This is a genomic window from Mesorhizobium sp. ESP-6-4 (genome assembly GCF_020164735.1).
In the GTDB taxonomy this organism is placed as follows: domain Bacteria; phylum Pseudomonadota; class Alphaproteobacteria; order Rhizobiales; family Rhizobiaceae; genus Mesorhizobium.
This window is the reverse complement of sequence record NZ_JAIUGS010000012.1, coordinates 1-56,304: the sequence shown is the minus strand read 5'-3', so window position 1 is coordinate 56,304 and position 56,304 is coordinate 1. Positions and strand designations below refer to the sequence as shown.

The following is a 56,304-nucleotide window of genomic DNA, read 5'->3' as shown; positions in this document are numbered from 1 at the left end:
CTTGAAGCCGATCTCGTAGAGCGAGCTATCGAACCAAGCGTCGACGCCGAGCAGCGCCGAAGCGATGCGGCCTCTTCTCCTCTTGCGTGGTTTCGAAGGACTTGCCATTCCGACTTCCGCCCCAACGCCCTTTCGCCCGAAAACAGCATGCGGGCAGTTTCAGGGTGGCACCCTGTCAAACTATTCGACCATTTTATCACCGCTCACAAGGGCAGCGAAGCCACAGCACCAGCTTTGTTGATCGGAGGTGTGCTGGCCGTCAACGGCCGATCGAAATCACCGCGCTGCGATGAATCGCATACGATGCACCGCATCCGCCTCGGTCGGTTCCTGGCCGATGAAGGAGCGCTGATGGGCGGCGAGATGGCTGACGCGCGCCTTGCGGCATCGAGGCGTCTGTCACGCGAGGTTGGCCCATTCTTGCCGCGCGAATTCATAGACTTGCACGATTATGCTCCGGGGTGCTCTCGACCCGTTCATCTGAACGGCCGGCGCCACGGGAGGCAGCTGTGGTGCTTGGAAACCGCACGTCCAGCATATGTTCGACAGCATTCCATCTAGCCTCTTGGTACCGACGAAGGGCGAAGACGCTGACGGCGAATACCAACATGCCAATTCCGGTTGCCGGAACGATACCCAGGACTGCGACGGCTTTCGCCAGCACGCCGGCGAAAGCACCTGCGATGACACTGGCGACGACGCTCACCATCCCCGCTGTGCTCATGAATGACTGCCAGTGCGAGGAGCGAAGGGCTTTGCTGACGAGCAATGCCTCGTCGTCGTCATGACGGGAGTGGATCAAGTATTTCTCCACGCCTGGAGCCGTCTCCACGAAATAGTGCCGGATGCGAGCCATGCCACGTGCGAGGACCATGTCCTCGATTGCGACTTGGACCGCCCGAACGAAGGTGACGATACCGATGAAATACAGGCAGGGAAGCAGGATCAGACTGAAAAAAACGAATGGCTGCCCCATGCGCGTTACTTGAGCGACGAATGCCAGCGCGACGGTCGCGCTGGAAACGGCGGTCAGGAAAAGGTCTGCGCGCGAATTGGCTTCCTGGATGGTGGCCGACCGCGCCGTCTGCAACACGAAATGTTCGGTCGTGAGGCATTGCAGGGTTTGATCGCTGGTTTTGTCCTCGCCCGTCGTCATTGGATGCCGTCAACTCGCTGCCTTGAAATGACGCGGCTTTGTGACGGACCTTGAACTGAAACAATCTTTAATTGTTCCAAAATGCATCCGATTCTTCGGAAGGTCGCGAGACGTGGGTGTCCAACGGTCGTCGGCTTGAACGAACAGATGGGAACCTCCGCGCCGGCAGGGTGCGTTGCTACAGGGTCGCCAAGAGCGTCGCCCTGGCGTTGCTCGATGACGGTTTCGCCGGGGAGGGGACCGAGCTTTCCGTACACATTGTCGGGGTCGAACGGCCGGCGCGCGTCATCGCGGCCTCGCCCTGCGACGCCGAAGCCAAGGCGATGCGGCAATGAGGAGAAACCGCCATGATTGAAGAAGCCGCACGCGATCTCAGGCGCGAGCGCCGCCGGGGACGGACCGGGGAGGCCGGCAGCGAGTCGAGCCGCCATCCGAATTACTGGTCGCTGAAGAATCCGTTCCTGCCACAGCCGATCTTTTCCGACGACCAGGTCGCGGCCATCCACGCTACCGCGCTGCGCGTGCTGGAGGAGCTAGGCATCAAGGTGCTGCTGCCCGAGGCCCGCGCCATCTACGCCAAGGCCGGTGCACTGGTCGACGAAGACAGCCAGATGGTCAGGATCGGCCGCGACCTGGTCGAGGCAGCACTTGCCTCGGCGCCGCGCTCCATTCCGGCTCTTGGCGGCGATCGCGCCCGCGACCTGACGCTCGAGTTCGGCTCGATGGCCTTCCTGGCCGGCTCCGGCGCCCCCAATGTCACCGATCTCCAGCGCGGCCGCCGGCCGGGCACGCTCCAGGCCTTCGAGGAATTCATCAAGCTGATCCAGCATTTCGACGTGCTGCATATGCTCGGGCCTTGCGTCGAGCCGCAGGAACTCGACAACCGCTTCCGCCACTATGCCGTCAACCGGGCGCAGCTGACGCTGTCGGACAAGTTCCCCTTCGTCTTCGCGCGTGGCACGCCGCAGGTCGAGGACGGCTTCGAGATGATCCGCCTAGCGCGCGGCCTCTCACAGGACGAGTTCCGCGCCGGCGCCCATTGCTACACCGTCATCAACACCAACTCGCCGCGCCAGTTGGATATTCCAATGGCGCAAGGCATCATCGACTTCGCCAAGGCCGGTCAGGTCCTGGTCATCACGCCTTTCTGCCTGGCGGGCGCTATGGCGCCGATCACGGTCGCCGGCGCGCTGACCTTGCAGCATGCCGAGGCGCTCGCCGGATTGACGCTGGCCCAGATCGTGCGGCCTGGCGCGCCGGTGGTCTATGGCTCCTTCTCGTCCAATGTCGACATGAAGTCCGGCGCTCCGGCCTTCGGCACGCCGGAGCACGTCAAGGCGACGCTTGGGGCGGGGCAGCTAGCTCGCCACATCGGCCTGCCCTGGCGCTCCGGCGGCGGCAGCGCCGCCAATGTCTCCGACGCGCAGGCCGCGCACGAGACCCAGTTCGCGCTGTGGGGCTCGGTGCTGGCCGGCGCCACCGTCTGCATCCACGCCGCCGGCTGGCTGGAAGGCGGTCTCAGCGTCTCGCTGGAGAAGCTGATCACCGACGTCGAGGCGCTGCAGACGGTCGCCGAGCTTTGCGCCACGACGCCGGGCGACGAGGATGCAATTGGCTTCGAAGCGATTGCCGAAGTGCAGCCCGGAGGTCATTTCTTCTCGGCCACCCACACCATGACGCGCTACCGCAGCGCCTTCTACGAGCCGCTGGTGGCCGACTGGTCGAACTTCGGCAACTGGACGCAGGCTGGCGGCAAGACAGCCACGGAGCGCGCGACCGGCATCTGGAAGCGGATTGTCGCCGACTTCCAGCCGCCGGCCACCGCTGCCGCCGCCGCGGGAGTGCTCGACGAGTTCATTGCCAGGCGCACCGAAGAAGGCGGCGCGGCTCCGGTCTCATGATTTGACGAAAACATAGTAAATTCTAGACCTTCGCCCTTCACGCTATACTCAAATCGATTTGCGATCTGGCATCGGATCGCGAGCGCGGCTACGCTGCCGGAATTGGCTGCGGCACGGAGACATGTGTTGGCGATGGACGGTAGATGACGGCGCCTGGCGATTTGATGCAAGCCTTGTTCCTGAGGCTGAAGACCGATGAGTCGCTGTCGGCGCTGCTCGGTGGCGCGGGCCTGCTCGAGCAGGCGAGCGACAAGGCCGCCTTTCCGCACGTCACATACGGCCGCACCAGCGCCTTCGACCTCGAGACCGGCGTCGACAACGACAATGACCAGCTGGTCACCTTGCACGTCTGGTCGAAAGCCCAGGGCGAGGCCGAGACACGCCTCATCATGGACAGCATCAAGGCGAGCCTCGATGGCGCGGCGCTGTCCATTGGCCCGCGCGGCCAGACGCGCCTGTCCCTGGAATTCGCCGAGGCGCGCTATGACGAGGATCTTGCAGTCTATCATGGATTGCTGCGCTTCCGCGCGCTGACCCAGGAAAGTGCATAGGGTGTGTCGAGATTCAGGTCAGGCCGAGTCGGAGTCGAAGACGGGCGCGAAGCGACCAAACTGGGTGGCTTCCGAGAACCGGCCTACGCCGGCCGTAGCCTTCATAGAGCGCATACACTTATGAGGGCTTCGGCCGGCGAAGGCCGGCGCGGAGCGTACTTAAAGTACGTGAGCACCGGAGCGCAGGAAGCCGGCATTTGCAGGCCAGCCTCACCTGAACATCAACACACCCTAAAGCTGCGCCTGGATCGCGGCCTTGTCGATGACCGACCAGACCTCCCTTATGCGGCTGTCGTGGAATTCGTAGAACACGTTCTCGGCGAATGAAACCCGCCTGCCGTGGACCGGCAGGCCGAACAGCACGCCTTTGGGATGGCAGTCGAAATGCAGGCGCGCCGCCACGCGCGGCGGCTCCGAGATAAGAAGCTCGATGTTGAAACGCAGGTCGGGAATGGCCTCGAAATCGCCTTCCAGCATGCGCCGATACCCCGACAGCCCGATCGTCTCGCCATTATACTGCACCTCCTCGCCGACGAACCGGCCGAGATTGCCCCAGTCCTGCTCGTTAAGGCAGGCGATGTAGCCCCGGTAGAGATGGGCAATATCCTCACGCGTCATCGCATCCTCCCATGGCCGTCCGGCGTTTCTACACTAGGTAGCGCGGGGCACGGAATCGGCAGGCCGAAAAGCGTAGCGGACCGACTTATTTTCCGGCTATGAATTTGCACCCGGGCTTGAGGGAGCGTTGGCGTCCATAGGGGGCATGGCGGGCATGGATTTTCGATCGTTCACCGTTCATTTCACGTTCAGCCCATATGCGTTAGAACCGTGATCATGAAAAAGTTTGGCCCTCATCTCCGCAAAGCAGTGCTGGCGCTTGCCGCAGCCGGCCTCTTTGCGTCGCAGGCGATTGCCCTGCCGGTCACCGAGCCGTCGGTCGATCGGCCGGTGGTGCTCGCCGCCAGCGATTGCTACGCCATCGGCCAGCAGGTCGCCGCGCAGAATGGCGGCACGCTGGCCAAGGCCTCGCAGGCGACGCGGGGCGGCCAGCAGGTCTGCGTGATTGTCGTTCTGGTTCCCGGCAAGGAAGGCCAGCGTCCCCGCCGCTCGGAAATCGTCGTTCCGATGGGCTGACCCTGTCGTTTCCCAGGCTGGCGGAATCGGCCTATAGGTCTACCCAACAACAGGCTTCAACCCCATGCGCGTGCTCGTCGTCGAGGATGACAAGGATCTCAACCGGCAACTGGCCGACGCGCTGGTCGATGCCGGCTATGTGGTCGACCGCGCCTATGACGGCGAGGAGGGGCACTTCCTCGGCGACACCGAGCCTTACGATGCCGTTGTCCTCGATATCGGCCTGCCGCAGATGGACGGCATCAGCGTCGTCGAGCACTGGCGCCGCGGCGGCCGCAAGATGCCGGTGCTGATCCTGACCGCGCGCGACCGCTGGAGCGACAAGGTGGCCGGCATCGACGCCGGCGCCGACGATTATGTGACCAAACCCTTCCACATCGAGGAGGTGCTGGCGCGAGTGCGGGCGCTGATCCGCCGCGCGGCCGGCCATGCCTCGTCGGAACTCACCTGCGGGCCGTTGCGCCTGGACACCAAGGCGTCCAAGGCCGACGTCAATGGCGTGCCGCTCAAGCTCACCTCGCACGAGTTCCGGCTGCTCGCCTATCTGATGCACCATATGGGTGAGGTGGTGTCGCGCACCGAGCTGGTCGAGCATCTCTACGATCAGGATTTCGATCGCGATTCCAACACGATAGAAGTGTTTGTCGGCCGGCTTCGCAAGAAGATGGGCATCGACATGATCGAAACCGTGCGTGGCATGGGCTATCGCATGCGTGAGCCGGAGGCGTGACGCGGAACCGCTGAAGCCAACCATGGAAACGCGGCTTTCGAAGCTGCGGCTCTGGCCGCGCTCGCTGACCTTCCGCGTCATCGCCTTTTCCACCATCTGGGCGATCCTGACTCTGGTCGTCATCTTCACCCTCATCACCACGCTTTACCGCCAGGCCAGCGAGCGCGGCTTCGACAGCCTGCTTTCGGCGCATTTGTTCAACCTGATCGGCTCCGTCGGCATTTCCGACAACGGCGCGCTGACCGGCTCGCCTGACCTCGGCGACCTGCGCTTTTCCGAGCCGAATTCCGGCTGGTACTGGTCGGTGGAGCCTGCCTCCGAAGGCGTGCATGGCGAAATCCATTCCTCCTCGATGACGACCTCGCTCCTGTCGCCGAGCGTCGCGGAGGTCCCGTTCAATGCGAACTTCCAGCGCAGCTACTCGATGGAGGGCATCAAGGGCGAGCGGCTCGAAGTGTTCGAGAGCGAGTTCGTGCTCGACGCCAAGAACCGCGCCGCGCGCTTCCGTGTCATGGGCAACCACAGCGAGCTCGAGCAGGAGATTGCGAGCTTCCAGCGTCGCCTGCTCACCTATCTCTCGCTGTTCGGCGTCGGCATGATCGCCATCAATGCCATCGCCATCCTGCTGGGTCTCCAGCCTTTGCGCCGGGTCCGCAATGCGCTCGCCATGGTGCGCGAGGGCACCGCGCAGCGGCTCGACGGCAGCTTCCCGGCCGAGATCGAGCCGCTGGCCAGCGAGACCAATGCGCTGATCGAGAACAACCGGCGCATCGTCGAGCGCTCGCGCACCCAGGTCGGCAACCTTGCCCATTCGCTGAAGACGCCCTTAGCCGTGCTGATCAATGAGGGCCGCGCGCTCGGCGGCGCCAAGGGCCAGTTGATCGTCGAGCAGGCCACTTCCATGCAGAAACAGGTCGACCACTATCTGCAGCGCGCCCGCGTCGCCGCGCAGCGCGACAGCGTCGTTTTCCGCACGCCGGTTTCGCCGCTGGTCGAGCGCATGGTGCGCGTATTGCGGAAACTCAATCCGCAAACCAGGCTGACGCTGTCGCTGCCGCCGGCGGAGATCGTCTTTGCCGGCGAGCGCGAGGATCTGGAGGAATTGCTCGGCAACCTGCTCGACAATGCGATGAAATGGGCAAAGAGCGCCGTTGCCGTTTCGGTCGCGCTTGCACCGGGAATGAGCAACGTGTTCGAAATCGTTATAGAGGATGATGGCCCGGGCATTCCCGAGGACAGCGCGCGGGAAGTTTTGAAACGTGGCAAGAGACTCGACGAGACGAAGCCGGGAACAGGGCTCGGGCTGGCCATTGTCGCCGACCTCGTCAACGAGTATGGAGGCTCGCTGGCGCTGGAACGGTCCGGCATGGGCGGCTTGAGGGCGGTTGTGGGATTGCGGAGCCTTCAATGATGTTTTTTATCGATTTGCGAGCAGCGGCCGACGGCCAAATTTCCGACAAATATCAACACTATGGCGATGAAAACGTCCTGATGGCGCGCCCCCAGTCCATCCAGTTCCATCCCGCTGAAGAGAACCGGTTGTCGGCATGAAGATTCGCGTCGCGCTCGTTTCCGCCCTGCTCGCCGTTTCCGGCTGCACGACTCTGGGCAAGGGTGGTCCGACCTCTCCCGTCACGCCTGTTTCCACGCCGCCGACCGGCGGCAAGGTGTCGACCGGCATCGTTTCGGCCATGAATGGCGGGCTTATCGGCGGGTCGATCGGTTCGGGCCTCAGCGATGCCGAAAAGCGCAAGGGCCTGGAAGCGGAATACAAGGCGCTGGAATACAACACCAGCGGCCAGAAGGTGACGTGGAAGAGCGACAACTCCTCGCATTATGGCGAGGTCGTCGCCGCCCAGCCTTACAGGGTCGGCTCGCAGGATTGCCGCCAGTACACCCACACCATCTATACGAGCGGCGCGGGTGTCACCGCACGCGGCACCGCCTGCCGCAATGCCGACGGCAGCTGGACGCCGCTGACCTAGAAAGAAACCCGGCCGGACCCGTTATTCGGTCGGATTGACCTCGATCAAGGTCGGACGGCGCGTCTGCCGTCAAAGCGTCGCAGTACGTCCGTGTTGGCAGGGCAGGGCTCTGCCTTTATTGGAAGGACCATGCTGTTCTGGGTCATAGCCGCAATCCTCACGCTGGGCGCCAGCCTGGCCGTGCTGTTGCCGCTTACCGGCGGCATGAAAGTCGCGTCGTCGGCCGGCGATCACGATCTCGAAGTCTATCGCGACCAGCTTTCCGAGCTCGACCGCGACATGGCGCGCGGCCTGATCCAGCCCGGGGAGGCCGACGAGGCGCGTGCCGAGATCGGCCGCCGCATCCTGCGTCTGGGCGCGGCCGTGCAGCCGGACGCGGCAATACTCAAGCCTGCGCGCAGCGCCAAGTGGGTCGCCAGCATAGCCGTGCTTGCGGTTCCCCTGCTGAGCTGGGGGCTCTACGGAATGCTCGGCTCTCCCGATCTGCCTTCGCAGCCGCTGGCCGAACGTCTGGCCAAGAACCCGGCCGATGCCTCGGTCGACGAGCTGGTCGCCCGCGCCGAAGCCCATCTCGCCGCCAATCCGTCGGACGGCAAGGGCTGGGACGTGCTGGCTCCGATCTATCTTCGACTGCAGCGCTTTCCCGACGCCGTGACCGCCTATCGCAACGCCATACGCCTCGACGGCGACAGCGCCGTGCGCCAGTCGGGTCTCGGCGAAGCGATCGCGAGCGCTGCCGGCGGCATTGTTTCGGCAGACGCCCAAAAAGCCTTCGAGGCGGCCCTGAAGCTCGATCCGGCCAACGCCAAGGCGAATTTCTATCTGGCGGTGGGCCTGGCGCAGGAAGGCAAGAAGGCCGATGCCGTTGCCGCCTGGCAAAAGATGCTCGGCCAGCTCGCGCCGGATTCGCCCTGGCGCAGCGCCGTCCGGCAGGCGCTTGCCGAGGCCGGGGAGCCTGCTGTCGCCGATGCCGCATCGGCCAACGGCCCCGACGCGCAACAGGCGGAAGCCGCGCAACAGATGTCGCCGCAGGACCGGCAGGCGATGATCGAGACCATGGTCGCCGGTCTCGACGACAAATTGAAGCAGAATCCCCGCGACGAGGAAGGATGGATACGGCTCATCCGTTCCTATGTCGTACTTGGCAAGGCCGACCAGGCGCGCGACGCGCTCGGCCGCGCTGTCGCCGCCTTTGGTGCCGACAGTGAACAGGCCAAGAAATTCACCGCCTTCGCCGCGTCGCTCGGCGTGACGGCGACGGAGTAAGGCAATGACGCGCAAGCAGAAGCGGATGTCGGTGATCCTGGCGGGGCTGGCCTTCCTCGGCGCCGCCGCCGGCCTCACCTTCTATGCGCTGGGACAGAAGGCCTCCTATTTCTACATGCCGGCCGATCTCGCCACGGCAAGCGTGCCGCCCGGCCAGCGCATCCGGCTCGGCGGTCTCGTCGAGAAGGGCACCATCATGCGCGGGCAGGGCGCCACCGTCGCCTTCTCGGTCACCGACAAGCAGAAATCAGTCAAGGTCACCTATACCGGCATCCTGCCCGATCTGTTCCGTGAGGAGCAGGGCGTCATCACCGAGGGCGCTTTCGGCCCGGACGGCGTCTTCGTCGCCGACAGCGTGCTGGCCAAGCACGACGAGCGCTACATGCCCAAGGAAGTCGCCGACGGCCTGAAGGCCAAGGGTGTTTGGCAGGAAAGCACGAACTGATGAGCTGGTTCCGTAAAAGTGCCATGCGGTTTTGCGATCAGAACCTGCGAGAGAACAGGTAACCAATGGTCGAGACCGGACATTTCGCGCTTGTGCTCGCCTTCGCGCTGTCCCTGGTGCAAATGCTGGTGCCGCTGGTCGGCGCCCGCACCGGCAACCAGCGGCTGATGGCGGTCGGTGGTCCGGTCACGGTCACCGGCTTTGCGTTGACCGCGTTGTCCTTCGCCGCCCTTGCCAGCGCCTATGCCGGCTCGGATTTCTCGGTGGCGAGCGTTTGGGAGAACTCCCATTCGCTGCAGCCGATGATCTACAAGATCACCGGCACCTGGGGGAATCACGAAGGCTCGATGCTGCTTTGGGTGCTGATCTTGACCTTCTTCGGCGCGCTGGTCGCCGTCTTCGGCAACAATCTGCCGGCGACGCTCAAAGCCAATGTGCTGGCCGTGCAAGGCATGATCGGCGCCGCGTTCTTCCTGTTTATCCTGGCGACGTCCAACCCGTTCATCCGCCTCAATCCGGCGCCGATCGAGGGCCGCGACCTCAATCCGATCCTGCAGGACCTCGGCCTCGCCATCCACCCGCCGATGCTTTACCTCGGCTATGTCGGCTTCTCGATCTGCTTCTCTTTCTCGGTCGCGGCGCTGATCGAGGGGCGCATCGACGCCTCCTGGGCACGCTGGGTGCGGCCCTGGACGCTGGTCGCCTGGATGTTTTTGACCGGCGGCATCGCCATGGGTTCCTACTGGGCCTATTACGAGCTCGGCTGGGGCGGCTTCTGGTTCTGGGACCCGGTCGAGAACGCTTCCTTCATGCCCTGGCTCGCCGGCACCGCTCTGCTCCATTCGGCCATCGTCATGGAAAAGCGTTCGGCGCTGAAGATCTGGACACTGCTCTTGGCCATCCTGACCTTCTCGCTGTCGCTGCTCGGCACTTTCCTGGTACGTTCCGGCGTGCTGACCTCCGTGCACGCCTTCGCCACCGATCCGGCGCGCGGCGTCTTCATCCTGTGCATCCTGACCTTGTTCATCGGCGGCTCGCTGGCGCTGTTTGCGCTGCGCGCCTCGCGGCTGACGGCGGGCGGCCTGTTCCATCCGATCTCGCGCGAAGGCGCGCTGGTGCTGAACAATCTCTTTCTCACCACCGCCACGGCAACGGTGCTGGTCGGCACGCTCTACCCGCTGGCGCTGGAGGCGCTGACCGGAGGCAAGATCTCGGTCGGCGCACCGTTCTTCGATCTGACCTTCGGCCCGCTGATGCTGCCGCTATTGGCGATCGTGCCGTTCGGCCCCTTGCTCGCCTGGAAGCGTGGCGACGTCATTGCCGCCTCGCAGCGTCTGATGGCGGCCTTCGCTTTGGCGATCACCGCGATGCTCGTCACCGGCCTGTTCATCGACGGCGCCTCGGTCTTCGCAGCGCTCGGCGTCGGTCTTGCCGTGTGGCTGGTCGTCGGCGCGCTGACCGACCTTGCCGTCAAATCCGGCTTCGGCTCTGTGGCGCCGGCCGTCATGCTTCGCCGCTTCGCCGGCCTGCCGCGCTCCGTCTTCGGCACGGCATTGGCCCATCTCGGCCTCGGGCTGACTTTGCTCGGCATCGTCGGCACGCTCTGCTTCGGCACCGAGAAGATCCTCTCCATGCGCCCTGGCGAAACGGTGGAGCTCTCCGGCCACACGCTGCGCTTCGAAGGGCTCTCCCCGCAGAAAGGCCCGAATTTCACCGAGGATCGCGGCCGCTTCCTGCTGATGGGCGCCGACGGCAACGCCGATGGCGTGATTACCTCCGCAAAACGCTTCTATCCGGTGCGCCAGACGGTGACGACGGAGTCCGGCATCAGGACGCTGGGCTTGAGCCAGCTTTATCTGTCGCTCGGCGACGAGAACAATGACGGCTCCGTCGTCGTGCGCCTCTGGTGGAAGCCGCTGGTGACGCTGATCTGGGGCGGCGGGCTGGTGATGATGGCGGGCGCGGCCATGTCGCTGCTCGACCGCCGCCTGCGCGTCGGCGCGCCGGCAAAGCGGCGCAAGCCTGCGATAGCGGCAGCGGCCTCGCCATGAAGGCAAGATTTTCGCTCGCCTCGCTGGTCCTGCTGCTGGCGCTGTTCTTCGGCGGCGCCGCACAGGCGGTGAAGCCTGACGAGGTGCTGAAAGACCCGGCGCTGGAGGCGAGGGCGCGTGCGCTGTCCGAAGGCCTGCGCTGCATGGTCTGCCAGAACCAGTCGATCGACGAATCCGACGCCGATCTTGCTCGCGACCTGCGCATCCTCGTGCGCCAGCGCCTCGTCGCCGGCGACACCGACCAGCAGGTGATGGACTATATCGTCTCGCGCTATGGCGAGTTCGTGCTCTTGAAGCCGCGCTTCAGCCTGCGCAACGCGCTTTTGTGGGGCACGCCGGTGTTTCTGCTTCTGGCCGGGGGCCTGTTCATCGCGCTCAGCGCCCGCTCGCGCCGAACTGTGCCGGACAGCACCCTGAGCGCCGAGGAACAGGCGGCGCTGGATAAGATGCTAAGCGACTAACATGAATTGCGGACCTCGGAGGTTGGCCGAGACCCCTGTGTCGTCGTCATCCACGGGCGAAGCAAGGAGCGAAGCGACGCGCGCAGACCCGAGGATCCATTCCGTGACTTCGAAGCGTCGCGGCCGTCCAGAATTTCTGCTCTGCTGCAACCCTCGCGCGAGGTAACGGCATGGATTCCAGGATCTCCGCGACGGAGCTTCGCTCCTGCTTCGCCCTGGAATGACGAAGTCTCGGGTGCTTCCGCAAGCCCTCCAAGCGCGGCATGTCATCGTCGCCAATCCTCAACATTACAAAACTTTCATGTACCGGAAATGGCGCCGTAATGTGCGGCTCTCTAATCCTCTTGCCCGAGGATGCTTCGCCTGAGTGCATCCACGTCGATAGAGGATAGGAAACCCCATGAATAATGCCCCCAATTCATTTGCCTCCACCCGAAAGCGCCTGATGGCGGCTGCAGCGTCCCTGGCCGTTATCGGTGCGGTCGGCGCGGGCGCGCTTGCCACCGGCACCGCCCCCGTGCTGGCCGATGCCGTGCGAGTCGAAGCCCCGCAGGTGCCGAGCTTCGCCGATGTCGTTGAGCATGTCTCGCCGGCGGTCGTCAGCGTTAAGGTCAAGGCCAAGATCCAGCCCACGGCCGACGATGGTTCCGACGACCAGGACGGTTTCGACAACCTGCCCGACAATCCGCAGCTGCGCCGCTTCTTCAAGGAATTCCGTGGCTTCGGTGACCAGGGTGGCCAGTTCGGTATGCGCCGCTTCGACCACCGCGACCATGGCAATGGCCAGCCGCGTCCGATCGCTCAGGGCTCGGGCTTCTTCATCTCCGAGGACGGCTATCTCGTCACCAACAACCACGTCGTGTCGGAAGGCTCGGATTTCAGCGTCGTCACCAATGACGGCAAGGAGCTCGACGCCAAGCTGATCGGCACCGATCCGCGCACCGATCTCGCCGTGCTCAAGGTCGATGGCGGCGGCAACAAATTCACCTATGTCGACTTCGCCGACGATTCCAAGGTCCGCATCGGCGACTGGGTGGTCGCCGTCGGCAATCCGTTCGGCCTGGGCGGCACTGTCACCGCGGGCATCGTCTCGGCCCGCGGCCGCGACATCGGCGCCGGCCCTTATGACGACTTCATCCAGATCGACGCTTCGGTCAACCGCGGCAATTCGGGCGGTCCGACCTTCAACCTCAACGGCCAGGTGATCGGCATCAACACCGCCATCTTCTCGCCGTCGGGCGGCAGCGTCGGCATTGCCTTCGATATCCCGGCCTCCACCGCCAAGCAGGTGGTCCAGGACCTGATGAAGAGCGGCTCGGTCCAGCGCGGCTGGCTCGGCGTCGAGATCCAGCCGGTCACCTCCGATATCGCCGAGTCGCTCGGCCTGAAGTCGGACAAGGGCGCGCTGGTCTCGAGCGCCCAGGATGGCGGGCCGGGCAAGAAGGCGGGTATCGTCGCGGGCGACGTGATCACCAAGGTCGACGGCAAGGATGTCGCCTCGCCGAAGGAGCTCGCCCGGATGATCGGTGCATTCGCGCCGGGCAAACCGGTCGATGTCACCGTCTGGCGCAACGGCAAGGACGAGACGGTCAAGGTCGATCTCGGCACGCTGCCGGCAAGCGACAAGCAGGCCTCGAACGACGACAGCAACAAGCAGTCGGCGCCGGCGGCCAAGGCCGACACGCTTGCCGATCTCGGCCTGACCGTCACCAAGGCGGAAAAAGGCAAGGGCCTCGTGGTCACCGACGTCGATCCCGACAGCGACGCGGCCGACCGCGGCATCCAGCCCGGCGACGTCATCACCTCGATCAATTCGAACGACGTGAACACCACCGACGACGTGTCCAAGGCGATGACGGATGCCGCCAAGGCCGGCCGCAAGGCCGTGCTGATGCAGATCACCCGCGACGACTCGAATCGCTTCGTGGCGCTGCCGGTCGGCAAGGGCTGACATCGACTTTCAGCTTCCCCGTGGCGGTATCAACACCCCCGAGCCGCCGTGGGGAAACATGGGGCCGAGCACGTAAGTCAGTCACCGTGTTTCGCTCCTGACGGCAGCGGGTTTCCCATCACCCGCTGCCGTTTTAACTTGAAGGCAAGACGATATGACTGCCCCTCAACCTTCCAATGAAATCGCGTATAACGGCTCCATGAAGATTCTCGTCATGGAAGACGATCGCGAGGCGGCGGACTACTTGCAGAAAGCCTTCGCCGAGGCGGGCCACACCGCCCATGTCGCCGGCGACGGCGAGACCGGCTTCGCGCTCGCCGATGCCGGCGACTATGACGTGATGGTGGTCGACCGCCTGATGCCGCGCCGTGACGGCCTGTCGGTGATCGCCGCGCTTCGCTCGCGCGGCAACACCACGCCGGTGCTGATCCTTTCGGCGCTGGGCGAGGTCGACGACCGGGTCACCGGATTGCGCGCCGGCGGCGACGATTACCTCACCAAGCCCTACGCCTTTTCCGAATTGCTCGCCCGCGTCGAGGTGCTGAACCGCCGCGCCAGCGCGCGCGAGTCCGAGACGGTCTACCGCGTTGGCGACCTCGAGCTCGACCGGCTGTCGCATTCGGTCAAGCGCGCCGGCCGCGAGATCACGCTGCAGCCGCGCGAGTTCCGCCTGCTCGAATATCTGATGCGCCATGCCGGCCAGGTGGTGACGCGCACCATGCTCCTGGAAAATGTCTGGGACTATCATTTCGACCCGCAGACCAACGTCATCGACGTCCACGTCTCGCGCCTACGCGGCAAGATCGAAAAGGGCTTCGACAAGCCGATCCTGCACACGATCCGCGGCGCCGGCTACATGCTGAAGGGCGGCTAGAGCCCATTATGGCGTTATCCCTGCCGGCCATCATGAAGACGACGGCGGCCCGGCTTTCGGCGCTTTATCTTCTGCTTTTCGCGCTCTGCGCGGTGCTGCTCGTCCTCTACATGACGTCGCTGTCGGCGCGCATGCTGACCGCGCAGACGCAGGAGACCATTAACGACGAGGTGCTGGGCCTGGCCCGCGCCTATCAGCGCGGCGGCCTGCCGGTGCTGGTGCGCGTCGTCGAGGCCCGCTCGCGCCAGCCCGGCGCCAATCTCTATCTGATCGCCGACGCCAACGGCCAGATCTTGACCGGCAATGTGCAGAGCCTGGAGCCCGGGGTCATCGAGACCGAGGGCTGGACGACGGACCCGTTTTCCTACCAGCGCTTCGGCGAAGGCGAGCTCGATCGGCTGCGCAGCGGCGGTTCGGACCAGGCCACGCCTCCGGCCAACGAGGGCAACACTCCACAATCGACAGGTGAGAAGGGGCACAACGCCATCGCGCTGGTGCTGAGACTGCCCAACCAGATGATCATGCTGGTCGGCCGCGACCTCGGCGAGCCCGAGCGCTTCCGCGCCGTCATCAGCCGCGCGTTGACCCTGGCGCTTGGCATGATGGGTTTGGGCGGCATCCTGATCTGGTTCTTCGTCGGGCGCGCCGCGCTAAAGCGCATCGACAGCGTCTCGGACGCCAGCCGCCGCATCATGGGCGGCGATTTGTCCGGACGGCTGCCGGTCACCGGCGCCGGCGACGAATTCGACCGCCTGTCCGAAAACCTCAATTCGATGCTGGCCAGGATCGCCATGTTGAACGAGGGGCTGAAGCAGGTCTCCGACAACATCGCCCATGATCTGAAGACGCCGCTGACCAGGCTGCGCAACCGCGCCGAGGCGACGCTCGCCGGCAGGCACAAGACGGAGGAGTACCGCCAGGCGCTTGAAGGCACGATCGCGGAGTCCGACCAGCTCATCAAGACGTTCAACGCCATCCTGATGATCTCGCGCCTGGAGGCCGGCTACTCCTCGGAACAGACCGGTCCCGTCGATCTCGCCGCCACGGTGAGCGATGTCGTCGAGCTTTACGAGCCGGTGGCGGAGGAGGCGGGGGTTGCGCTGGAAACGATCGTGTCCGAGGCCTTCACGATCAACGGCAATCGCGAGCTGATCGGCCAGGCGTTGTCCAACATCGTCGACAACGCCATCAAATACTCGACCGACGCTGCCGAGGCGCCGAAAGTACGGGTGGTCCTGGAGCGCGCTGGCAACGAGATCAAGCTTGCCGTCACCGACAATGGCCACGGCATCCCGGACGACGCCGATCGCGCCCGCGCCACCGAGCGCTTCGTGCGCCTGGAAAAGAGCCGCTCGCAACCGGGCTCGGGCCTCGGCCTCAGCCTCGCCAAGGCAATCATGACTTTCCACAACGGCAGGCTTGATCTTTTGCCCGCCAATCCCGGATTGTCCGTGGTCATGAGTTTCCCGTTGCGGGAGACGCATTGACAGCGCGGACAAATGGCGAAGAAGAAAATCGAATCCGAGTTCCGGCTTAGCCCGACAGTGGCGCTCCGCCCCCTTGATGCGGAGCATGCCCGGTGTGAATTGTCGGAAATCGCCGATGCCGCCGAGGAAGAGGGGCTTTCGCGCCTCGCCGCGTTCCTGGCGGGCGAGGGGCCAGTGCAGGAGCTGCTGGCGGCCGTCTTCGACCTCTCGCCCTTCCTGCGCGATGTGGCGCGCCGCCGGCCATCCGTTCTCGACACGCTGTTCGACCGGACGGTCGAAGCGCGGCTCGGCGCCATCGGCGAAGCAATAGGCGGCGCGGCCAGGGTGGATGACGCCTCGGAGTCGAGCCTGATGATGGCGTTGCGACAATGCAAGACCGAAGCGCATTTCCTGATCGCGCTGGCCGACCTTTCGGGCGAGGCGGAGACCTCGGTGACGGTGCGCCGTCTCAGCGATCTCGCAGATGCCTGCACAAAAGCCGCTGTCGATTTCCTGCTGCTCGACGCGCAACGGCAAGGCAAGCTCAAGCTGCCGGATCGGGCCGAACAGGCGAAGGATTCGGGCTGGATCCTGCTCGGCATGGGCAAGCTCGGCGCGCATGAGCTGAATTTTTCCTCCGACATCGATCTCGTCGTCTTCTTCGATCCGGAGGCGCCGGCCGTCATCGATCCGCTCGACGCCACCGAGCTGTTCTCACGCCTCACCCGCCGGCTCGTGCGCATCCTGCAGGACCGTACCGAGCACGGCTATGTCTTCCGCACCGATCTGAGGCTCCGCCCCGATCCCGGCTCGACACCGCTGGCGATCCCCGTCGAGGCCGCACTTCGCTATTACGAGGCGCGCGGCCAGAACTGGGAGCGGGCGGCCATGATCAAGGCGCGGCCGGTTGCCGGCGACCTTGCCGCGGGCGCGGCCTTCCTCAAGGAATTGCAGCCCTATGTCTGGCGCAAATACATGGACTATGCGGCGATCGCCGACGTCCATTCGATCAAGCGCCAGATTCATGCCCACAAGGGCCATGGCGAGATCGCGGTGAAGGGCCATAACGTCAAGCTCGGCCGCGGCGGCATCCGCGAGATCGAGTTCTTCGTCCAGACCCAGCAGCTCATCGCCGGCGGCCGCTTCCCGGAGCTGCGCGGCCGCGAAACCGTGCCGATGCTCGCAGCGCTCGCCGCGCGCGGCTGGATCACCGCCGACGCGCGCGACGCGCTCACGCGACAATACTGGTTCCTGCGCCGCGTCGAGCATGCCATCCAGATGGTGGCGGACGAGCAGACGCATATCCTGCCGGAAGAAGACGAGGAGCTGAAGCGCATCGCGCTGATGCTGGGTTTTGCCGGCGAGGCGGAATTCACCCAGGCCTTCCGCGCCTCGCTGCAGCAGGTCGAGCGCCATTATGCGGCGTTGTTCGAAACTGCTCCCGAGCTTTCGGCCGGCGTCGGCAATCTGGTCTTCACCGGCGATGTCGACGATCCCGACACGCTGCAGACGCTCGATCGCCTGGGCTTCCAGCGGCCTAGTGACATCTGCCGTGTCATCCGCGGCTGGCATTTCGGCCGCTACCGCGTCACCCAGTCGGCCGAGGCGCGCGAGCGGCTGACCGAATTGACGCCGGCACTGCTCAAAGCCTTCGGCCAGACGCGGCGCGCCGACGAGGCGCTGATGCGCTTCGACGAGTTCCTCGCCGGCCTGCCGGCCGGTATCCAGCTTTTCTCGCTGCTGCAGTCGAACCCGGCGCTGCTCAAGCTGATGGCGACCATCATGGGTGCCGCGCCTCGGCTGGCGGGGATCATCACGCGTCGTCCGCATGTCTTCGACGGCCTGCTCGACCCGGCATTGCTCACCGAACTGCCGGATCGCGCCTATCTTTCGGCCCGGCTTGCCGCCTTTATCGAAGGCGACCGCGCCTATGAGGATGTGCTCGACCGGCTGCGCATCTTCGCTTCCGAGCAGAAATTCCTGATTGGTGTTCGCCTGCTTGCCGGCTCTATCGATCCGGCGCGGGCGGGGCGCGCCTTCTCGGATCTCGCCGATCTCACCATCGAGGCGGCGCTTCAAGCGGTGATCGCCGAATTCGCGCTGCGCCACGGCAGCATCGCAGGCGGCAGGGTGGCGTTGCTCGGCATGGGCAAGCTGGGCAGCCGCGAGCTCACGGCGGGTTCGGATGTCGATCTCATCCTGCTCTATGACCACGACACCGACGCCGAGGACTCCGACGGCGAGAAGCCGCTGGCGCCTTCGCATTACTATACCCGCATGACGCAGCGCCTGATCGCGGCCGTCTCGGCGCCGACGGCCGAAGGTGTGCTCTACGAGCTGGATCTGCGCCTGCGTCCATCAGGCAACAAGGGGCCGGTCGCCACCCATATCGACGCGTTCAAGAAATATCAGCGCCAGGACGCCTGGACCTGGGAACACATGGCGCTGGCACGGGCCCGCGCCGTCGGCGGCGATGCCGAGCTCTGCGCCGAGCTCGATACGGAAGTGGCGGTGGTACTGGCACAGCCGCGCGATGCGGCCAAGGTCAAAGCCGAGGCCTCGGACATGCGTGCGCTGATCGAGAAGGAGAAGGCGCCGCGCGATCTCTGGGACATCAAGCTGATCCCGGGCGGGCTCATCGACCTGGAATTCATCGCCCAGGTCGCGGTCATCATCGGCAAAGTCGAACCTGGCCGCCGGGTCACGGCGACCGCCGACATTCTGGCCCGGCTTTCTCCGGATTTCGCCTCAGCCGATATGCGTGAAGAGCTTGGCGAGGCCTATCGGCTTTATCTGGCGCTGACCCAGATGATCAGGCTTTGCCTCACCGGCGAGTTCCAGCGCGACGATGTCCCGCCGGGGCTTTCGGATCTGCTGCTCGCGGTCACCGACCTGCCGGATTTCGGTGTGCTGGAAGCACATCTCAAGGAGATGTCGCGGAAGGTCAGGAGAGATTTCGACCGTCTGCTTCGTGCGGGAGCGTCGCCATCAACCGCATCGTTGCCATGAGATTCCCCGGGTGGCACATTAGCCACAGTTAATATTAATCGGCGATCCGGTCTTGCGCCATTGGCAGAGGTGTCCCGTAATGGGTCAATAGGTCTGGCACCGCAATTGCAACTATCAGCAATGCCGGGGTCAACCATCACCCCGACGATGGGGGGCCCCGCCGCTTCGCAAATGGAGCGGCGGGTTCTTAACGGCTGATTTGAAAGCCGCCTAAATCGCCATGCTTTGGGGCGCTGGGCAATTATGGATTTTCCGAAATTTTTGGTAGGCATGTTCACGACGTCATTCATCGTGGCGATCTGGGCTTACAACGAAACTGGTTCTGTCTGGGCGGTGCTTGGATGGGCAATCCTGGCCATGATCATTCTGCAGGTCGGATATATCGGTCTGGTCATCAGCTTGATCTATAGACGGGCATCGAAAGGCGCCGATGCAAGTCCCGCATCTACAGCAGCAAATGATTTAAATCTTACCGGTCCAGTTTAGCGACCCGACTGTACGTTGGGTGACTGACTGCCGCCCTGACCGGCCCGGGGCAAGCCGGAAGTGAGATGTTCAGCAGGACGGAGGGGGCGCTGTCCGCCGGAGCTTTTGGAAATTCCGCATTCCGAACTAGAGCAATTCCAGGAAAAGTGTGTGCGGTTTTCCGTTCGGAATTGCGTAAAAACAAAGAGCTAGAGCGGTTCGCCGTTTCCATGAAGCGGTGAAACGCTCTAAGCCGCCGCCTTCACCGCGGACGGCGCCTTCTTCAGCGGAATGCGTACCGACACGATAGTGCCGACACCCTCGGTCGAACGGATCTTCAGCGCGCCACCCTGCAATTCGGCCAGCGAGCGCGAGATGGCGAGCCCGAGGCCTGAGCCGGTGTGGTTCTTGGAAAACTGGTTCTGCACCTGCTCGAACGGCCGGCCGAGCTTGCTCAGCGCCTGCTTGGGAATGCCGCAGCCATTGTCCTCGATGGTGAGCAGCAGGGCGCCCGACGTGTTGCGCGCCCTGACCGTGATCTTGCCGCCCTGTCCGGTGAACTTCACCGCGTTGGAGAGCAGGTTGATGGCGATCTGCTTGATCGCGCGGCGGTCGGCATAGAGCCGCATCGTATCGGCGATGCGCGTCTCGACATTGATCGACTTCTCCGCTGCCTGCAGCGAGATCACCCGCACCGTTTCCTTGATCAGCGGGCAGAGGTCGATCTCCTCGTGGTCGAGCGAGAACTGGCCCGCTTCGATCTTCGACATATCGAGGATGTCGTTGATGACGCCGAGCAGGTATTTGCCGCTGCCGTTGATGTCGGTCGCGTATTCCTCATAGCGCTCCGAGCCGAGCGGTCCGAACAGGCCCTGCTGCATCAATTCGGAGAAGCCGATGATGGCGTTGAGCGGCGTGCGCAATTCATGCGACATGTTGGCGAGGAATTCCGACTTGGCGCGATTGGCCGCCTCGGCGCGCTCGGTTTCCTTCATGTATTTGCGGTTGAGCTCGACCAGTTCGCTGGCGCGTTCCTCCTCGGCGCGCCGCGCGAGGCTGAGATCGTGGATCGTCGCCATCAGCCGGCGCTCGCTGTCGACCAGCTTTTCCTGATGCAGCTTGATCTGGGTGATGTCGGAGCCGACCGAGACGACGCCGCCGTCGCGGGTCCTGAGCTCGTTGACCTGCAGCCAGCGGCCGTCGGCGAGCTGGCGCTCGAGTGTGATGCCGCCATGCGGCCCGTTGGCATTGGCCAACCTGCGCTCCGAGGCGAAGGCCAGCATGCGCTGCTCCAGCATATCGCGCGTCGCGCCCGGCACCACGTCGCGATCCGACAGCCCATTGTCCTTCTGGAACTTCGAATTGCACATGATCAGCCGTTCGGCGGCATCCCACAGAACGAAGGATTCGTTGATGTTCTCGATCGCTGTCCTGAGCCGCATGTCGGCCGCTTCCGAACGCAGCGCCAGATGCCGCTGCTCGGTGACGTCGACGGCGATGCCGATCAGCTGGATCTCCGGCGCCTCCGGGTCGATCACCTGGGCGCGGGCTCGCATCCATACCCATTGTCCGTCGGCGTGGCGCATGCGAAAGACCTGGTCGATATGGTCGATCTCGCGTTCGATGATGCGGTTGGCGAGCTCGAACAGGTCGCCGTCTTCCGGGTGGACGATCTCGTCGACCTCGCCGAAGGAGAGCATCGTGTCGCAGGGCTCATAGCCCAGCATGTCGTACATCGAGCGCGACCAGTACATCTTGCCGCGCACCATGTCCCAGTCCCACAACCCGCAGCGGCCGCGCACCAGCGCCATGTCGATGCGCTGATGCGCTTCGAGATAGATGCGGTCCGCCGCCTGGGCGCGCGCCGCCTGGCCGAAATAGGCGTAGAGGATGACGATCAGCACGCCCGCCGTCAGCACGAACAGCGTGACGTTGAGCGACATAGACTTGCGCCAGCTGTCGAACACTGCTTCCTGCGGCACCAGGACGGCGGCTGCGTGTTTGCGGTCGCCGCTGAGGCTGACGGCGGCAAACCAGTCCTGTCCGCCGGTGCTGACATCCATCACGCCGGCTCGGTCGCCGAACATGAAAAGCGGCTGGCCGCCAAGGACCAAACTGTCGAGCATGCGGCCCTGCCAGCCCGTCGATAGCGGCGAAACGGCGATGACCTTGAAGTTGGCGTCGGTGACGGCGAGCACATGGGCGCGGCTCATGGCGCCCCGGCGGCTGATGTTCTCCAGCAGGCTTGTGGCATTGACGCCGGCCGCGCTGGGGTCCGCGGTGATCGCCTGCGCCATCTGGCCGGCGGCGAGCGCCAGCACTGCCTTGGCGTCGCGCTCGATCTCGTCATGCTCGTTCATCAGCGACAGGAAGCGCAATGCCGCGATGACGATGAGAAAAACGACGATCAGCGCCGGGATCGACCGGCGCAGCAGCGGCTCGGCGGCCAGGAGCCGCTGATAGGTGGGTTCGGCGATCAGGCGCGCATTGCCGGCAAGTCCGTCGCTCCTTGCCTTGCGACGCGCAAAAGCCTTCCCTCCGGGCGCGCCCCACGCGTCCGCCTTGGCCATAAATGGCACTCCCCGATTTGCCGCATACTTGGATGATCCGGCTACGCCGCACGCCCCGAATCGCCATTAAAGAATCAAAGCCGATTCGCCTTGTCCAGAGGCGCGGGCGAAAAAGATTAAAAGTTGATTGAAATTCTTCGCAACTGCTGATCTCCCCCCTCGTGGGGGAGATTGCTAATCACGCCAGCGTTCGCTCGACGATATCGCGCAGATCCGCCGACAGGTTCTCAACCTTCGCCATGTCGAGCAGCGCCTGCCTGGCCTTGGCTTGACGTACAGGCTCCAGCGAGCGCCAGGAGCGTAGCGCCGTGGCCAGCCGCGCCGCCACTTGCGGGTTGCGCTTCTCCACGTCCAGCACCGTCTCGGCGAAGAAACGGTAACCTTCGCCGTCGGGGCGGTGGAAGCCGGTCTGGTTGGCGCTGGAGAAGGTGCCGATCAGAGAACGCACCCGGTTGGGGTTGGCGATCGAGAAAGCCGGATGTCGCATCAGCTCGCGCACCTTCTCGACAGTCTTCGCGCCGGGCACGCCAGCCTGGATCTGGAACCATTTGTCGAGCACCAACGCGTCGCCGCGATAGCGGACCTCGAAAGCGGCCAGCGCTTCTTCGGCCTCGACCGTGCCTGAATGGCGATGCGCCAGCACGGCGAGCGCCGCGGCGCGGTCGGTCATATTGGTGGCGGCGGTGAAGTGTCGCGCGGCGAGGCCCGCGCCGCCCGGCAGCAGCGACAGATAGTCGAGCAGGGTGTTGCGCAGGGCCCGGCGTCCGGCGCTCGCCGCGTCCGGACTGAAAGGCCCGTTGTCGGCAAGCCGGTCATGGAGCGCCGCGAAGGTCTCGCCGTTTGCCTCGGCGATCGCCCGCGCCAGCGCCTCGCGCGCGGCGAAGATGGCGTCTGGATCGATGCCCTTGCCGATGTCGCGGGCGATGTCGGCTTCGCCGGGCAGCGACAGCGCCAGTGCCCGGTAGGCCGGCTCCAGCGCCTCGTCGCCGGCGATCCTGCCGGCAAGCTCGGCTAGCCGTGCCGCGAAGGCCGGCTCCCTGCCGCCGAGGATCTGGCGGAAGGCGACGATCAGCGCGTCGGTCAGCAGCGTGTTGAACGCCTGCCAGCGCGCGAAGGCATCGCTGTCATGCGCCGCAAGGAAGAACTGGTCGTCGGCCTTCTGCTGCACGGAAAGCGTGATCGGCGCCGAGAAGCCGCGGTTGAGCGACACCGAAGGCCGTTGCGAAATACCCGAGAAGCGCACCGTGTGCCGGCGCTTGCGGATATGGATGACACCGTCATCCACCGTTGCGCCCTCGACGGCCGTCCAGGTGACGGGCTTGCCATTGGCGCCGACCAGGCCGAAGGCCAAAGGGATATGCATCAGCCGCTTGCGGCTTTCCGACGGCGTCGGCGGCACCGACTGCTCGATCTCCAGGGTGAACTCCTTCGCCGCCGCATTGTGCGTGGAACTCACCGTCAGGTTCGGGGTGCCGGCCTGGTGGTACCAGAGCGCGAATTGCCCAAGGTCTCTGCCGGAGACGTCCTCGAACACTTTGAGGAAATCCTCGATGGTCGCCGCCTCGCCGTCATGCCGCTCGAAATAGAGGTCCATGCCGGCACGGAAGGTCTCCGCGCCGAGGATGGTGCGGATCATGCGCACCACTTCCGAGCCCTTCTCGTAGACGGTCGCCGTGTAGAAGTTGTTGATCTCGCGGTAGCGGCGCGGCCTGACCGGATGCGCGAGCGGCCCCTGGTCTTCCGGGAACTGGTGCGCGCGCAGCGTGCGCACCTCGGCGATGCGCTTCACCGCCCGCGAGCGCTGGTCGGCGGAGAATTCGTGGTCGCGGTAAACCGTCAGCCCTTCCTTCAGGCAGAGCTGGAACCAGTCGCGGCAAGTGATTCTGTTGCCGGTCCAATTGTGGAAATACTCATGCGCGATGATCGCCTCGATATTGGCGAAGTCGGCATCAGTCGCAGTCTCCTCGTCGGCCAGCACATATTTGTCGTTGAAGACGTTGAGGCCCTTGTTCTCCATGGCGCCCATGTTGAAGTCGGATACGGCGACGATGTTGAAGACGTCGAGGTCGTATTCGCGGCCGAAGGCTTCCTCGTCCCATTTCATCGAGCGTTTCAGCGCGTCCATCGCGTAGCCGGCAAGCCGTTCCTTGCCAGGTTCGACATAGATGCCGAGCTCGACCTCGCGGCCGGACATGGTGGTGAAGCTGCCAGCCACCTTGCCAAGCGCGCCCGCCACCAGTGCAAAAAGGTAGGAGGGTTTGGGGAAGGGGTCGTGCCAGACCGCATAATGGCGTCCGTCGGCGAGCGCGCCGCGTTCGACGGGATTGCCGTTTGAAAGCAAAAGCGGCGCCTCGTTGTGCGGCGCTTCGATGCGCACAGTGTAGACCGACAGGATATCGGGACGGTCGAGAAAATAGGTGATGCGGCGAAAGCCTTCGGCCTCGCATTGCGTGCAATAGACGTTGCTGGAGCGGTACAAGCCCATAAGCGCCTCGTTGCGCGAAGGCGCGATCTCCGTCTCCAGGCGGAGCTCGAAACGCTGAGCCGCCGGCGGCTTCAGAATCGTCAGCCGGTCCGGCGTCGCCTCATAGTCGCCGGCTGCGAGCGCGTGCCCATCGATGGCGACGCCGAGCAGCGTCAGCCCGTCGCCGTCGAGCACCAGCGGCGCCGAGGCGGCGACGCCCTCGCGTCGCTCGATGGTGAGCAGCGCGGTCACATGGGTCGCGTCCGGTGACAGGCGAAAGTCGAGGCTGGTCCTCGGGATGAGATAGTCGCAGGGGCGATAATCTTCGAGCTTGAAGACATGGCCGGTATCTGTGCGCATTCCTTGAGCTTTTCCTGTCGAGGCGGCCAGCCGGCCTGGCTGGTCCAAGAATTTTGAGGGTGCGCGCTCTTTACACGAAACGGCCACTCGACAAAACTGCGGCATAGGTTGTGTTTCGCAATTCCGGACGGAAAACCGTTACACCCTTTTCCTGGAATTGCTCTTGGCCTATTTCGCGGCTTCGTTTCCCGACCATCCTTATGAGGCAAGATGAGCGTCGATCATGCCGTCGGCCACAACACGCTGCGCGGCATTATGCTGAAGATCGTCTCGGTGACGGTCTTCGTTGGCATGCAGACCTGCATCAAGGCGGCCGGCGACGTGCCTGCCGGACAGATCGTCTTCTTCCGCTCCTTCTTCGCCATCTTCCCGATCGTCGCTTTCCTGGCCTTCAAGGGTGAGCTCGCCACCGCGTTCACGACCAGGCGGCCGTTCAACCATATCGCGCGTGGCGTCGTCGGCGTCGGCGCCATGGGGCTCGGCTTCTTCGCGCTGACCAGGCTGCCGCTGCCGGAGGCTATCACGCTAAATTACGCCCAGCCGCTGCTGGTCGTGGTGTTCTCCTCTGTCTTCCTGGGCGAGATGATCCGCGTCTACCGCTGGAGCGCGGTGGCGGTCGGTCTTGCCGGCGTGCTGATCATCTCCTGGCCCGAGCTGACGCTGCTCAATTCCGGTGAAGGCCTCGACGACCAGGAGCTGCTGGGCGTCATGGCCGCGCTGATCGCCGCCGCGATTTCGGCGGTCGCCATGCTTCTGGTGCGCAATCTCGTGCAGACGGAGAAGACGGCGACCATCGTGCTGTGGTTCTCCTCGACGGCTTCGGTGTTGTCGCTCTTCACGCTGCCCTTCGGCTGGCAGGCCCTGACGCCGATGCAGGCCGCGCTGCTCGTCGTCGCGGGCTTCGGCGGCGGGCTCGGCCAGATCCTGATGACGGCGGCCTACCGCCACGCCGAAGCCTCGGTCGTGGCGCCGTTCGAATACACCTCGATGATCCTCGGCGTCGTCGTCGGCTATTTCGCCTTCGGCGACGTCACCTCGCTCAACACGCTGATCGGCGGCGTGATCGTGGTCGCCGCCGGCATCTTCATCATATGGCGCGAGCGGCAGCTCGGCCTGGAGCGCACGCGCACCAGGACGGCCGCGCCGCCGCAGGGGTGAACTGTTTCAAAGAGTAGCTTCAAAGGCCGAGTTCCTTCACACCCCCCTCTGGCCTGCCGGCCATCTCCCCCGCAAGGGGGGAGATTGGCAGTTCCCTCGGCGGCGCACTACCCGCCATGTTGATGATTGGCGAAAGCGGCCGCGACAGCTGATCTCCCCCCTTTCGGGGGAGATGTCCGGCAGGACAGAGGGGGGTGCTGTCCCTCGGCCTTTCTAATTTTGAGCTATTGAGAGCTCCGCTCCTTCGCCAGCCGCACCAGCACCGCCCGGGTCTGCTCATCCGCAGGGAAGAAGGACTCGATCGCCAGCTCCGACAGCGTGACGTCGAGCGGCGTGCCGAAGACGGTGATCGTGCTGATGAAGGACAGCACGGCGTCGCCATGCGCGAGCTTGAGCGGATGGACGATGCCGCTCGGCTCGACGGGTGCGGGCCGGCTGCTTCTCAGGCCCGACGGATAGGCGCGCAACTCTCGCTCCAGCTCAATCAGCACCGGGTCGCCGGTGGCGTCGTTCTGGTGCTTGAGCCGCTCCAGCAGATGCGCGCGCCACTCCGCCAGATTGACGATGCGCGGTGCCACGCCCTCCGGGTGCAGGCTGAGCCTCAGCACGTTGACCGGCGGCGTAAGCAGGGACGGCTCGGAAATATCGGCAAGGAACGGGGCGATCGCGCCATTGGCGGAAATAAGGTTCCAGTGCCGGTCCACCGCCAGTGCCGGAAAGGGCTCGTGGCCCTTGAGCACGGTCTCGACCGCGGCAAGCGCCGGCGCCAGCGTTGCATCGGTCAGCGGCTTTTCGCTGAAGCTCGGCGCGAAGCCGGCGGCAAGCAACAGTTGATTGCGTTGGCGTAGTGGAATCGACAGCTGCTCGGCCAAATGCAGAACCATGTCGCGCGAGGGCTGGGCCCGGCCGCTTTCGACGAAGGAGAGATGCCGCTGCGAGATATCGGCCTCCATGGCGAGGTCGAGTTGGCTCATGCGCCGCCGCGTGCGCCATTCGCGGATCAGGCTGCCGGCGGAAGGTTCGGATGTGGTCATGGGAGAGGAGTAGGGTGGCGAGGGACGCAGTTCAATTACCTTTGAGGTCATAGCTCCGCCTTCTCCCCTTGTGGGAGAAGGTGGATCGGCGCGCAGCGCCGAGACGGATGAGGGGTGTTCCAGCGGACTGAGACGCTGGCATTCCCTGGAGCACCCCTCATCCGCCCTTCGGGCACCTTCTCCCACAAGGGGAGAAGGAAAAAGTGCTCACGCCAACCCCTTCAACTTCGCCTTGACCTCGAGAAAATCCCGCCACGCCAGCTTCTTGTGCGCCGGCGTCCTGAGCAGATAGGCCGGGTGCAGCGTCGGCATCGCCGGGATGGCAACCCCGGAAGCGGTCGTATGCACACGCCAATTGCCGCGCAGGCGCAGGATGCCCTCGGTCGTGTTGAGCAGCGTCTTGGCCGACGGACCGCCAAGATTGATCAGCACCTTGGGATTGACCAACTCGATCTGCCTTTCGATGAAGGGCCGGCAGATTTCGGTCTCGTGCGGCGTCGGCGTGCGGTTGCCCGGCGGCCGCCACGGAATGACGTTGGCGATATAGGCCGAACCGCGGTCGAGGCCGATCGCGGCCAGCATGCGGTCGAGCAGCCGGCCGGAGCGGCCCACGAAAGGCAACCCCTCAAGATCCTCGTCTCTGCCCGGCGCCTCGCCGACCAGCATCAGCTCGGCGTTCGGATTGCCGTCGGCGAAGACCAGGTTCTTGGCCGTGAATTTGAGATTGCAGCCGTCGAAGGCAGCCATGTGCTGGCGCAGTTCCTCGAGCGTCGAGGCGCTTGCGGCCAGTTGCCGGGCAAGCAGCGCCTGCGCCTCGGCGGGGACGGTGGCGGCCGGCATCCGCGCCGGAGCGTCCGGAATATTGCGCGCGTCGAGACCGGATGATGGCGTTGCCGGCACGGGCGCCTGGGGCCGCTCCGGGACCTGCCCGGATGCCGGGCGGCTCTCGGGTCTTGGGTCGCGAGGCGGCGCAGCCGGCGCCCGCTCGGCAGGCCTGCGTTCGGCCGACTTCGCCGCCGCTTCGGCAAATCGGTTGATCGGCGCGTCTTCCAGCGCGTCGTCGACGCCGGCGCTGGCATAGAAGGCGAGCAGTTCGGCGATCTCGGCAGGTGTGCTGGGGGAGGCGGCAGTCATGGTGCCACCATTGTCCGCGCGGCGCCGATTTGCAAGGTTAAGCCACGTTCGCCTGTATTGGAGCATGTCGAGATTCAGGTCAGGCCGAGTCGAAAATGGTGGTTTCCGAGAACCGGAGCGGAGCGTACTTTTCGTACGTGAGCACCGGAAGCGCAGGAAACCGCCATTTGCAGGCCGGCATCACCTGAATATCGATATGCTTTCACCCAGTGGGTATGCGGGGATCCTGCACGATGTAAAACGTCCAGCGCGGCGTATAATCGGTGACCAGGAAATCGAAGGTCGCCGTCTTCAGCGGGTCGATCTTGCCGTTGCGGAACAGCAGCCGGTCATAGGGTTCGAACCGGCGGTCGAAATCGGCGAAATTGCTCGACCAGATGTTGTCGGGCGTCTTGTTGCGCTGGTCGAAGGACAAGCCGTCGCCGAACACGCTCGGCTGGTCGAGGATTTCCTGCAGCTCGAACTGGAACTCCACCCAGGGCAGCGCGCTGTTGTTGAGCACGTCGATGCGCATGTACATCACGCCGTTGGCGACCTGGCCGGCCTTGCCGAAGGGCTCGATCGGCTTGGTCGCACGGATCGTCAGCGTTACCGGCGTCGCCGTGTTCAATTCCTCCCTGATGACCAGCGGGTCTTCCTTGGTGCCGATGCCAGACGCCCCCGTGATGCGGAAGCCACCCAGCTCGTCGGAGAAGGAATAAGCGCCGGTCGCCCAGACCTTCACCGGATCGGCTTCCGCCGGAAGGGTCAAAAAGAGGAGCGGAAGAACCGCGCGCCAGGCCATGCCTGGCGTGAAGAGTAAGCGCTTCGATGAAAAGCCGGCTGGCTCTGGACTGCGCATGACGCGAAGTATCGCCGATAACCAAGCCGTCGAACAATTAAAAACATGCCGTCGCCGCCTGGCCTGTCAACCAAGTGGCGCTGGCCTATGCTTGGCCATGGTCTCCGCTGCTGCCTTTTCGTAAGGAAAACCGCGACTTTTTGTCGAAATCGGCATTGTCACGTCAGCGCCGGTTTCGCGTCGCGAATTGATGCGCTATGCAGCGCACGAGCCAGCACAATGCGAGAACATGGCGAGCCAGTGAGGGGCCGATGAGCGAAATCGAACGCGAGAGCATGGAATTCGACGTGGTGATCGTCGGCGCTGGTCCCGCCGGCCTTGCCGCCGCGATCCGTCTGAAGCAGCTCAACCCGGATCTTTCCGTCGTCGTCCTGGAGAAGGGCGGCGAGGTTGGCGCCCATATCCTCTCCGGCGCCGTCGTCGACCCGATCGGCATCGACCGGCTGCTGCCCGGCTGGCGCGAAGAGGAGGGCCATCCGTTCAAGACACCGGTGACGGACGACCATTTCCTGGTGCTCGGGCCCGCCGGTTCCTTCCGCCTGCCGAACTTCCTGATGCCGCCGCTGATGAACAACCACGGCAATTACATCGTCTCGCTGGGCAATGTCTGCCGCTGGCTCGCGACCAAGGCCGAGGCGCTGGGCGTCGAGATCTATCCGGGTTTTGCCGCGGCAAGCCTCGTCTACAACGAGGCCGGCGCCGTCACCGGCGTCATCACCGGCGACATGGGCGTCGAGAAGGACGGCACGCATGGCCCGGCCTACGCGCCGGGCATGGCGCTGATGGGCAAATATGTGCTGATCGGCGAAGGTGCGCGGGGCTCTTTGGCCAAGCAGCTCATCGCCAAATACAAGCTTTCCGAAGGCCGCGAGCCCGGCAAATATGGCATCGGCCTCAAGGAGCTCTGGCAGGTCAAGCCCGAGAACCACAAGCCGGGCCTCGTGCAGCATTCCTTCGGCTGGCCGCTCGACATGAAGACCGGTGGCGGCTCCTTCCTCTACCATCTCGAGGACAACCAGGTAGCGGTCGGCTTCGTCGTCCACCTGAACTACAAGAACCCCTATCTGTCGCCCTTTGAGGAATTCCAGCGCTTCAAGACCCATCCGGCGATCGCCGGCACCTTCGAGGGCGCTAAGCGCATCGGCTACGGCGCACGCGCCATCACCGAGGGCGGCTGGCAGTCGGTGCCGAAGCTTTCCTTCCCCGGCGGCGTGCTGATGGGTTGCGCGGCAGGCTTCGTCAACGTGCCGCGCATCAAGGGCTCGCACAATGCGGTGCTCTCCGGCATGCTGGCGGCCGAGCATGTGGCCGGGGCGATTGCCGGCGGCCGCGCCAATGACGAGCTCGCTTCCTACGAGGAAGCCTGGCGCGGCACCGACATCGGCAAGGACCTGAAGAAGGTCCGCAACGTCAAGCCGCTGTGGTCGCGCTTCGGCACCATTGTCGGCGTCGGCATCGGCGGTCTCGACATGTGGCTGAACACGCTGTTCGGCTTCTCGCCCTTCGGTACGCTGAAGCACGGCAAGGCCGACTATGCGACGCTCGAGCCGGCGGCGAAGCATCAGAAGATCGCCTATCCGAAGCCGGACGGCGTCTTGACCTTCGACCGGCTCTCCTCGGTGTTCCTGTCGAATACCAACCACGAGGAAAACGAGCCGGTGCACCTGATCGTCGGCGACATGGCGCTGCAGCAGCGTTCCGAGCACGATGTCTTTGCCGGTCCCTCGACCCGCTATTGCCCGGCCGGCGTTTATGAGTGGGTGGACAAGGACGGCAACGCCGCAGCTGACCCGTCGGCCAAGGATGTGCGCTTCGTCATCAACGCGCAGAACTGCGTCCACTGCAAGACCTGCGACATCAAGGATCCGAACCGGAACATCAACTGGGTGCCGCCACAAGGCGGCGAAGGCCCGGTTTACCAAGGCATGTGATCCGCTCCGACCGGGCCGTCTCGACCGCCGCTCCAACAGGCCCGGCGAAGGTCGGGTAGCCGCGCCTTATCGGCAGAGACCGTTGAAGCCGGGCGCCGAGTATGGTCTGCTTGGCCTTCAAACGAGGAGGCGGACATGCGGCGCATCAGCCTGGCGATTTTAGCTGCTGCCGGCATGCTTTCTTGCGCGCCTGCCTCCGCCGGCACCAAGCTGACCGTGCATGTGCGCAGCTATGACGTCACCGGCAGGACCGGGGCTGAACTGATCGAGGCGATGGATGGCCTCGGGCCGAGGCACGGCCATGCCACGCGCGCCATCGCCGAGACCGGCTATACCGTGCATTGGAACCTCGACGTGAAACGGGACAACGGCATCTGCCGGCTGCGTCAGGCCACCGGCACCATCGACCTGACCTACACCTTTCCGCGCCGCACGTCCCCATCCGGTCCGGTCCTGCGCAAGCGCTGGGATCGCTTCATGGCCGGCGTGCGCCAGCACGAGCATACCCACGGCCGCATCGCCAAGCAGATGATGCGGGCGACCGAGACGGCGCTTGCCGGGCTCGAGCGGCAGGACAACTGGTTCTGCACCGGTCTTCGCTGGGACGCCAGACGCCGCATCGCCGCGATCTATGGCGACTACGAGGCCAGGCAGATTGCCTTCGACGCGCGCGAGCACCGCGACGGCGGCCATGTCGAGAAACTGGTCAATGCATTGATGGGGAAGAACTGAAACTCCAGCCCGTTCGCCTACCGAGCGGACGTCAGCTGCGCGGCTTGTCCGGCGCGTCGTTCGCCGCCAGCGCCGATTTGTGCTCGTCCTCGGGCGCGTTGCTGTCGGTCGGCAGCGTGAATTCGACCAGCACCGGCAGATGGTCGGAGCCGGTATCCTCCAGCCGGGCCGATGACAGGATCGTCACCCCGCCCTTGCTGAACACCTGGTCGATCGGCAGGCCCGCATAGCGGCGCAGAACGTCGGGCAGCGTCCGATGGATCCAGGTCGGACCGGCCGACGGCATCAGCGTCATGCCGCTCATTCGCGCCACCCGCCGCACCGCCGCGCTCCACGGCACGGCATTGCAGTCGCCTGCCATGATGGCGGTCTCGCCGAGCGCGGCCAGCGGTTGCGCCAGTTCGCCGATCTGCCAGGATTGCTCCTTCGGCCACGGCCAGCTGAGATGGATCGCGGCGACATTGACCGGAATGCCGCCGAAATCGATCATGGCGGTAGCCATCGCGCCGCGCGGCTCGCAACGCGGCGCGGTGCCGGTGGCGAAGGGACGGCGCGAGAGCAGCGCGACGCCGAAAATGCCGTTGGGGTAGTCGCACAGGATACGATAGGGGTAGGCGCCGGCGATATAGCTGAGCTCCTTCGCCCACATGCCGGACACTTCGTCGAGCGTGATGACGTCCGGGTTGGTCCTGCCGATCAGCGACAGCACCTTCTTCGGCGTCGGGTTGTTGAAGCGCAGGTTCATCTGCAACAGGCTGTAGGTGATGCGGTCGGCCGGCTTTGCGACCGCCTGCTGCGCCGACAATCTGGGCAGTGCGCCCGTCGTCGTAGCGAAGCAGGCGATGGCGAAGACCAGCACGGCGACGGCCTGCAGCCGGTAGGGACCGGCCAGCAGGGCCAGCGCGAGCAAGGCCGTCAGCAGGCTCAGATGCATGCGGAAATGAGAGAAGGAATCGAAGGCCGGATGCAGCGCGCCGAAGAACCCGGCCAAGAGCGCAGCCGAGCATGCCATCATCGCCAAGACTATCAGCTGAGCCATCATGCTCAAGCGCGCACCGCCCGTTGTCATTTTCTCCGAAGCCCCAGTCTTCCGTTCGGACCGGTTATCGGCCAAATTGCGGCCCAAGCAAGACGACCGATTGCCTCGCCGGTCGCTGGCAGGCGTGCGGTTATTGGAATGCCGTTTCGGAAAAACTTCTGAGCTTGCGCGAATGCAGCCGCTCCATCGGCATTTCGGCCAGCTTCTCCATCGCCTTGATGCCGATGGTCAGATGCTGCGCCACCTGCCGCTTGTAGAACTCGGTCGCCATGCCGGGCAGCTTCAGCTCGCCATGCAGCGGCTTGTCGGAAACGCACAGCAGCGTCCCGTAAGGCACCCGGAAGCGGAAGCCGTTGGCGGCGATGGTGGCCGATTCCATGTCGAGCGCGATGGCCCGGGACTGCGACAGGCGCTGCACCGGTCCACGCTGGTCGCGCAGCTCCCAGTTGCGGTTGTCGATGGTGGCGACGGTGCCGGTGCGCATGATGCGCTTGAGGTCGTAGCCCGACAGGCCGGTCACTTCAGCGACCGCCTCCTGCAGCGCCACCTGGATTTCGGCCAGCGGCGGGATCGGCACCCAGACCGGCAGGTCGTCGTCGAGCACATGGTCCTCGCGCACATAGGCATGCGCCAGCACATAGTCGCCCAACGCCTGCGTGTTGCGCAGCCCGGCGCAGTGGCCAAGCATCACCCAGGCATGCGGCCTCAGCACCGCTATGTGGTCGGTGATGGTCTTGGCGTTGGACGGGCCGACGCCGATATTGACCATGCTGATGCCGCCATGGCCCGGCTTCTTCAGGTGGTAGGCCGGCATCTGCGGCAGGCGGTGCGGCGGCGTTCCTTCCGGGACCGTCTCCCCGTTCCTGGTCACGACATTGCCGGGTTCGACGAACTCGACATAGCCGCTGTCGCCATTGGCCATCAACTCGCGGGCGCGCGCCACGAATTCGTCGATGTAGAACTGGTAATTGGTGAACAGCACGAAGTTCTGGAAGTGCTGCGGGCTGGTCGCCGTGTAATGCGTCATGCGGTGCAGCGAATAATCGATGCGCTGCGCGGTGAAAGGCGCCAGCGGCCGCGGCTCGCCGAACGCCACCTCGAAGGTGCCGTTGGCGATCTGGTCGTCGGTGCCGTCGAGATCGGGCACGTCGAACAGGTCGCGGATCGGTCGCTTGATGCGCTCGGCGGCGGCGCCGTCGACATAGGTGCCTTCCAGGAAGGCGAAATGCAGCGGGATGGGTGTCGTCGATTCCGAGACCGTCACCGTCACGCCGTGATTGCGCATGATGAGCCGAAGCTGCTCGATGAGATAGTTCTCGAACAGTTGCGGCTGCGTGATCGTGGTGGCGAAATGGCCGGGCGTCGGCATATGGCCATAGGCCTGGCGCGAGTCGACCTGGCTGAACGAGGTCGTGGTGACGCCGATCTGCGGATAGAAGGCCCGGTAGCGCTTGCTTTCATCTCCGCCCGCGGCAAGGGCCGAGAAAGAATCGCGCAGGAATTTGGTGTTGCGGTCGTACAGCGCCTGCAGCGCCGCGACGGCCTTTCTGGCGTCGTGGAAGTCCTGCTTGCCGAAGGGCTCCGGCATGACGACCGAGTCGATGGCTTGGGGGTAGATTCGCTTTTCCATGGCCCAATATAGAGATTTGGAAGAGCTGTTGGGAGGGGTGAGCGGACAGGAACCGCAACCCAGCTGGAGATTTTTTGTTATCGCTCCGATTCAAGATGTGACGCGATTCAGGTCAGGCCGAGTCGAGAAAGGTGGATTCCGAGAACCGGAGCGGAGCGTACTTGAGCTACGTGAGCACCGGAAGCGCAGGAAGCCGCGTTTCGCAGGCCGGCCTCACCTGAATATCGTCACACCTACCCCCGCTGCAGGCTGATCAGCAACACGAAGCCTACGCTGGTGTTCTTGTGCGGCGGCGCCTCGATCCTATGGCTTGTATCGGCCCGCATCATCGGCACCGCCAGCACCGGGGCTGCCAGCAGCATCAGGATAAGCATCGCCCGCGGCAGCAGCCGGAGGATCTTTGTTGCATTGTCGGCGATGCGATTCATTTTGGTGGTATCCCGGTTTCCAGCTTGGTCGATTTTAAGCTTTGTCGTTTCAGCGCTCGATTTGGTTCACAAGGCCGACAATGCGGGCACCGGCCGTTCCCAAGGGCGTGCCGAATGACCGGCCTCCGCCACCAGGATGGCGAAGAGCATGCCGAACAGGCTCATCAGCAGGCAGACGATGGTGAAGCGACGGGCAAGCATTTCTCTCTCCTTCAATGCGGGAGAAAATGCCTGACGGCCTCTGAACCGGTTCTGAGACCGGTATTCATCTGCGGTTCAAATTGATTGACGAGGGTCTTGCACGGTGCCGGTGCCACAGCGCGGCGGAGCGCTGTCGCTGCAATAGAAAACGGGGCCGCGTAGAGCAATTCCAGGAAAAGTGTGAGCGGTTTTCCGTTCGGATTGCGTCAAACAAAGACGCAATTCCAGGAAAAGTGTGAGCGGTTTTCCGTCCGGGATTGCGTCAGACAAGGAAATAGGGCGTTTCACCGTTCCGCAAAAACGGTGAAACGCCCCTTGGCCGTCTCGTATGGTCTGGAGTTTGGCGCTTAGAGCTTGTGCCAGGTCTGGCTCTTGCAGATCAGGCCGCCGAGCACGCAGCCGCTCATCTTGAGCGCGGTGCCCGAGAGCGTCGCCTTGCCGGAATAGGTCTTGTCGTTTGCCGGGTCGGTGATGCTGCCGGCATATTTGTTGTCGCCGGCCGCCTTCAGCGAGCCGATCGTCTTGCCGGCGTATTTGCCGGTCTTGAGCGTGATCGAGAAAGAACCGCTCCCGCCGATCGCCGCGGTGTCGCCGGCCTGCGTCTTCCAGTTGCCTTCGATCGGGTCGGCGCATGCGGCGCCCGCCATGATCAAGGTGGCCGCCAGGGCCACAGTCAGCTTTCGAAACATCGTGTCCACCTCCCTATAGGGTTGCGGCGGGCTCCAGTCCGCCTACCTGCCCCTTACGCAAAGGTAAAGCTAATCCAGCCGCCGCCAAAACGAAAGCGGTGCCGCGACGGAAGGTTGCAAGGATTTTCGCCGCGCGGCCGACTGAAAATAAACGCGATCGAAAAACGCTTCGGTTTCCGTGGTTAGCGAAGTCTTGATTCCGCCGCCGGCAATTTTCATCGAATTTGACGCAAAATGGCTGAAACGCTGGATTCCCATGCTTAACGGTTTTCCGCGTTTACCTCTTGTTTTAGCTTTGTTTTCCTCAAATTAAGCAAGCCATTTAACGACGGATTCAAGGCCAGCCGTCATCCTCGAAAGCATCGAAAGAGCGGCTCGCCCCGAGGGATACCAAGGGAAAAGGAGGCAGCTCTCGGGAGCCAGACAGGGGATTGAAATGGCACGCTTTGAAATGCTTGAGGACGGCTTCGGCGCCATGGGGGCAACTGCCCAGGCCGACATTCTTTTCGAACTGGGCATGATGTATGCGACGGGCCGCGATTGCGAGACCGATGTCGTTGCCGCCCACAAATGGTTCAACATCGCCGCGATCAAGGGCTCGGCCCGCGCCGCCGAGCTGCGCTCGGAACTGTCGGCCACTATGTCGAAAGTCGAGATCGCCACGGCGCTGCGCGAAGCCCGCGAATGGATGACGATGCACTGATCCTCAGCGCGCAGCGCTCAGAGCTCATCGGGACAAGGCCGCGAAAAGACGGCCGGCCAAGAAGAACGAGAACGTGGCGGGTTGAGACAACCGAAGCCACGCAAAAACAGGGAAGCGAGCGGGTTTCAGGCGCGGGGGCGTCTGGGGAGCTCGACTGCAAAAGCCGTGACCGACCGAAACAAGGTCGGCGCGGCTTTTTGCATTACGCCTGGCAATCAGGCGCGTGGCCCAAGAAATCCTCGTCGGAATGAACCAAAGCCGGCCTCACTGTCCTCTCGACAGTTTCGGCGAAGGGTGAAATTGTCCCGGCTCTGTGGAAGAAGCGCGGCCGGATCGGCACGCGCAAGTGGAGGAGTTCTTATAGTCATGAAAAAATTGGGTATTTTGAGCGCGGCCGCTTTTGGCCTGATGATGAGCGCCCCGGTTGCCTTCGCCGACGACATCACCATTTCGGTGGTCGGCCCCATGACCGGCCAGCTCGCCACCATCGGTGACCAGTTCAAGCAGGGCGCGCAGGCCGCCGCCGACGCGATCAATGCGGCTGGCGGCGTCAACGGCTCCCAGATCAAGCTCGACATCGAAGACGACCAGTGCGATCCGAAGCAGGCGGTCTCGGTCGCCAACCGCATCGTCGCCAACGGCGTCAAATTCGTCGACGGCCATGCCTGCTCGGGCTCCAGCATTCCGGCCTCGGCCGTCTATGCCGAAGCCGGCACGCTGATGATGAGCCCCGCCTCGTCCAACCCGGTGCTGACCGACGCCGCCGCCAAGGCCGGCTGGCCGACCATCATGCGCCTCTACACGCGTGACGACGCGCAGGGCGCCTTCATCGGCCCCTGGATCGCCAAGAAATACGCCGGCAAGAACGTTGTCGTCCTGCACGACAAGAGCGCCTACGGCCAGGGCGTTGCCGACGCCGTGAAGGCGACGATGAATGCCGGCGGTCTCAAGGAAGTCGATTACGAGGGCATCAATGCCGGTGAGAAGGACTATTCGGCCCTCGTCACCAAGCTGAAGGAACTGAAGGCCGACGTCGTCTATTTCGGCGGCTATCACCCCGAGGCGGGTCTGATCCTGCGTCAGGCGGCCGAGCAGAACGTCAAGTTCCAGCTGATCATGCCGGACTCGATCGCTTCGCCGGAATTCTGGCAGGTTGCCGGCCCGGCCGGTGAAGGCACCATGTTCGTCTTCCCGTCGGACCCGCAGGCCAAGCCTGAAGCGAAGGACGCGGTCGCCAAGATCAAGGCCGGCGGCTTCACGCCCGAGGGCTTCACGCTGTTCTCCTATGCCGTGATCCAGGCTGTGGCCGAAGGCGTCAAGCGGGCCGGCACCGACGATCCGGCCAAGGTCGCCGAGGCGCTCAAGGACGGCAAGCCGATCAGCACCGTGGTCGGCGACGTCATCTTCGACGAGAAGGGCGATCTGAAGAACGCCAGCTACGACATCAACCAGTGGCACGACGGCAAATACGCGCCGATCAAGCCGTAATCGGTTCTGCGATCGAGAAAATGGCCGGGCTCGCCCCGGCCATTTTCGTTTTTTGGCTCTGCTTATCCAGTACGACTGCGCTCTACGACGCCCCCACGTCCCGCCGGTCCTAGCCAGTTTGTCCCGTTGACGATCCAAGACGATGTGGCGCTTCAGCCCTGCCCATTCTCCGCAAACCGCACCAGCACCGTGCCGTCGCTGACCTGCGCGCCCTCGGCCGCGATCTCGGCGATCACGCCGTCATGCGGGGCGGCGATCATGTGCTCCATCTTCATCGCTTCGAGGATCAAAAGCGGCTGGCCCTTGATCACTGCATCGCCCGCCGCGGCGCGCACCAGCTTGACCAGCCCCGGCATCGGCGCGCGCAGGCTGCTTGAAGCGGCTCCGGCCTCGTCGGCGTTGGCGAGCGGATCGGGGACCGTGAACGTATAACCGACCGCGCCCTCGAAGACGGTGACATGGCCGGGCCAGCGGGCGGCAGGCGGCATGGTCCTCAAATCATGCGTGTTCACCGCGTCGTGCGGCGCCTCCAGCGCCACCTGGAAGCGGCCGTCGGAGCGTGCCGAAACCCGCGCCAGGATGTTCTCCTCGCCATAGCGCAAGCGGGTGCGGCGCGAGAGCGGGTGGAAATGGGCATAGCTGGAAAGCGTCGACCAGGGGTCGGCGGCGGGTCCCGGCGCGCCGGTATCCGTCGCGGCAAGCGCCGCGGCGGCGATCGTCTCGTCGCTCGGCGGGGGAATGGCGGTGAGCGCCGCCTGGTGCCGGCCGATCAGCCCGGTATCGAGATCGCCGGCAGCGAAGTCGGCGTCGGCAGCGAGCGCCGCCAGGAAGGCGGTGTTGACGGTCGAGCCAGCCACTTCCGTCCGCGCCAGCATCTCGCGCAGCGTGCCGAGCGCCGACGCCCGATCCTTGCCGTGCGCTACCAGCTTCGCGATCATCGGATCATAGAAGGGAGAGATCGCATCGCCGGCGCGCACGCCGGTCTCGATGCGTATCGCGGCACCTTCCGGCGCCGCGTCGGGGAATTTGAGATGATGCAGCGTGCCGGTCGCCGGCAGGAACCCTCTCGCTGCGTCCTCGGCATAGAGGCGGGCCTCGAAAGCGTGGCCGGACAAAGCGATCTCATTCTGCGTCTTCGGCAGCGTTTCGCCGGACGCGACGCGAAGCTGCCATTCGACGAGATCGACGCCGGTGACCATCTCGGTGACGGGATGCTCGACCTGCAGTCGGGTGTTCATCTCCATGAACCAGAAGCGGTCCGCCTTGAGCCCCTGAGAGGCGTCGACGATGAACTCGATCGTGCCGGCGCCCGAATAATTGATCGCCTTGGCGGCCTTCACGGCCGCCTCCGTCATCGCCTTGCGCAGCGCCGGCGTCATGCCGGGGGCGGGCGCTTCCTCGATCACCTTCTGGTGGCGGCGCTGCGCCGAGCAGTCGCGTTCGAAAAGATGCACGGCGTTGCCGAAATTGTCGCCGAACACCTGCACTTCGATGTGGCGCGGCTTGTCGACATATTTTTCCACCAGCACGCGATCGTCGCCGAACGCCGCCTTTGCCTCGCGACGCGCGCTGGAAAGCGCCTCCGTGAAATCGTCGGGGTGGTCGACGCGCCGCATGCCCTTGCCGCCGCCGCCGGCGCGCGCCTTGATCAGCACCGGGTAGCCGATCTCGCGCGCCTTGGACGCAAGCAGCACGATTTCCTGCGCTTCGCCGTGATAACCCGGCACCACCGGCACGCCGGCCTTTTCCATCAGCCGCTTGGCGGCGTCCTTCAATCCCATGGCACGGATCGAGGCGGCGGAAGGACCGATAAAGACAAGGCCTGCCGCCGTCGCCTGATCGACGAAATCGGGGTTTTCCGACAGGAAGCCGTAGCCGGGATGGATGGCCTCGGCGCCGGTGGCGAGCGCCGCCGCCACGATCCTGTCGCCGCGCAGATAGCTTTCGCCGACGAGCGAGGGGCCGATATGCACGGCCTCGTCGGCCATCTCGACATGGAGCGCGCGGGCATCCGCGTCCGAATAGACGGCGACGGTGCGCACACCGAGCCTGCGGGCGGTTCGGATGACGCGGCAGGCGATCTCGCCGCGATTGGCAATCAGGATCTTGCCGAACATGGAGCCTCCGCGAGCAAGGTCCGAACCGAAGGAGAAGCACGGCGCTTGGACACCCCCCTCTGTCCTGCCGGACATCTCCCCCGCAAGGGGGGAGATTGGCTGTCGCGATGGCTTTCGCCAATCTCCAGCGTCGGAAGGATCGCGGAAGGGCCAAGCTGCTGATCTCCCCCCTTGCGGGGGAGATGTCCGGCAGGACAGAGGGGGGTGCTGTCCCGCCAGCCTCTCCAGCTGTTCATCTGAATTTGCCTGTACTGAGCCTTTTGCTCCAAGGTCAGCTCTCCCCAATGGCCGCAACGGCCTGCCGATATAACTCCGCCGTCTGCTCGTCGAAGCAGCAGAAAGTAACCGTATCCGGCAGCGCATTTTGCCTCAGGAAGGTGCTTACGGCACCAACGGCGATCTCCGTCGCCTGGTCTTTCGGATAGCCATAGATGCCGGTCGAGATCGCCGGAAATGCCACCGTTCGGCAATTGTGGCCGAGCGCGATCTCGAGCGAGCGCCGGTAGCAGGAGGCGAGCAGCTCGGCCTCGCCATTGCCGCCGCCTTGCCAAACCGGACCGACCGTATGGATGACGTAGCGCGCCGGCAGGTGATAGCCCTTGGTCAGTTTGGCATCGCCGGTCTCGCAGCCATGAAGCGTGCGGCATTCGGCGAGCAGCTCCGGCCCGGCGGCGCGGTGGATGGCGCCGTCGACGCCGCCGCCGCCCAGCAGTGAGGAGTTGGCGGCATTGACGATGGCGTCGACCGCGAGCTTGGTGATGTCGCCGGTGTGAACGCGGATCCTGTCGCCGATAGCGCTCATCGTCACATCCTGAACACGCCGAACTTCGTCTCCTCGACCCCGGCATTGAGCAACTTGTGACAGGATGATCTGAATCTACAAGTGCTTTACCGTCAGGCGGCCATCCCACTTGTCGTTTAGGTACTCACAGACTAAGCGCCTGTGGCAGTGATGAGGGGTTGCCTCCGAGCATAGTAGACACGTGCTGTCCAACATGTCGGGCTTTAGGCGCTGCTCGACCTTTCGTTCTGCCATCAAAGTCAAAAAGCGCCTTTCGTAGACACCCCAGTCGCCTTTCTCTTTTTTATAGGACTTCAAGATTACGTCGGTGGGAGCGAGCAAAGGCTCATGAACGTACTGAATACCGCCGATCTTTTTTAGAAAGTAGGCTAGATCGTCTGCCTTGGCGAAGCCCGCTAGTTGAGACGTATTGTGCAGGCGCACGTCGACGACCTTCTTCACACCTGCTGCGAGCAAACGTTCGAAAAAGTCTTCAGCGTTCGTTTTCGTGAATCCGATAGTGGAAACGTCAACTCTACCCATCAATTACTCCGCGGCAACTTGATTTGCGGGGTCGCTTGGCGGCCGTTCTGCGTAAGCTACCTTTCGTGCTCTTTTCCTGTAGGCTGCTGCCAATCGTTCACTTTGTGAAAGAAAGAGGTCGTCACCCAATTTCCCCTCAAGCCTCAGCAGGCGCTCAACGATTTCGTTATGGCCAACGATACTTCCGTCCGACAGGATATGTTTTATTAGCATCCCACGCTCGGCCAATGCCCGACTCACTAGCAGGCAGCGGTGGCAGTCAAGCGGATCATGTTCTGAGCACATAATCGCAATGCGGTGTTTCTTGGCACCTTCAACCACAAGTTCCAGTCCTTGCTTGAATGCGGGTGCCATGGCCATTCTCTCGTAGTCGGCCACTCCCTCGCAAAAAAAAGTCTTGTCTGCCGGCCGGCCCCCCAACTTCTCACCAACAAATCGATAATCGATGTTGTCTTGGCGCAGTTCCTGCCGTAGCGCGTCGCGGTTAAAATGTGGAAAGTGCCGAGAATATGGGGCCGACCTTACATCCGCTACGGCAGTGACCCCGGCGCGGCGCAACAGGTGAAGGAATTGCTCATAGCTCAGCGTCGAGTGCCCAATGGTCAGAATCTCTCGTCGGTGTGTCATTTGAGCCTCCTGTGCACATTCCATCGGTACGCCAAAAAAAGCGCAGATGCCGCGCCAGACGTTCGCACAAGTGAATTTTTCACAAGAAATATAGGCCGTTCACTTGCGAATAGCACGGGTTGCCTGCGAACGGTCGCGACAGTCCAACTCGTACATGGATGCGATTGCTCGCATTCGCATCGTCTTGCAACGACGCAAGTCCGCTCGTCTTCCAACGCCCTCGTGCCGCGTCCGCCGGTACCGAAAGATCGTAATAGTGATTGCCTGCGGCTATGTGGGCACGAAGCTGCTGCTTTCCATTATTTGGATTAGTGGCCACGTGAAATTGTATCCGATCAGCAGTGATTTCGATCGCGCCGAGTGATCGACCGATGTGTCCCTCAAGCACGTATGCTTTGGTAGATGCCGCCCGAACGAGGCCACCGTCAAATGCCGCTTCAAGTGTCGGAGAAGTTCCGCCAGCCACGGCTTGCGCGGTTTGTACCAAAGTGAGTTGCCCAAGGATATCCATCGGCTTCGAAAGATCAACGAGCCGATCCTCCGTGGCATGTGGGAATGCAAAGTTTGCGGGTGGCGGAGATGCTTCGAGTCTGACGATATTCCCAACTGAAAAAAATCGCCCTGGTCCAGCAAAATTACCTTCCCAAAAGCGGGATACTTCATTGATCGCTGAGGCACTTGGAGGTTCGGGACGAATCATCCCGCCTCCGATTCGGTCCCATCCAGCGACGCAATACAATGTGCCATAGCAAGTTACGTCAGTAACTATGATCTCATACGTAGCCATAAACCCCTCCCAAACTGATGACAATGCTAGCGCCTAAACTTCCAATTGTCATTCAGCCAAAGTGGACTATTCGAACGTTTCCGCAGGAATATTGTGCTTGGACGCTTGCGGTTGGCGCACGGCATTGCTGCCAACGTTTCGATCACATCCTGAACACGCCGAATTTCGTCGCCTCTATTCCGGCATTGAGCGCCGCCGAAAGGCTGAGCGCCAGCACGTCGCGGGTCCTGGCCGGATCGATGATGCCGTCGTCCCAGAGCCTGGCCGAGGAATAGAGCGGGTGACCCTCATGCTCGTATTTCATCAGGATCGGCTTCCTGAACTTCGCCTCCTCCTCGGCGCTCCATTCACCGCCCTTACGCTCGATGCCCTCGCGCTTGACCATGGCGAGCACCGTGGCCGCCTGCTCGCCACCCATCACCGAGATGCGCGCGTTCGGCCACATCCACAGGAAGCGGGGCGAATAGGCGCGGCCGCACATGCCGTAATTGCCGGCGCCGAACGAGCCGCCGATGATCACCGTGAGCTTCGGCACCCTTGCGGTGGCGACCGCCATCACCAGCTTGGCGCCGTCCTTGGCGATGCCGCCGGCCTCGTATTTTCGGCCGACCATGAAGCCGGTGATGTTCTGCAGGAAAATCAGCGGGATGCCGCGCTGGCAGCAAAGCTCGATGAAATGCGCGCCCTTGAGCGCGCTTTCGGAAAACAGCACGCCGTTGTTGCCGATGATGCCGACCGGCATGCCGTGCAGATGGGCAAAGCCGGTGACCAACGTCGCGCCGTAATTCTGCTTGAACTCGTCGAACTCCGAGCCGTCGACGAGACGCGCGATCACCTCGCGCACGTCATATGGCTGGCGCAGATCCGTCGGCACGATGCCGTAAAGTTCGCTCGGATCATGAAGCGGCGGCACCGGTTTCTGCAGATTGAGTTTTAGAGCCTTGTTCCGATTCAGGTTCTTGACGATGCGCCGGCAAATGGCCAAGGCGTGCTCGTCGTCCATCGCATAGTGGTCGGCGACCCCGGAGAGCCTGGTGTGGACATCGGCCCCGCCGAGCTCCTCGGCGCTGACATCTTCCCCGGTGGCGGCCTTCACCAGCGGCGGGCCGCCGAGGAAGATCGTCGCCTGGTTGCGCACCATGATGGTCTCGTCCGACATCGCCGGCACATAGGCTCCGCCCGCCGTGCAGGAACCCATGACGCAGGCGATCTGCGGGATGCCGGCGGCCGACATATTGGCCTGGTTGTAGAAGATGCGGCCGAAATGCTCGCGGTCGGGAAACACCTCGTCCTGGTTGGGCAGGTTGGCGCCGCCGCTGTCGACCAGATAGACGCAAGGCAGGTTGTTCTGCAGCGCGATCTCCTGCGCCCTGAGATGCTTCTTCACCGTCAGCGGATAATAAGTGCCGCCCTTCACCGTGGCGTCGTTGACGACGACCATAACTTCGGTGCCCTCGACGCGGCCGACGCCGGTGATGATGCCGGCCGACGCAATGTCCTCGCCATACATCGACCATGCCGCGAACTGCCCGACCTCGAGGAAGGGCGAGCCGGTGTCGAGCAGTTGCGCCAGCCGCTCACGCGGCAACAGCTTGCCGCGTGAGACGTGGCGTTCGCGGGCTTCGTCCGAGCCGCCTCGCTCGACGCTTGCCGCCTTCTCGGCGATGTCGGCGACCAGCGCCCGCATGCGCTCCGCATTGGCGCGAAAGGTGTCGGAGGAGGGGGAAATTTGAGTTTGCAGTGTGGCCACGTTAAACCCCCTCCGCCATGATCTCGCGTCCGATCAGCCAGCGGCGGATTTCGCTGGTGCCGGCGCCGATCTCGTAGAGCTTGGCGTCGCGCAGCAGCCGCCCCGTCGGATAGTCGTTGATGTAGCCGTTGCCGCCGAGCAGCTGGATGGCGTCGAGCGCCATCTGCGTCGCCTTCTCGGCGGCGAACAGCACGCAGCCGGCGGCGTCCTTGCGCGAGGTCTCGCCGCGGTCGCAGGCGGCTGCAACCGCGTAGACGTAGGCCCGCGCGGCGTTCATCGTCGAGTACATGTCGGCGAGCTTGCCCTGCACCAGCTGGAAGGTGCCGATCGGCTGGCCGAACTGCTTGCGCTCATGCACATAGGGCACAGCGACGTCGAGGCAGGCCGCCATCAGCCCGATCGGGCCCCCGGACAGCACCGCGCGCTCGTAGTCGAGCCCCGACATCAGCACCTCGACGCCGCGTCCTTCCTCATGCAGCACGTTCTCGAATGGCACCTCGACATCCTCGAACACCAGCTCGCCGGTGTTGGAACCGCGCATGCCGAGCTTGTCGAGTTTTTGCGCCACCGAAAAGCCGGCCATCGTCTTCTCGACGATGAAAGCCGTGATGCCGCGCGCATGGCGTTCCGGATCGGTCTTGGCATAGACCACCATCGTCCCGGCGTCCGGGCCGTTGGTGATCCACATTTTCGAGCCGTTGAGCACGTAGCGGTCGTTGCGCTTTTCGGCGCGCAGGCGAAGCGACACCACGTCCGAGCCGGCGCCTGGTTCCGACATCGCCAACGCGCCGACCGTCTCGCCCGAGCAAAGGGCAGGCAGGTACTTCTCCTTCTGCGCCGGGGTGGCCCAGCGGTTGATCTGGTTGACGCAGAGGTTCGAGTGCGCGCCGTAGGAGAGGCCGACCGAGGCGGACGCACGCGAAATCTCCTCCATGGCGACGACATGCGCGAGATAGCCCATGCCGCTGCCGCCGAAGTCCGGATCGGCGGTGATCCCGAGCAGGCCGAGCGCGCCGAGCTCGCCCCAAAGATGCGCGGGAAATTCGTTGCAACGGTCGATCTCGGCCGCGATCGGCGTGATCCTGTCCTGGGCGAAGCGCCTCACTGTGTCGCGCAGCGCCTCGATGTCGCTATCAAGTCCGAAGTTCAGCGTATTCGTGTACATGCCGTTCCTCCCTGCGCCGGTCTTCGCGGAGATCGCGCCGTATCAGAGTGCCACGGCGTCCCTGGCGCGCCCCGAGGGACGCGCGCTGCCATGGCTGATTGTCGCGCCGACCAGGCGCATTGTCATCGAAAGATATGATGCCGTGACTTCGGCGATCGACAGCCGCTCGCCCGGCCGGAACCAGACGATGACGCCGGTCATCATCTGGATCAGCGCCATGGCAGTGAGCCCGGTGTCGTCGACCTGAAAGACACCAACCTCGGCGCCGTCGCGCAGGATCGTGCGCAGTTCCTTCTCATAGGCCGTGCGCATTTTGAGGATCTGCGTCAGCCTTTCATGCGAAAGGCTGCGCAATTCCATGTTGGAGACATGGGTGGCGTGACGCCGCCCGATGTGGAAAGCGATGTGGTTTTCGACATAGGCGGTGAGCCGGGTGACCGGATCGGCGCGAGCCGGACGCGCCGTTTCCCAGGCCTTGAGCAGACCTTCCATATGCTCTCGCATTAAGGTGAAAAGCAGATCTTCCTTGGTCGGGAAGTAGCGATAGAGCGCCGCCGCCTGCACGCCGACCTCGGCCGCCAGCTGCCGCATCGACATCGCCTCGTAGCCGAGGCGCGCGATCAGGCTGACCGCCGCCTCGCGAACGGCCGCTTCGGTTTTCTCCCCGTCGGAACCTGTGGTGCGTGCCATGTTTGCCTCTGGCAGCAATAATAAAACGAACGTTCAATTAATTCAAGGTGCAAACGTTATCCCCGCTCTGGTTTGCGGAGGTGAAATGAGACTAGTTCCCTGATAAGCGATTTTGAAAGGTTGCCGTTTGCCGCCACGGTGCAGAATTCTGCTCCGTTGCGATCCTTGGGGAAGGTAACGGCATGGATTCCAGGGTCTTCGCGACGGAGCTTCGCTCCTGGTCCGCCCTGGAATGACGATCGCGATGGGCGTTTCGGCCGATCTCCAACGCATGCCGCCTGCGAACGCAAACAAAGCCGACTGGTCAAAATCCCTGCGCAGTGCCACTAAACGATGATCCTGAAATCCACAGGCGCCTCTTCGGCCGCCTCCTCGACCTCGACATTCGAGACGAGCGCGCCCCGCGGCCCTTGCCACAGGCGTTCGATCATCGCCGTGACAGCGGCATCGGCGCCGGCGATCAGTGCGCTGACCGAACCGTCATGTTCGTTGCGCACCCAACCCGTCAGCCTGAGACGCATCGCTTCTGCGCGCGCCCAGACGCGGTAACTCACACCTTGAACCGTACCGGAAACGCGCGCCCGAACGATTCTATGTTCGCCTTGCATTGCCTGTGCTCCGCGTTGCGCTTGGCGGAATCTGGCACAGCAAGGGGCAAAGGCAACAGGGGCTTGGGCTAGGGTGTGTTGAGATTCAGGTCAGGCCAAGCCGAAAATGGTGGCTTTCGAGAACCGGAGCGGAGCGGACATTCGGGTCCGTGAGCACCGGAAGCGCAGAAAACCAGCATTTGCAGGCTGGCATCACCTGAATATCAACACACCCTAGTTCCCTCGCGCCGCCGCCAAGGCGCCCGGCAATTCCTCGGCGAAGATGTCGAGCTCACGGTCGAGCCCGACGCTGACCCTGATGCAGCGGTCCAGCACCGGCACCATCGGCTTGCGGATGAACACGTCGCGCGACAGGAGGCCCTGCATCACCTTCAGCGCGAAGGCGCCGTCGCGACCGCAGTCGATGGTGACGAAATTGGTTGCCGACGGCAACGGCTTCAGGCCGTTCTGCCTGGCGACGGCTGAAATACGCTCACGGCCTGCCGCCACCCGCGCCACCACCGAGCGCAGATAGTCCTGGTCGGCAAGCGCCTCGAGGCCGGCGATCTGCGCCATGCGGCTGACGCCATAATGATTGCGGATCTTCTCGAAGTCGCGGATCACCTCCGCTTCCGCCACCGCGTAGCCGCAGCGTATGCCGGCCAGGCCGTAAGCTTTGGAGAAGGTGCGCATGCGAATGACGTTCGGCCGCGCGACATCGATCGCCGGCAGCGCCGAGGCCGGTCCCAGCTCGCCATAGGCCTCATCGAGCACGAGCATGGTGGTTTCCGGCAGCGCTTCGATGAAGCGAACGACATCCGGCGCCTCCCACCAGCTTCCCATCGGATTGTCGGGGTTCGAAAGATAGACCAGCGGCGCCTTTTCGCTCGCGACCTTGGCGAGAAGCCCGTCCAGGTCCTCTTTGTCATTGGCATAGGGAACCGTCACCAGGCGGCCGCCGACGCCGGCAATATGGAAATTGAAGGTGGGATAGGCGCCGAACGAGGTGACCACCGCGTCGCCAGGGCCGACATACATGCGCGCCACCAGCCCGAGCAGGCCGTCGATACCTTCGCCCACGACCACGTTTTCGATCGCCACGCCGTGATGCGCGGCAGCCGCCACCTTCAGCTCGTAATTGTCGGGATCGCAATACATCCACTGGTCGCGGGCAACGCTCTCCATACGCGCGATGACGCGCGGCGAAGGCCCGAAGCTGCTTTCATTGGCGCCGATGCGGGCGCGAAACGGCCGCCCGCGCTCGCGCTCCTGCGCCTCCGGCCCGACGAACGGCACCGTGGTGGGAAGCGCGCCGATGATCGGCGTGAGGGAAGGGCGACGAAGCATGGCACAGGCTCGCTTGAGAAAGGGTCTTCTTGCTAGCGTGGGTGAGGGGTGGGTGCAAGTTGGGTGACAAGCTGAAATCGGCTGGCTTGACCGGCACGCGCCGTCAGGTCTTGAGAGGTTTGCCGCTTGCATGGGTCTGGTGAACGGAGCGGCAGGCGTTGCCGTTGGCCTCCGAATTCGATGCGGACGACGTATTGCTGGATTCTGCGTGCCGCTTTTGCTAGCGAGGCAGGATGAGCAACCGATTGCCGCCCGCTTGGGCAAAGCACCTCAAGACTCGACCTTCGGCCAAGGCGCCGCCGCCGAGGGCTGCGCTGCCGAAAGCCAAGACGCAGGCCGCTCCATCGCGAGCGCAGGCCGACGATATGCTGTTGAGGCAGGCACTCGAGCTGCAAAAAGCCGAGCAATTGCCGGAGGCCGAGGAACTCTGTCTCAAGGTTCTGGCAAGAACCCCAAACGATCCGCTGGCATTCTATATCCTGGGAACTCTCGGACTCGGATACGACAACGAGAAAGCCTTGCGGTATTTCGCGCGGGCGGTCGCAGAGGAGCCGCGGAATCCCTACTACCACCTTAGCCTTGGCGAAACCTATCTGAAGCTCAGCGAATTTACGCCGGCAATCAGGCACATTCAGCAGGCCTTGGCGTTGAAGCCTGACCTGGTGGAAGCTCTTTGCGCCTTGGGCGATACCTACAACTCGTTTGACAAGGGAGAAATGGCGCTGCCGCTCTTTGAGAAGGCGCTCAAGATCGACCGAGATCATCCTCTGGCCCGGTTGGGGTTGCCCCGCGCGCTCGCAAGTCTCGGCCGTATGGACGAAGCCGCGGTTCATTTGAAAGAGGCGATAGAGCGGCGGATCGCGGTACCGGCTGCCTACAGTGCATTGGTGCAGACGCGTAAATTCACGGAAGAGCCGCCGGAGCTCGCGGCAATTCTAGCGGAGCTTCGGGACCCGGCCCATGGAGCGGAAGGAGCGGCGGCCCTCCATCACGCTGCAGGGAAGCTGCTTAACGACCTCCATCGCTACAGGGAGGCGATAGACCACTTCAAGCAAGGGAATCGGGCTAGGGGCCAAATATTCGACATCGGAAGCTATCGTCGCTGGGTCGACGCCATGATCGAAACCTTCACGCCCGAACTGGTGGCTTCAATGGCCGCTTGCGGCAATGCCTCGGAGGCGCCCGTATTCGTCGTCGGCATGCCTCGCTCCGGCACGACGCTGACGGAGCAGATCTGCGCCAGCCATCCTGATGTTCACGGTGCCGGCGAGCTCAGCAAGCTTAGACGAATGGCCAATGGGATCGGCCTCGCACATCGTTCCGAGGCGAATCTCGGCAAATCGGTCGCGACGATTACTCCCGAACTGACCGAGACGCTGGCAGCGGAGCATCTTGCCTATCTGCGCGAGCGAGCGCCCGATTCGCTCCGAATCATCGACAAGATGCCCCACAATTTCGAGCTGATCGGCCTTGTCGCCATTTTGTTTCCCAACGCGCGCATCATTCATTGTCGCCGCGACGCTATCGACAATTGCATCTCCTGTTTCGTCCTGCAGTTCAGTGAAGCGCATAGCTATAGCGCAGATCTCGAGACACTGGGGCTCTACTACAGGGAATATGACCGGCTGATGCGGCATTGGAGCAAGGTCCTCCCCGGGCGCATCTTCGAAAACCAGTACGAGACACTGATCGAGAACCAGGAGGAGCAGTCGCGGCGCTTGATAGATTATCTCGGGCTGCCCTGGGACAAAGCCTGCTTGCGTTTCTTTGACAGGGCTGGCTCAGTAAACACCTATAGCAATTGGCAGGTCCGCCAGCCGATCTACAAGTCGTCGGTCAAGCGCTGGAAGAATTACGAGAGCGAGATCCAGCCTCTGATCGAAGCGTTGGGAGATCTTGCTGAGGTTTGACCAGTAGCAATTCGCGCGGAGCCATAGCGCTCTCTGCGCTGAGTGCTCAGTCTCCAAGGCTCCGATAGCGTGCAATTCCGGCGATCGCGCCGAATGCAGCGCTTTGTGCAAACGGTGCCGGGGTGCTGGAAGGGAGAAAGAAAAACCCGGCGGTTGCCCGCCGGGTTATCGATTTCGATCAGGCAATGCCTGTTAGAACGAACGCTGGAAGCGGAGCAGGCCGCCGACGCTGTTCTTCTTGTCCGCACCGGTGAAGTTGACGGTCGAGGTGGGATCGGCGTTCCACTGGTCAAACTTGCCAAAGTGATCGTAGTCGACTTCGGCGGTGACCGTGAAGCCGGGAACGATGTCGTAGGCGACGTTCGCCGCCACGCCGTAGTTCTTGTCCTCGTCACCCGACACCTGGAGGTTGAACGAGGTCTTCTCGTTGAACTTGTAGGTGCCGCCGGCCCAGAATGCCCAGTTGCCGCCCCAGATCTTGTAGAAGCCGCGACCACGGGCGTCGATGACGTTGGTCGGGTCGCTCAGATTGTTGTCGCTGCCGTAGCCGAACATGCCGAACAGCGACAGTTCATTGGTGACATTCACGTCCAAGCGGACCTTGCCGGCGACTTCCTCATAGTTGCTATCGTAGGCCACGACGCCGGTGATGGCGCCCCAGCCCTGCGTGTACTTCACGCCGCCTACGACATGCGGAACATAGCTGTCGATCGTGCCGACAGTGCCTGCGCCTTCTTCCAGCGAAACCACCGCCGAGAAGCCGTTGCCGGCGTCGAAGTAATATTGGACGACGTTGGTGTCGAAGTCGCCATAGGGGACCAGCGTATCCTGGATGACGTTGCCGGCATAGCCGATGAACGTGTCGAAGGCCGATTCGTCCTTACCGACGCGCAGACCACCGAGCTGGATCCAGGCGAAATTCAGCGAGACGTTCTTGTTGCCCGCCGGATTGTCGACATAACCACCTGTGACCGGGTTGAAGGATGCGCCGCGATTGTTGTTGCCGAAGTTGAAGCGTGTCTCGGTGTAGGTCTTCAACGTGCCGAGCTCGGTTTCCTGGCCGGTCCAGGTCTTCAGCGTGAAGCGGGTGTTCTTGTACCAGGTGCTGTGGATGTCGCCGTCCTGGTGGTCGACATTCTTCGCGCCGTCGAATGAACCGACGTCGCCGAGGCCGATGTCGTAACGGACATAGCCGCCGATGCGCAGGCAGGTCTCGGTGCCGGGGATATAGAAGTAGCCCGAGCCGTACACGTCGCAGATCTTGACGTATTCAGCCGGTTCCGGCTCGGCGACGGTCACCGCGTCGGCGGCGCGGGCACCGGAAACTGCGATCAGGGCCGCAGCTGAGCCGAGAAGAAGGCTCTTGATGTTCATTTTCTGACCTCCAGTCAGAATCGAACGCAAGCGATGCGTTCGCTCGATCGCAGTCGCTGTCAGTGCTTTGTTATTGCGGTGCTTTTTGCTATGGTGAGCGCTACCAGAGGCGTTTGCTGGCGAACGCGTGTCCGGATCCGGATTTGAGATAGCGCTCCAATGAAGCCGCCTTCGCCTGGCTCGAAAAGGCCAAGTAGGTCACGATTCGCCACGGGAGAAACTTGGAAGTGTGACTGGACTTCCCAGCATTGTGCTCGGCAATCCGCTTCTTCAAATCGGACGTTATGCCGATATAGCGCGCTCGCCTTCCGAAGCCTCGCTCTCAAGCAGATAGACATACCACACGAACCGGCCCTCCTTCGCCAAGGCTTTGGAGGGCATCCTCTCCGCCATCCTGCTTCGCTCGAAAGTTGGGCTTGTCCTGCGAAGCTCGGAGAGCGAAGCAGGATGGCGGAGAGGATGGGATTCGAACCCACGAGAAGCTTTTGACCTCTACTCCCTTAGCAGGGGAGCGCCTTCGACCACTCGGCCACCTCTCCGTCGCGCCGCTGGATAAAGAAAAGCGTCGGCACAATCAACAAGCCGGCGCCATAATCGCCGAAAATTCGGCATGGTGCAGCTCGGCGGGCGGAGCCATGCGGCGATTCCATGGCGATTCCCTGCCCGGCGACTCGGGGCTGGCGCCGCAATTTCGGCCGTCCATCGCCGGATTCGACCGGCTGCAAAGCCTGATTGGTTAATGAGAACTTTCGGAGTGAGGCCAAATCGTGTCATTTGTGCAACAACGTCCGGGGATAGCATCCGGATAGGGCTTTCGCCGATACGATCGTGGTTGAACCCCGCCGCGGCCTGGGTAAAGGTCACGTTCGAAGGAGCGGCGCGGTGCGCATCTTTTTCGGTAGTGGGGATGGGGCAGGGAACGCTGTCCTTCAGCAAAAAATACCCAGACCCGTTTTTTAACTTTTGACTGGAGGTCAGAAAATGAACATCAAGAGCCTTCTTCTCGGCTCAGCTGCGGCCCTGATCGCAGTTTCGGGCGCCCGCGCCGCCGACGCGGTGACCGTCGCCGAGCCGGAACCGGCTGAATACGTCAAGATCTGCGACGTCTACGGCTCGGGCTACTTCTACATCCCCGGCACCGAAACCTGCCTGCGCATCGGCGGCTATGTCCGTTACGACATCGGCGTCGGCGACGTCGGTGCGTTCGATGGCGCGACGTCCGCCGATGTTGAGGACCGCGGCAGCAACGACACCTTCTACAAGAATGCCCGCTTCACGTTGAAGACCTGGACCGGCCAGGAGACCGAGCTCGGCACGTTGAAGACCTACACTGAGACCCGCTGGAACTTCGGCAACCGCAACGCCGATCTGGGCGCGGATCCTGATGGCACCGGTCCGCTCACCAACTCCGTCAATCCGGCCTTCAACAAGGGCACTTCGCTGAACTTCGCCTGGATCCAGCTCGGCGGCCTCCGCGTCGGTAAGGACGAATCGGCCTTCAACACGTTCATCGGCTATGCCGGCAACGTCATCCAGGATACGCTCGTTCCCTACGGCGATTTCGACACCAACGTCGTCCAGTACTACTTCGACGCCGGCAACGGCTTCTCGGCCGTGATCTCGCTCGAAGAAGGCTCGGGCGGCGGCACGGACGGCTCCTACGGCGTGGGCACGATCGACAGCTACGTTCCGCATGTCGTCGGCGGCGTGAAGTGGACTCAAGGGTGGGGCGCCATCACCGGCGTTGTCGCTTACGACAGCAACTACGAGGAAGTTGCCGGCAAGGTCCGCTTGGACGTGAACGTCAACGACGCCATCTCGCTGTTCATCATGGGCGGCTATGGCTCCGATGACAACCTGTCGGACCCGACCTATGCCTTCGCAGCTGGCGGTCGCGGCTTCTACAAGCAGTGGGACGAAAACTGGGCAGTGTGGGGCGGTGGCACCTACAAGTTCAACGAGAAGACCTCGTTCAACGCTCAGATCTCGTATGACGAAGGTGAGAACCTCGGCATCGCCGCCAACATCGCCTACGACATCGTTCCCGGCTTTACGGTTACGGCCGAAGTTGACTACGTCAATGCAGGCAAGATCGACGAAGCCGATACCCGTGGCACGAACCACAACTGGACCGGTATTTCTGCTGGCGAAGACGACGCCATCGGCGGCATGCTCCGCTTCCAGCGCTCCTTCTAAGGGCCGGACTGCAACAACTGAAATCCGGCCCGGGCGTCAAATGCCCGGGCCGTTTTGTTTTCGCGATTGGTCGAAGCAAACGAAAGGATGGGGGTGAAACGGTAAGCTGATCGGGTCTGTGGAGCGACTTTGTGGGATCCGCCACTGGCGGATGGGGTCGGCTGCAAGATTCGAAAACTCTTGAAAGGACATCTCCGAACGGTTAGGGCTGAAAGCTTAACCACAGGGGGTGTGGCTAAAAATGTCGAACGAAGCGATTCAAGAGGGGGAGCCCTCTGGTCAATTTGCGGTATTTTCTTCTCAGAATTCGAAGTTTAGGTACACCTACAACAAGATCCGGGAAGTAAAATCGTACAGGATCGGGGAACTCTTTGCAGCATACCGGGATATACTCTGGGATGATGGGCGGCATAAATACAATGTCAGCTCGTTCATCGGTGAAATAGACGAGATCCTTCTCGGAGAACGTTTCAGCACCTTCGACCAGAACACCTTGGACAATCTTATCGGTACCTTGCGCCAGCGCGGAAACAGCAACGCAACCATCAATCGCAAGATGGCTGCACTCAGCAAGCTGCTGCGCAAGGCTCATAAGATGGGAGATATCCACAGCCTGCCCGAGTTCCGCCGCCAGAAGGAGCGGGCGGGACGGATTCGTTTCCTCGAAAGGGACGAAGAGACAAGGCTGTTCGCTGCCATCAAGAGCCGCAGCGAGGACGCCTACAGGCTCTCCGTCTTTCTGGTCGATACCGGCTGCCGCCTCGGCGAGGCGCTCGGCCTGATCTGGAACGACATTCAGGAGCACCGCGTTTCCTTCTGGATCACCAAATCGGGCCGCAGCCGCACCATTCCGATGACCGAGCGGGTCAAGGAGGTGATCAAGCTGCCGCCAAACACGGAAGGGCGCCGGCCGAAAGGTCCCTTCACCAAACTGACGCAGGCGCAGTACCGCGCCATCTGGAACGAAGCGAAAGCGGAAGTCGGTCTTGGCGCCGATGAACAGGTGGTGCCGCATATCCTGCGCCACACCTGCGCCTCCCGCCTCGTTCAGGGCGGCATCGATATAAGGCGCGTGCAGATGTGGCTCGGCCACCAGACGCTGTCGATGACCATGCGTTACGCGCATCTCGCCACCAACGACCTCGATGGCTGCGTCGTCGTTCTGGAGAAGCCGCGTACCGACGAGGCCCCGCGCCCGGCGGAGAGCTCGGTTTTTGCGTCTCCGTTGACCGCGCCGTCACCCGTCAAGACGGCTCGGAAGCAGAGCGGATCGGAACCGGCGAAGGCGCGCCGCAAGAGCTCGAAGGGCAAATAGGCGAGCGGCGCGCGTCGGCGAATCTATATTTTATCGACAAGCCCGAGATTGAGTTAGTCTCGGGCTTTACTTTATTTTGATTTGCGCTCTGCCCGATCAAGGAAATCCGCAATCTCCCGCGGCAGAGTGCCGGTTTCCAGAAAGGGCGCGTGTCCCTGACCTTCGACGGTGATCGTTTCCATGCCGGGATGCCGCCTTCCCATCTCCTCGACGGTCGCAGCGGATAATAGTTTTGAATTGCCGCCGCGAATGGCAAGCAGCGGCACGGTGGCTAAAGCGTCGAACTGCGGCCACAGATCCGGCAACGGCTTGCTGAAATCGACGCCGGCCAGCGTCCCGACCAGCGCCGGATCGAAATCCGGCAGCCAGCCGGCCTCCGTCTCGCGGCAGATTGCCCGGACCATCCGCGCCCAGTCGGCGTCGGTCAGCCCCGGGAAATCGGCGCCATGCACGCTGCGCTGAGCATCCACCGCCTCGGCGAATGTCTTCGGTCTCGGCGCCGGGTCGAGATAGGAGCGGATATGAGCCAGGCCCGCTGCCTCGATTACCGGGCCGATGTCGTTGAGCACGATGGCTTTCAGCACGGCGGGCTTCAATGCGCCGAGCACATGGATGATCAGGCCGCCCCGCGACGTGCCGACGAAGGCGGCCTGCTCGATGCCGAGCGCCGACAATCCGGCAAGGACATCGCCGGCTTCGACGCCGACATTATAGTGGCCGATATCCGGGTCGTGGTCGGATTGTCCGCGCCCGCGATAGTCAAAGGCGAGGACTTTTCGCGGCCTTTCCGCCTTGCTTGAGAGGTGGAGTGCCAGTTCGTGGAAATCGCGGGCGTTACGGGTGAGTCCGGGCAGGCAGACGACCGGCCAGCTGCCGGCATTCGCTTCGCCATAAATCTGGGCGTGGAGTTTCAGGCCGTCTGGCGCGGCGTAGAAGAAGTCGGAGAAACCTTCGCCGCTCGCCATCGCAATGCCGCTCCTCGCTAGGGGTGATCGACAGCTACAGGCGAGGGCAGGGATCGTCAAATGGGAGTTCTTCCTTCTCCCCTTGTGGGAGAAGGTGTCGCCGAAGGCGACGGATGAGGGGTGTTCCAGCGGAGTGAGACGCCGGCGATTGCGCCTTTAGACGAGCGCGTTGGCCAAGCTGGAACACCCCTCATCCGGCCGCTTCGCGGCCACCTTCTCCCACAAGGAGGGCTTTGCACGGGAGAGTGAATTCTGTTTGTTGGGCTAATGAGGCGTTTTTTGAAGGCCATGGGAGGCGGTTTT

Annotated in this window: 52 protein-coding genes and 1 tRNA gene (1 of these 53 only partly in view); 25 read left to right on the top strand and 28 right to left on the bottom strand. The window is 63.4% G+C overall.

What is annotated here, in order from left to right:
• Positions 1 to 108, bottom strand: partial view of a transglycosylase domain-containing protein gene (locus LB523_RS20520; protein ID WP_224606419.1) — the 5' portion only. 2,052 nt of this gene lie to the left of the window's left edge; 108 of the gene's 2,160 nt are visible here — the first part of the coding sequence; its start codon is at positions 106 to 108; the stop codon falls past the left edge of the window.
• 325 nt (positions 109 to 433) lie between these two features.
• Complete coding sequence (locus LB523_RS20515) at positions 434 to 1,156, bottom strand: hypothetical protein (RefSeq protein ID WP_224606416.1); 723 nt, start codon at positions 1,154 to 1,156, stop codon at positions 434 to 436.
• Between the two features lie 170 nt (positions 1,157 to 1,326).
• On the opposite strand from LB523_RS20515, the gene LB523_RS20510 reads away from it, so the two are divergent.
• The 3 genes from LB523_RS20510 (at position 1,327) to LB523_RS20500 (ending at position 3,608) form a co-directional block, all read left to right on the top strand.
• A complete protein-coding gene (locus LB523_RS20510; RefSeq protein ID WP_224606413.1) occupies positions 1,327 to 1,491 on the top strand; it encodes a glycine cleavage T C-terminal barrel domain-containing protein in 165 nt (54 codons plus the stop codon).
• 12 nt (positions 1,492 to 1,503) lie between these two features.
• Positions 1,504 to 3,057 (top strand): trimethylamine methyltransferase family protein, encoded by a 1,554-nt coding sequence (locus LB523_RS20505; protein ID WP_224606411.1) that lies wholly within the window; start codon positions 1,504 to 1,506, stop codon positions 3,055 to 3,057.
• Positions 3,058 to 3,221: 164 nt separating this feature from the next.
• Complete coding sequence (locus LB523_RS20500) at positions 3,222 to 3,608, top strand: DUF3168 domain-containing protein (protein WP_224606410.1); 387 nt, start codon at positions 3,222 to 3,224, stop codon at positions 3,606 to 3,608.
• Positions 3,609 to 3,839: 231 nt separating this feature from the next.
• Here LB523_RS20500 and LB523_RS20495 read toward each other — a convergent pair whose 3' ends face one another.
• Positions 3,840 to 4,226, bottom strand: a complete 387-nt coding sequence (locus LB523_RS20495; RefSeq protein WP_224606408.1) for an ester cyclase — start codon at positions 4,224 to 4,226, stop codon at positions 3,840 to 3,842.
• Positions 4,227 to 4,442: 216 nt separating this feature from the next.
• Here LB523_RS20495 and LB523_RS20490 point away from each other — a divergent pair, with 216 nt between their 5' ends.
• The 14 genes from LB523_RS20490 (at position 4,443) to LB523_RS20425 (ending at position 19,466) form a co-directional block, all read left to right on the top strand.
• A complete protein-coding gene (locus tag LB523_RS20490; protein WP_095766886.1) occupies positions 4,443 to 4,742 on the top strand; it encodes a hypothetical protein in 300 nt (99 codons plus the stop codon).
• 64 nt (positions 4,743 to 4,806) lie between these two features.
• The gene (locus LB523_RS20485) at positions 4,807 to 5,472 is read left to right on the top strand and encodes a response regulator transcription factor (RefSeq protein ID WP_224606406.1); all 666 of its coding nucleotides are present in this window, start codon (positions 4,807 to 4,809) and stop codon (positions 5,470 to 5,472) included.
• Positions 5,473 to 5,494: 22 nt separating this feature from the next.
• Positions 5,495 to 6,883 (top strand): ATP-binding protein, encoded by a 1,389-nt coding sequence (locus tag LB523_RS20480; protein WP_224606404.1) that lies wholly within the window; start codon positions 5,495 to 5,497, stop codon positions 6,881 to 6,883.
• Entirely contained in the window at positions 6,880 to 7,023 is a 144-nt protein-coding gene (locus tag LB523_RS20475) for a hypothetical protein (protein WP_176476990.1), read from the top strand. The genes LB523_RS20480 and LB523_RS20475 overlap by 4 nt, the downstream gene beginning before the upstream one ends.
• Positions 7,020 to 7,457, top strand: a complete 438-nt coding sequence (locus tag LB523_RS20470) for a hypothetical protein (protein ID WP_095766888.1) — start codon at positions 7,020 to 7,022, stop codon at positions 7,455 to 7,457. Before LB523_RS20475 ends, LB523_RS20470 begins: the two co-directional genes overlap by 4 nt.
• A gap of 129 nt (positions 7,458 to 7,586) precedes the next feature.
• Positions 7,587 to 8,723, top strand: coding sequence for a c-type cytochrome biogenesis protein CcmI (ccmI, locus tag LB523_RS20465; protein ID WP_224606401.1), 1,137 nt, complete (start codon positions 7,587 to 7,589; stop codon positions 8,721 to 8,723).
• 4 nt (positions 8,724 to 8,727) lie between these two features.
• The gene (ccmE, locus tag LB523_RS20460) at positions 8,728 to 9,168 is read left to right on the top strand and encodes a cytochrome c maturation protein CcmE (protein WP_140845772.1); all 441 of its coding nucleotides are present in this window, start codon (positions 8,728 to 8,730) and stop codon (positions 9,166 to 9,168) included.
• Between the two features lie 65 nt (positions 9,169 to 9,233).
• Entirely contained in the window at positions 9,234 to 11,219 is a 1,986-nt protein-coding gene (locus tag LB523_RS20455) for a heme lyase CcmF/NrfE family subunit (protein WP_224606399.1), read from the top strand.
• Positions 11,216 to 11,680 (top strand): cytochrome c-type biogenesis protein, encoded by a 465-nt coding sequence (locus LB523_RS20450; protein ID WP_224544164.1) that lies wholly within the window; start codon positions 11,216 to 11,218, stop codon positions 11,678 to 11,680. Before LB523_RS20455 ends, LB523_RS20450 begins: the two co-directional genes overlap by 4 nt.
• A 400-nt stretch (positions 11,681 to 12,080) precedes the next feature.
• Positions 12,081 to 13,631, top strand: coding sequence for a Do family serine endopeptidase (locus LB523_RS20445; protein WP_095766893.1), 1,551 nt, complete (start codon positions 12,081 to 12,083; stop codon positions 13,629 to 13,631).
• 199 nt (positions 13,632 to 13,830) lie between these two features.
• Positions 13,831 to 14,505 carry a response regulator transcription factor gene (locus LB523_RS20440; protein ID WP_040991372.1) on the top strand — a complete coding sequence of 225 codons (675 nt, stop codon included), beginning with the start codon at positions 13,831 to 13,833 and terminating at the stop codon, positions 14,503 to 14,505.
• An 8-nt stretch (positions 14,506 to 14,513) separates the two neighbouring features.
• Positions 14,514 to 15,992, top strand: coding sequence for a sensor histidine kinase (locus LB523_RS20435; protein WP_224544162.1), 1,479 nt, complete (start codon positions 14,514 to 14,516; stop codon positions 15,990 to 15,992).
• A 12-nt stretch (positions 15,993 to 16,004) separates the two neighbouring features.
• A complete protein-coding gene (locus LB523_RS20430; RefSeq protein WP_224606397.1) occupies positions 16,005 to 18,980 on the top strand; it encodes a bifunctional [glutamine synthetase] adenylyltransferase/[glutamine synthetase]-adenylyl-L-tyrosine phosphorylase in 2,976 nt (991 codons plus the stop codon).
• A gap of 243 nt (positions 18,981 to 19,223) precedes the next feature.
• The gene (locus LB523_RS20425) at positions 19,224 to 19,466 is read left to right on the top strand and encodes a hypothetical protein (RefSeq protein WP_224606394.1); all 243 of its coding nucleotides are present in this window, start codon (positions 19,224 to 19,226) and stop codon (positions 19,464 to 19,466) included.
• 227 nt (positions 19,467 to 19,693) lie between these two features.
• Here LB523_RS20425 and LB523_RS20420 read toward each other — a convergent pair whose 3' ends face one another.
• A complete protein-coding gene (locus LB523_RS20420; RefSeq protein WP_224606390.1) occupies positions 19,694 to 22,015 on the bottom strand; it encodes a PAS domain-containing sensor histidine kinase in 2,322 nt (773 codons plus the stop codon).
• A 178-nt stretch (positions 22,016 to 22,193) separates the two neighbouring features.
• The gene (gene pepN / locus LB523_RS20415; RefSeq protein WP_224606387.1) at positions 22,194 to 24,839 is read right to left on the bottom strand and encodes an aminopeptidase N; all 2,646 of its coding nucleotides are present in this window, start codon (positions 24,837 to 24,839) and stop codon (positions 22,194 to 22,196) included.
• 210 nt (positions 24,840 to 25,049) lie between these two features.
• Between pepN and LB523_RS20410 the strand changes: the two genes are divergently transcribed.
• The gene (locus LB523_RS20410) at positions 25,050 to 25,997 is read left to right on the top strand and encodes a DMT family transporter (RefSeq protein WP_224606384.1); all 948 of its coding nucleotides are present in this window, start codon (positions 25,050 to 25,052) and stop codon (positions 25,995 to 25,997) included.
• 224 nt (positions 25,998 to 26,221) lie between these two features.
• On the opposite strand, the gene LB523_RS20405 is transcribed toward LB523_RS20410, so the two are convergent.
• From LB523_RS20405 to LB523_RS20395, 3 genes are all read right to left on the bottom strand, one after another.
• Positions 26,222 to 27,031, bottom strand: a complete 810-nt coding sequence (locus tag LB523_RS20405) for a helix-turn-helix domain-containing protein (protein ID WP_224606381.1) — start codon at positions 27,029 to 27,031, stop codon at positions 26,222 to 26,224.
• Between the two features lie 207 nt (positions 27,032 to 27,238).
• Positions 27,239 to 28,165: a uracil-DNA glycosylase family protein gene (locus tag LB523_RS20400; RefSeq protein ID WP_224606378.1), complete on the bottom strand. Its 927-nt coding sequence runs from the start codon at positions 28,163 to 28,165 to the stop codon at positions 27,239 to 27,241.
• A 202-nt stretch (positions 28,166 to 28,367) separates the two neighbouring features.
• Positions 28,368 to 29,006 (bottom strand): hypothetical protein, encoded by a 639-nt coding sequence (locus LB523_RS20395; protein WP_224606376.1) that lies wholly within the window; start codon positions 29,004 to 29,006, stop codon positions 28,368 to 28,370.
• Between the two features lie 251 nt (positions 29,007 to 29,257).
• Between LB523_RS20395 and LB523_RS20390 the strand changes: the two genes are divergently transcribed.
• Together LB523_RS20390 and LB523_RS20385 are read left to right on the top strand one after the other, a co-directional pair.
• On the top strand, positions 29,258 to 30,937 hold the full coding sequence (locus LB523_RS20390; RefSeq protein WP_224606374.1) for an electron transfer flavoprotein-ubiquinone oxidoreductase: 1,680 nt from the start codon (positions 29,258 to 29,260) through the stop codon (positions 30,935 to 30,937).
• 135 nt (positions 30,938 to 31,072) lie between these two features.
• Positions 31,073 to 31,669, top strand: coding sequence for a DUF922 domain-containing protein (locus LB523_RS20385; RefSeq protein ID WP_224606372.1), 597 nt, complete (start codon positions 31,073 to 31,075; stop codon positions 31,667 to 31,669).
• Between the two features lie 31 nt (positions 31,670 to 31,700).
• On the opposite strand, the gene LB523_RS20380 is transcribed toward LB523_RS20385, so the two are convergent.
• The 6 genes from LB523_RS20380 to LB523_RS20360 all read right to left on the bottom strand — a co-directional run bounded on the left by LB523_RS20380 (position 31,701) and on the right by LB523_RS20360 (position 35,914).
• Entirely contained in the window at positions 31,701 to 32,711 is a 1,011-nt protein-coding gene (locus LB523_RS20380) for an endonuclease/exonuclease/phosphatase family protein (RefSeq protein WP_224606370.1), read from the bottom strand.
• Between the two features lie 127 nt (positions 32,712 to 32,838).
• Positions 32,839 to 34,296, bottom strand: coding sequence for an AMP nucleosidase (locus LB523_RS20375; RefSeq protein ID WP_224606368.1), 1,458 nt, complete (start codon positions 34,294 to 34,296; stop codon positions 32,839 to 32,841).
• A gap of 275 nt (positions 34,297 to 34,571) precedes the next feature.
• Positions 34,572 to 34,766: a hypothetical protein gene (locus tag LB523_RS20370; RefSeq protein ID WP_095766908.1), complete on the bottom strand. Its 195-nt coding sequence runs from the start codon at positions 34,764 to 34,766 to the stop codon at positions 34,572 to 34,574.
• Between the two features lie 66 nt (positions 34,767 to 34,832).
• A complete protein-coding gene (locus LB523_RS29285) occupies positions 34,833 to 34,967 on the bottom strand; it encodes a hypothetical protein (RefSeq protein ID WP_263490927.1) in 135 nt (44 codons plus the stop codon).
• 347 nt (positions 34,968 to 35,314) lie between these two features.
• Positions 35,315 to 35,656 carry a DUF2147 domain-containing protein gene (locus LB523_RS20365; RefSeq protein ID WP_224529817.1) on the bottom strand — a complete coding sequence of 114 codons (342 nt, stop codon included), beginning with the start codon at positions 35,654 to 35,656 and terminating at the stop codon, positions 35,315 to 35,317.
• Positions 35,657 to 35,725: 69 nt separating this feature from the next.
• A complete protein-coding gene (locus tag LB523_RS20360; protein ID WP_224544152.1) occupies positions 35,726 to 35,914 on the bottom strand; it encodes a hypothetical protein in 189 nt (62 codons plus the stop codon).
• Between the two features lie 178 nt (positions 35,915 to 36,092).
• Between LB523_RS20360 and LB523_RS20355 the strand changes: the two genes are divergently transcribed.
• Both LB523_RS20355 and LB523_RS20350 read left to right on the top strand, forming a co-directional pair.
• Positions 36,093 to 36,359 carry a sel1 repeat family protein gene (locus tag LB523_RS20355; RefSeq protein WP_027164869.1) on the top strand — a complete coding sequence of 89 codons (267 nt, stop codon included), beginning with the start codon at positions 36,093 to 36,095 and terminating at the stop codon, positions 36,357 to 36,359.
• 366 nt (positions 36,360 to 36,725) lie between these two features.
• Positions 36,726 to 37,847 (top strand): ABC transporter substrate-binding protein, encoded by a 1,122-nt coding sequence (locus LB523_RS20350; RefSeq protein ID WP_095766910.1) that lies wholly within the window; start codon positions 36,726 to 36,728, stop codon positions 37,845 to 37,847.
• 152 nt (positions 37,848 to 37,999) lie between these two features.
• On the opposite strand, the gene LB523_RS20345 is transcribed toward LB523_RS20350, so the two are convergent.
• The 10 genes from LB523_RS20345 to LB523_RS20300 all read right to left on the bottom strand — a co-directional run bounded on the left by LB523_RS20345 (position 38,000) and on the right by LB523_RS20300 (position 48,241).
• The gene (locus LB523_RS20345) at positions 38,000 to 39,964 is read right to left on the bottom strand and encodes an acetyl/propionyl/methylcrotonyl-CoA carboxylase subunit alpha (RefSeq protein WP_224606365.1); all 1,965 of its coding nucleotides are present in this window, start codon (positions 39,962 to 39,964) and stop codon (positions 38,000 to 38,002) included.
• 271 nt (positions 39,965 to 40,235) lie between these two features.
• A complete protein-coding gene (locus tag LB523_RS20340) occupies positions 40,236 to 40,766 on the bottom strand; it encodes an O-acetyl-ADP-ribose deacetylase (RefSeq protein ID WP_224606362.1) in 531 nt (176 codons plus the stop codon).
• Positions 40,767 to 40,841: 75 nt separating this feature from the next.
• Complete coding sequence (locus LB523_RS20335) at positions 40,842 to 41,288, bottom strand: DUF488 family protein (RefSeq protein WP_224606359.1); 447 nt, start codon at positions 41,286 to 41,288, stop codon at positions 40,842 to 40,844.
• A gap of 3 nt (positions 41,289 to 41,291) precedes the next feature.
• Positions 41,292 to 41,915 carry a DUF488 family protein gene (locus LB523_RS20330; protein ID WP_224606356.1) on the bottom strand — a complete coding sequence of 208 codons (624 nt, stop codon included), beginning with the start codon at positions 41,913 to 41,915 and terminating at the stop codon, positions 41,292 to 41,294.
• 79 nt (positions 41,916 to 41,994) lie between these two features.
• Entirely contained in the window at positions 41,995 to 42,702 is a 708-nt protein-coding gene (locus LB523_RS20325; protein WP_411966485.1) for a dual OB domain-containing protein, read from the bottom strand.
• A gap of 142 nt (positions 42,703 to 42,844) precedes the next feature.
• Positions 42,845 to 44,452 carry a carboxyl transferase domain-containing protein gene (locus tag LB523_RS20320; RefSeq protein WP_224606351.1) on the bottom strand — a complete coding sequence of 536 codons (1,608 nt, stop codon included), beginning with the start codon at positions 44,450 to 44,452 and terminating at the stop codon, positions 42,845 to 42,847.
• Position 44,453: 1 nt separating this feature from the next.
• Positions 44,454 to 45,617 carry an isovaleryl-CoA dehydrogenase gene (locus LB523_RS20315; protein WP_224606348.1) on the bottom strand — a complete coding sequence of 388 codons (1,164 nt, stop codon included), beginning with the start codon at positions 45,615 to 45,617 and terminating at the stop codon, positions 44,454 to 44,456.
• Between the two features lie 42 nt (positions 45,618 to 45,659).
• A complete protein-coding gene (locus tag LB523_RS20310; RefSeq protein WP_224606345.1) occupies positions 45,660 to 46,307 on the bottom strand; it encodes a TetR/AcrR family transcriptional regulator in 648 nt (215 codons plus the stop codon).
• Positions 46,308 to 46,633: 326 nt separating this feature from the next.
• Positions 46,634 to 46,915, bottom strand: a complete 282-nt coding sequence (locus LB523_RS20305) for an acylphosphatase (RefSeq protein ID WP_224606342.1) — start codon at positions 46,913 to 46,915, stop codon at positions 46,634 to 46,636.
• Between the two features lie 213 nt (positions 46,916 to 47,128).
• Positions 47,129 to 48,241, bottom strand: a complete 1,113-nt coding sequence (locus LB523_RS20300; RefSeq protein ID WP_224606339.1) for a pyridoxal phosphate-dependent aminotransferase — start codon at positions 48,239 to 48,241, stop codon at positions 47,129 to 47,131.
• Between the two features lie 233 nt (positions 48,242 to 48,474).
• Here LB523_RS20300 and LB523_RS20295 point away from each other — a divergent pair, with 233 nt between their 5' ends.
• Positions 48,475 to 50,151, top strand: a complete 1,677-nt coding sequence (locus tag LB523_RS20295; protein ID WP_224606336.1) for a tetratricopeptide repeat-containing sulfotransferase family protein — start codon at positions 48,475 to 48,477, stop codon at positions 50,149 to 50,151.
• Positions 50,152 to 50,343: 192 nt separating this feature from the next.
• On the opposite strand, the gene LB523_RS20290 is transcribed toward LB523_RS20295, so the two are convergent.
• From LB523_RS20290 to LB523_RS20280, 3 genes are all read right to left on the bottom strand, one after another.
• Positions 50,344 to 51,525, bottom strand: a complete 1,182-nt coding sequence (locus LB523_RS20290; RefSeq protein ID WP_140842538.1) for a porin — start codon at positions 51,523 to 51,525, stop codon at positions 50,344 to 50,346.
• 100 nt (positions 51,526 to 51,625) lie between these two features.
• On the bottom strand, positions 51,626 to 51,799 hold the full coding sequence (locus LB523_RS20285) for a GIY-YIG nuclease family protein (RefSeq protein WP_411966062.1): 174 nt from the start codon (positions 51,797 to 51,799) through the stop codon (positions 51,626 to 51,628).
• Between the two features lie 174 nt (positions 51,800 to 51,973).
• Positions 51,974 to 52,064: transfer RNA gene (locus tag LB523_RS20280), tRNA-Ser, on the bottom strand.
• Positions 52,065 to 52,506: 442 nt separating this feature from the next.
• On the opposite strand from LB523_RS20280, the gene LB523_RS20275 reads away from it, so the two are divergent.
• A complete protein-coding gene (locus LB523_RS20275) occupies positions 52,507 to 53,721 on the top strand; it encodes a porin (RefSeq protein WP_224606333.1) in 1,215 nt (404 codons plus the stop codon).
• A 241-nt stretch (positions 53,722 to 53,962) separates the two neighbouring features.
• Positions 53,963 to 55,036: a tyrosine-type recombinase/integrase gene (locus LB523_RS20270; RefSeq protein WP_224606330.1), complete on the top strand. Its 1,074-nt coding sequence runs from the start codon at positions 53,963 to 53,965 to the stop codon at positions 55,034 to 55,036.
• Between the two features lie 71 nt (positions 55,037 to 55,107).
• Here the strand turns inward: LB523_RS20270 and LB523_RS20265 are convergent, their stop codons facing one another.
• Positions 55,108 to 56,001, bottom strand: coding sequence for an alpha/beta fold hydrolase (locus LB523_RS20265; RefSeq protein ID WP_224606329.1), 894 nt, complete (start codon positions 55,999 to 56,001; stop codon positions 55,108 to 55,110).
• Positions 56,002 to 56,304: the final 303 nt, after the last annotated feature.

Excerpts from the sequence above, each read along its gene's own strand:
- LB523_RS20515 (WP_224606416.1), bottom strand. The coding sequence starts at position 1,156 with ATGACGACGGGCGAGGACAAAACCAGCGATCAAACCCTGCAATGCCTC.
- LB523_RS20505 (WP_224606411.1), top strand. The coding sequence starts at position 1,504 with ATGATTGAAGAAGCCGCACGCGATCTCAGGCGCGAGCGCCGCCGGGGA.
- LB523_RS20500 (WP_224606410.1), top strand. The coding sequence starts at position 3,222 with ATGCAAGCCTTGTTCCTGAGGCTGAAGACCGATGAGTCGCTGTCGGCG.
- LB523_RS20495 (WP_224606408.1), bottom strand. The coding sequence starts at position 4,226 with ATGACGCGTGAGGATATTGCCCATCTCTACCGGGGCTACATCGCCTGC.
- LB523_RS20490 (WP_095766886.1), top strand. The coding sequence starts at position 4,443 with ATGAAAAAGTTTGGCCCTCATCTCCGCAAAGCAGTGCTGGCGCTTGCC.
- LB523_RS20485 (WP_224606406.1), top strand. The coding sequence starts at position 4,807 with ATGCGCGTGCTCGTCGTCGAGGATGACAAGGATCTCAACCGGCAACTG.
- LB523_RS20480 (WP_224606404.1), top strand. The coding sequence starts at position 5,495 with ATGGAAACGCGGCTTTCGAAGCTGCGGCTCTGGCCGCGCTCGCTGACC.
- LB523_RS20475 (WP_176476990.1), top strand. The coding sequence starts at position 6,880 with ATGATGTTTTTTATCGATTTGCGAGCAGCGGCCGACGGCCAAATTTCC.
- LB523_RS20470 (WP_095766888.1), top strand. The coding sequence starts at position 7,020 with ATGAAGATTCGCGTCGCGCTCGTTTCCGCCCTGCTCGCCGTTTCCGGC.
- ccmI (WP_224606401.1), top strand. The coding sequence starts at position 7,587 with ATGCTGTTCTGGGTCATAGCCGCAATCCTCACGCTGGGCGCCAGCCTG.
- ccmE (WP_140845772.1), top strand. The coding sequence starts at position 8,728 with ATGACGCGCAAGCAGAAGCGGATGTCGGTGATCCTGGCGGGGCTGGCC.
- LB523_RS20455 (WP_224606399.1), top strand. The coding sequence starts at position 9,234 with ATGGTCGAGACCGGACATTTCGCGCTTGTGCTCGCCTTCGCGCTGTCC.
- LB523_RS20450 (WP_224544164.1), top strand. The coding sequence starts at position 11,216 with ATGAAGGCAAGATTTTCGCTCGCCTCGCTGGTCCTGCTGCTGGCGCTG.
- LB523_RS20445 (WP_095766893.1), top strand. The coding sequence starts at position 12,081 with ATGAATAATGCCCCCAATTCATTTGCCTCCACCCGAAAGCGCCTGATG.
- LB523_RS20440 (WP_040991372.1), top strand. The coding sequence starts at position 13,831 with ATGAAGATTCTCGTCATGGAAGACGATCGCGAGGCGGCGGACTACTTG.
- LB523_RS20435 (WP_224544162.1), top strand. The coding sequence starts at position 14,514 with ATGGCGTTATCCCTGCCGGCCATCATGAAGACGACGGCGGCCCGGCTT.
- LB523_RS20430 (WP_224606397.1), top strand. The coding sequence starts at position 16,005 with ATGGCGAAGAAGAAAATCGAATCCGAGTTCCGGCTTAGCCCGACAGTG.
- LB523_RS20425 (WP_224606394.1), top strand. The coding sequence starts at position 19,224 with ATGGATTTTCCGAAATTTTTGGTAGGCATGTTCACGACGTCATTCATC.
- LB523_RS20420 (WP_224606390.1), bottom strand. The coding sequence starts at position 22,015 with ATGGCCAAGGCGGACGCGTGGGGCGCGCCCGGAGGGAAGGCTTTTGCG.
- pepN (WP_224606387.1), bottom strand. The coding sequence starts at position 24,839 with ATGCGCACAGATACCGGCCATGTCTTCAAGCTCGAAGATTATCGCCCC.
- LB523_RS20410 (WP_224606384.1), top strand. The coding sequence starts at position 25,050 with ATGAGCGTCGATCATGCCGTCGGCCACAACACGCTGCGCGGCATTATG.
- LB523_RS20405 (WP_224606381.1), bottom strand. The coding sequence starts at position 27,031 with ATGACCACATCCGAACCTTCCGCCGGCAGCCTGATCCGCGAATGGCGC.
- LB523_RS20400 (WP_224606378.1), bottom strand. The coding sequence starts at position 28,165 with ATGACTGCCGCCTCCCCCAGCACACCTGCCGAGATCGCCGAACTGCTC.
- LB523_RS20395 (WP_224606376.1), bottom strand. The coding sequence starts at position 29,006 with ATGCGCAGTCCAGAGCCAGCCGGCTTTTCATCGAAGCGCTTACTCTTC.
- LB523_RS20390 (WP_224606374.1), top strand. The coding sequence starts at position 29,258 with ATGAGCGAAATCGAACGCGAGAGCATGGAATTCGACGTGGTGATCGTC.
- LB523_RS20385 (WP_224606372.1), top strand. The coding sequence starts at position 31,073 with ATGCGGCGCATCAGCCTGGCGATTTTAGCTGCTGCCGGCATGCTTTCT.
- LB523_RS20380 (WP_224606370.1), bottom strand. The coding sequence starts at position 32,711 with ATGATGGCTCAGCTGATAGTCTTGGCGATGATGGCATGCTCGGCTGCG.
- LB523_RS20375 (WP_224606368.1), bottom strand. The coding sequence starts at position 34,296 with ATGCCGGAGCCCTTCGGCAAGCAGGACTTCCACGACGCCAGAAAGGCC.
- LB523_RS20370 (WP_095766908.1), bottom strand. The coding sequence starts at position 34,766 with ATGAATCGCATCGCCGACAATGCAACAAAGATCCTCCGGCTGCTGCCG.
- LB523_RS29285 (WP_263490927.1), bottom strand. The coding sequence starts at position 34,967 with ATGCTTGCCCGTCGCTTCACCATCGTCTGCCTGCTGATGAGCCTGTTC.
- LB523_RS20365 (WP_224529817.1), bottom strand. The coding sequence starts at position 35,656 with ATGTTTCGAAAGCTGACTGTGGCCCTGGCGGCCACCTTGATCATGGCG.
- LB523_RS20360 (WP_224544152.1), bottom strand. The coding sequence starts at position 35,914 with ATGGGAATCCAGCGTTTCAGCCATTTTGCGTCAAATTCGATGAAAATT.
- LB523_RS20355 (WP_027164869.1), top strand. The coding sequence starts at position 36,093 with ATGGCACGCTTTGAAATGCTTGAGGACGGCTTCGGCGCCATGGGGGCA.
- LB523_RS20350 (WP_095766910.1), top strand. The coding sequence starts at position 36,726 with ATGAAAAAATTGGGTATTTTGAGCGCGGCCGCTTTTGGCCTGATGATG.
- LB523_RS20345 (WP_224606365.1), bottom strand. The coding sequence starts at position 39,964 with ATGTTCGGCAAGATCCTGATTGCCAATCGCGGCGAGATCGCCTGCCGC.
- LB523_RS20340 (WP_224606362.1), bottom strand. The coding sequence starts at position 40,766 with ATGAGCGCTATCGGCGACAGGATCCGCGTTCACACCGGCGACATCACC.
- LB523_RS20335 (WP_224606359.1), bottom strand. The coding sequence starts at position 41,288 with ATGGGTAGAGTTGACGTTTCCACTATCGGATTCACGAAAACGAACGCT.
- LB523_RS20330 (WP_224606356.1), bottom strand. The coding sequence starts at position 41,915 with ATGACACACCGACGAGAGATTCTGACCATTGGGCACTCGACGCTGAGC.
- LB523_RS20325 (WP_411966485.1), bottom strand. The coding sequence starts at position 42,702 with ATGGCTACGTATGAGATCATAGTTACTGACGTAACTTGCTATGGCACA.
- LB523_RS20315 (WP_224606348.1), bottom strand. The coding sequence starts at position 45,617 with ATGTACACGAATACGCTGAACTTCGGACTTGATAGCGACATCGAGGCG.
- LB523_RS20310 (WP_224606345.1), bottom strand. The coding sequence starts at position 46,307 with ATGGCACGCACCACAGGTTCCGACGGGGAGAAAACCGAAGCGGCCGTT.
- LB523_RS20305 (WP_224606342.1), bottom strand. The coding sequence starts at position 46,915 with ATGCAAGGCGAACATAGAATCGTTCGGGCGCGCGTTTCCGGTACGGTT.
- LB523_RS20300 (WP_224606339.1), bottom strand. The coding sequence starts at position 48,241 with ATGCTTCGTCGCCCTTCCCTCACGCCGATCATCGGCGCGCTTCCCACC.
- LB523_RS20295 (WP_224606336.1), top strand. The coding sequence starts at position 48,475 with ATGAGCAACCGATTGCCGCCCGCTTGGGCAAAGCACCTCAAGACTCGA.
- LB523_RS20290 (WP_140842538.1), bottom strand. The coding sequence starts at position 51,525 with ATGAACATCAAGAGCCTTCTTCTCGGCTCAGCTGCGGCCCTGATCGCA.
- LB523_RS20275 (WP_224606333.1), top strand. The coding sequence starts at position 52,507 with ATGAACATCAAGAGCCTTCTTCTCGGCTCAGCTGCGGCCCTGATCGCA.
- LB523_RS20270 (WP_224606330.1), top strand. The coding sequence starts at position 53,963 with ATGTCGAACGAAGCGATTCAAGAGGGGGAGCCCTCTGGTCAATTTGCG.
- LB523_RS20265 (WP_224606329.1), bottom strand. The coding sequence starts at position 56,001 with ATGGCGAGCGGCGAAGGTTTCTCCGACTTCTTCTACGCCGCGCCAGAC.